A 57,671-nucleotide genomic window follows, 5' to 3' on the forward strand; every position below is an offset into this window, starting at 1 on the left:
CATTTCCGGGAACTGCTGCAGGTGGCCATAAAAGCCGGACAGGATTTCATCGATGTTTTTCGAGACCAGGGGCCAAAGCGACCGGAGACTGGCCACAACCTCATCATCAATCTGCGCAAAGTGCAGGCGGCGCTCAAAGACTTCGGATTTAACGGACATCTGCTGTTTCCCATCCAGGTGGCATGGCACTTTGAAAACCACCCATGTGCGAAGCATTGGGCGATGATTTGCAACGTGCGGCCATGCTGCCAAGTCAATCAGCACAATGAGTAAATAAAAGCGCATAAGAATGGACTTGTTAAAAATCGCGTGTGTGCATAAAAATTGTGCGCCGGCGAGCGTAATACTTATGTTCTACGTGCGATGCCGCTGTTCAATATGTGGTTATACGTATCTATACTGGATGCCGGTATCGTCTCGCGCTTTTGCCGGTCTGCGCGAACCGCGTCAGTCGTCCGCGATCAAAAGCAATTCGCACGTGATCAGCGTCGGAGCCGATCCGGGGCGCAGATGTCCGGCGTGCAAATTGCCGTTCAGGTCGACACATCGGACGGGCAGATTGGTGCCGCCGTCACTTCGTGCACGGCATTCGGGCGCTAGAAGAATTTCCGAGATAAGACCGCGCATGGGTTGAGCGTTGGTGAATTCCGTACCGGCAAGACTGCCAAGGCCCACGACCCTGACCGCCGCGACGCCGAGCGTTTCCCTCAGCCCCTGGACGCTTGTCGGCAGGTCTTCAAATGGCGCGAGTGTGGTGACCAATGCGTTGACGGGCAGATCAGATCCGTTTTGCGATGACCCGGTGACCCTGAAAAGCGTGAATTCCGTCTCCGGATCAGGCCGAGAGACAAATTGAGCGCCCCTGATGCCGTGGCCTGCAACCCGGCTTTGTGCGCCGACATGCAAGCTTTCCGGAAGCAGGTGCCCGAGATGCGTTTCGCCGTTTTCTGTCCAATAGGCGTGGATATGTGCAAACCAATGGCCGTCCCGTTTTCCAAAGATCGCAACCGCATCGGAGAGTGTAGCCCCGGCGGAGACCTTCGTGTCGCTGTACCAGGCCGCGTGCCTGTCATCGATAGCCCGGTCCGGCATGACATATTCAAACGGGCCGAGGGTCAGTCCGGCCAGGTCAAGCACGGCCGAATCGTATCCCGCCGCCGAGATCCAGTCGGCCAGCGATTTGAGCAGGGACGTTTCCGCCGGCAGAACGATTGAAACCTTCTCGGCGTTGCAGAGCCGGTAGGGACGCCTGTCATCGTTTCTGGGGCCGGGATGGACGATTTGCGACACATGGCCCGGAGCTGGACGCCTCATATCAATCCCTGTTCCGCGAGATGCTCCCGCACGAGTTTCTTGGTGATCTTACCGTAGGCGCTTGTCGGCATTTCATCGAGGAAGAGATAACGTGCGGGCATCTTGTACCGGGCGATCTTGCCCGTCAGAAAGTCCGAAAGCTCGGCGTTCGTGACGCTTTTCCCATCACTTAGAACACAAACTGCAAGCCCGACTTCGCCCCATTGAGGATCCGGAATTCCGAGGATCGCGACCTCGGAAACATCCGGATGCGCAAGCAGGACTTCCTCTATCTCCTTGGGATAGACGTTCGAGCCACCGGAAATGTACATGTCTGAGGCCCGTCCGGTCAGGTAGAGAAACCGGTCTTCATCCATGTGGCCGATATCGCCCGTCCGGAACCAGCCATTGCGGAACGACTTGGAGTTTGCAGCGGCGTCGTCGAGATATCCGGCGCAAACAGCGGCCCCGACAACGCAGACTTCACCCGTTTCTCCAGGTTTCAACAGGTTGCCGTCCTCGTCCTGGATGCTGACCTCGATGCCGGTCCGTTCCGTGCCGCACGTCCCGACACGTGCCTGCGGACCATCTTCGAGTGAATGGTCCTGCGGGCGCAGAACCGTGATGTTTCCGGTCACTTCACCGAGGCCGTAATACTGAACCAGCACGTTTCCCAGCTTCTCGAGCGCTGTTTTCTGATCTTCGCGATACATCGGCGCACCGGCATATATCACATGACGCAGGCTTGAATGATCGTACCGGTCGACCGCGGGATCTTCCACCAGCCGTTTCACGATCGTGGGTACGGTAAAGAGGTTGCTGACCCGGTGTTTCTCGATCAACTCGAAAGCCACCGCCGGATTGAAGCTGCCGCCGGGCATCAGCACATGGGCCGATCCTGACGGCAGCTGCGCGATCTGCTGAAGACCGGCTCCGTGAGAGAGAGGGGCTATGACAAGGGAGGCATCCTGTTCACTCGTCCCGGGCAGAAGGTCGGCAAGGTAATTGACGACGACAAAGCCGATCTGGCCATGGGTCAGGACAACTGCCTTGGGCCGGCCGGTTGAGCCAGACGTGAAGAAGAGCCAGCAGGGATCGTCGTAGGTGACGGGTTCATTGGCAAAACCGGAGCCTGCGTGGCCTGAAATCAGGCTTTCGTAGTCAAGACCGAAATCGCTTCTGCCGATGCTTATGATACCCTTGATATCCGGCCTCTCGGATTTGACGGCCTTTGCCTGATCCGCGAAATCTGCATCGCAGACAAAAACCTTCGCATTCGCCTTGATGCTGGCATATGCGGTCTCGCCCGGTGCCTGGCGAAAGTTGCAGGGGACCCAGACGGCGCCAAGCCTGAAGGCGGCGAGCATGGTCTCCACCATCTGGTTGGAGTTTTGTGCCTGGACCAGGATCGCGTCACCCTTTGAAACACCGAGGTCCAGGTGCAATGCCTGGCAAAGCGCCGACACCCGCTTGTCCAGATCCGCCCAGTTCCACGTCCTGTCTTCCCAGTGGATCGCGGGGCGCTGCGGCCACCGGGAGGCGTTCCTGGTCAGGTAGTGCGAGAGGTTCGGGACGCGGTTGGAGCAGCGTTGCATCATGGGTCGACTGTTTTCCGGTTCTTGATGTGTTGAGCGACTTGAGGGTACGGACCCATAAATGAAGCCCATTTGGCGGCAGAAATGGCAAAATCTTGCAAGGAAGCGTGCGCTGAGCGGGCTTTTGCCCGATCACGCGCGGTGACGCAGCGAGGTGAAGCCATTTTGCCGTTCCTTGGATTTGGCCGTTTTGGTCATCTGCATCGTCGCGAAAGACTTGAAAATGAAACACATTTCCTGCGCTTTCGCTTCTCGTAGTTGGTCAAAACGATCCAAACCAGATTGACTTCATTTATGCGTCCGTACCCTAGGCCGGTCGGACCTTTCTTGACAAGCCGGAGCGTCGGCACCCCGTTCCTGATGCGGTTCATTTTGTGCAACACTGTCCTCAGTTGATTCTTTCCATGCAGGGCATTTCATGACGGACGCGGATATCAAAGACTGGGACGACGCTTATGCCAACGGAGCCCACGTTGCCGGTTCGGCCGCCTATCCGGACATGTGGGCAAGCGCCGCCGAAGCATTCAGGGCAGGGTGGGCGAACAAGGCTCTGGACGTCGCCTACGGGGCCTCGGACCGTCAAAAACTTGACCTGTTCCATCCGGAAGGCACGTCCAGGGGGCTGGTGATCTTCGTGCATGGCGGCTATTGGCTGCGGTTCGACAAGAGTTTCTGGTCCCATTTTGCAGCCGGTGCCTTGCAGTGCGGCTGGACCGTTGCTCTGCCCAGTTACGATCTGGCGCCAACGGTCGGCATCGGTGACATCACGCGGCAGATAGGATCCGCGATCATGACCGCCGCGGAGCAGCTGGACGGCCCGGTGCGCCTGGCGGGCCATTCGGCAGGCGGACACCTGGTAACGCGAATGGTGTGCGATAACTCACCGCTTGACGCGAAAACCATGAGCAGGCTTGAAAACGTGGTCTCGATCAGCGGGCTCCATGACTTGAGACCCTTGCGCAAGACCCTGATGAATGAATCCTTCTCCTTGTCGGAGGCGGCGGCAGAAGAAGAGAGCCCGGCGCTACGCACCAGGAAAGCGAGTTGCACCGTCACCGCGTGGGTCGGTGCGGCGGAGCGTCCCGAGTTCGTGCGTCAATCGAGGCTCCTCTGCGAAGCCTGGCCGGGAACGCGTCTTCATGTGGACCCCGACAGGCACCATTTCGACGTGATCGATGCGCTCAAGGATCCGGAAAGCCAGTTGGTTCGCACCCTTTTGTCAGCCTGACCCGATCGCCGCCTGCCGAGATCAATCCGGGCGGCCGACGCCTCGTGCTCGCCGGCATCAGGTCAATGCAAGGCAAGAAGGTCCCGCATCCTTTGCCGCGCCTCATCCGGTTGCTGGGTCCGGATTGCCTGGGCCACGGCGACGTGGAGCTCGCGGGAAACGGTTTGCGCGCGCGTTCCGGCGTCCTCCAGGCCGTGGGAGGACACGAGAACGGCGTGGATCAAGTTCTGAAAGTGCGTCAGCATCAAGTTCCCGGTCGCTTCCAGGATCGTCGAATGAAAAGCGAACACCGCTCCGATCATGGCGTCCTCGCCATAGTCTGAATGTATGTTTCGGGCTGCCTGCAAGATCCTGGCGTGCTGGGTTCTCGATCCGTTTTCAGCGGCCAGTGCCGCAGCTTCCGGTTCTATGATCGATCGCAACTGAGCGGTCTCCGCGTAGATGCGGGCCGTCATCGGACACTCTGGCGTGTGCCAGCGAATAACGTCGGGGTCGAGCAGATTCCAGTCGGTGAAAGGACAGACCCTGGAGCCGTAGCGCCGTGCGGTGCGGATCAGGCCCTTGCCGCACAGGACCTTTATCGCCTCACGAATGACGGTCCGCGAGACACGAAGTGAGGCGACGAGTTCGTCTTCCTTGGGGAGCACGCCTCCCACGGGAAAGTCACCAATTGCGATTTTGTGCCCCAAACGCTCGACAGTATCTTTGACCGCCCCGGTAGGCAGGGCTGTCAGAGCTTTGTCCGGCAGTTCGAAACGTAGTCCGTCGTCTTCTTTCATTGCGCCTACTCGGCTGATCGAAGCAAACGCCCAGACCCATCGGTTCCTGGGCAAGACCTGACGTTAAGTATACATGATTGAAGGCCAAAATCACGCAGATAAATTTCCTTTGCGTATGTGTTTTATATTATTTTCATACATCGGTTTCTGTAGAAATTTGGTTGAATTGAAAAAACAGGAGAGGAAGTACTAATAATACAGCCCGTGAAGCCAAGTACGCACGTTTATTTCGTGGCGAATGAAGGCACCGGTATTAGAAAAGACGGCTTTGACTGGTTTAATTTACAATTGATTTTTATGGAAAATTTAGAAAACCTACGCAAAATCTGTAATCGGGGTTGGGGTGTGAACCGGCATGGCGTGAGGTGACTTGCCTGAAGTCGCAGGTGCACGATCGGGCCGGTGCGTATCCCGTTTCCCGCAGCGTCACGTCCAGTCTAGAGGTAGGCGTCTTGAGTGTTAGCGGCAGTGCGTCGTTGCCATATGCTCCGAAAAAGGTGGGCCGGGTCAGTTTGTCCCGGACATTCATCCTCTATACGCTCGGTTTGTTTGCGCTTCTCGGCATCGTTTTCATCGGCGTCCTGACAAAGATAACGTGGGACGCGTCCCACGCGCGGGCCATCCGCGTGACGGAAGCGTTTTTCGAAGCCACCAAGCGCCCCTTCGAACGTGCCATCTGGACCGTCAATGCTGAAGCGACACTCCAGCTGATCCGCGGACTGGAAAGTCTCGAAGTGGTCGAGCGGGTCTGGGTCGAGACGCCCGACACCGGGAATTTCGGCGAGCCCGTGACCGGGCCGCGCCGTTCCGAAGCGCTTACCTATACCCTGCAGTCGCCGAGCACCATCTTGCACAAGGAAGCGATCGGCCAGGTTTTCATTCTCATTGACCGGAATACGATCTCGCAGGAGATCTTCGCGACGGTCGGTTACATCGTGGCGGCCATCGTTGTTTATCTGCTTTTGCTCACGGTCGTGATCCGCGCGGTTTTCAAACGGCTGATCGGCCGGCCGCTGACGGACATTGTTGCCTATCTGTCGACGCCGCGCCTGATTGAAAGCCCGCCCGACACGACGCTCATGCCCGGGCGGGAGGACGAGATCGGTATTCTGGCATCAAGCCTGCAATCGATGGTTCAGCGCAGACATCATGACCTGCAGAAGATCCAGGAATATCAGACCAATCTGGAAGAACTCGTCGCGCGCCGGACAGAACAGCTCAAGCTGGTTCAGGAGGAGCTGATTCAAGCCGACAATCTTGCTGCTCTCGGCGCGCTCGTGGCAGGCGTTTCACACGAGTTGAACACGCCGCTCGGAAACGCGCTGATGGCCGCAACGACGATTAACGATTCCACGGCGTATCTGCGGACCGAACTCGACAATCAAAGCCTGAGCAAAGAGGCTCTCGAAAACGAAATTCAGCGGATCGGGGACACGGCGGATATCATCGAAAAGACCCTTGGCCGCGCGCGGGACCTCGTCGGAAACTTCAGGCAGGTTGCCGTTGACCGACAAAGCGAGAAAATGCGTTCGTTCAACTTCGACCATATTGTTCGCGAGACGCTTGCAACCCTTCAGCCGACCTTGAAGAAGACATCGTTCGACCTTGATCTGAAACTGGACGCGGATGTCGTCCTCGAAGGCTACCCCGGAGCGGTGAGCCAGGTGCTTTCCAACCTTGTGGAGAATGCGATCAAGCACGGGTATGAAGGCAGAAAAACCGGCGAAATCCTGATTCAAACGTGCGTTCAGGACGTTCGTGGTGGCGGCGGTGCGCGGCAGCACGAGCGAAAAATACAATTGCGGTGCAAGGACTTTGGCGTGGGGATCCCGGAGAAAAATCTCAAGAAGGTGTTCGAGCCGTTCTTCACAACGAAATTCGGCAAGGGAAGTTCGGGGCTTGGCATGGCCATCTGCTACCAGTTGGTCACCGAGGTCCTGAACGGATCGATGTCGGTCGTGTCGAAGGTTGGGTCGGGAACGGAGTTCTCGATCGAGATCCCGTTGAGGATACCGGAGCGGAGTGAACGGGAAGCCGGGGTGCAGGTGCCGTAGATGAGCATGGATTTTCTGGTCCCACCCAAATCACAAACAAACAGGGTTGCAAGGTCTCCCTGGAAAATACTCGTCGTCGATGATGATCCCGATGTTCACGATGTCACGCGGATCGCGGTGGACGGATGCGACTTCGAGGACCGCCCCTTTGAACTCCTGCACGCGTTGTCCGCCGAGGAAGCGCGCGCGTGCCTGGAAGAGCACGATGACATTGCCGTCGCGCTCATCGATGTGGTGATGGAGAACGATACGGCCGGGCTGGGCCTCGTGAGCTGGATCAGGTCGGAACTCGGAAACAGTTTCACGCGTCTGATCCTGCGGACCGGACAGCCGGGATACGCGCCGCAGACAGACGTGATCATGAAGTTCGACGTGGACGGTTACGCCGAAAAGGCGGAGCTGTCGCGCACAAAACTCATCACGGCGATCGTCACCGCGTTGCGCGGCTACAAACTCGTTCTGTCCCTGGAGACCAATCGGCAACGGCTGAAGCAACTGAACACGCAATTGTCCGCCATCGTCGAGAAAAACGCCTTGCGCGAATTCGCGGCGCTCGTGCTGGAAAACTTCTCGGACCTCGCCGGAGAGCCGGTCGATGGACTGTTATGCGGGCTGGAATCCCTTTCCCAACCTGGCTCCGCCGGCGTTTCGAACGTGCGGGTTCTGGCCGCTTCGGGTGCATTTGAAGACAAGCTGGATCTGCCTTTGGACGTCATCGGCGAAGACCTTGTCCGCAAGTGCGTTTCGGAGTGCATCGTCAACAAGACCGAGTATTCCACATCCCACGGTGTCGCGTTGCCGCTGATCACGAGAAACGGTCTCTCCGGAGCCCTGTTCATCGGATTGCCGCTTGCCACCCTGAATGAAAAAATCGGGTCGGAGATCATCCGCCTGTTTGTATCCAATGTTGCACTTGGCTACGAGAAGACGGGTCTGCTGGAGCATATTCGCAACCTTGCCTATGTCGACCGCACGACCGGGCAATCCACGTTTTCCGGATTTCTGGAGGCATTCCAGAGCCAGGCAGCAGCCGAGCATCCTCTGCTCGTGATCCATTGCGATATCCAGCGTTTCCGCTTCATTGTCGACGGCATCGGAGACGAAAAGGCCGCGGCTGTTCTGAAACAGACCGGGCACCGGTTGTCGCAAACCTTTCCCGATGCGCTGGCAATCGCGCGCAAGGAAAAAGACGAGTTCCTCATTCTTCTGAGAGGGGGGCTGGAGGTCAGGATCCAGGACATCGTTGCAAGGCTCGAGGATTCCTTCCAGGAACCGATCACCATCGACGAGAACCAGATTTCACTTAAACTGAGATGCGGGATCGCGACCGCCGATGAAGGTGAGCACAGTGCCGAGGAAATCGTGCGGCATGCGTCGATCGCGCTGAACGATGTCAGGCAGAAGGGGCTTACGAACCACGCAGTTTTCCACCCGCTCATGCAGGAGGCGGCACTGGAGAGACTGCGATTGGCATCGCTCCTGACGGGAAAGGGAGCCCAGGCGGAGTTTTCGCTCAACTACCAGCCGATCATGCAGGCGTCCGACGAAAGCATTGCCTCCTTCGAGGCCCTGATGCGCTTCCGGACTGCTTCGGGGGCAACCTTGAACACGATGCGGATGATCGAGGCAGCGGAAACAAGCGGGTTGATTGTCGAGATCGGGGCATGGATGTTCAGGTCCGCGTTCTCTGAATTCAGCGCTCTGAAAGGTGTTTCCGAGCGTGTCAGACTGAATGTCAACCTGTCGCCGCGGCAGGTTCAGGCCGGCCGGATCTACAAGGATATCGAGGACGCGGCGGCCTCCGCGGGCCTGGGTTTGGACCGGCTGGTGTTCGAAGTCACCGAAGGCCTCTTCGTCAACAACGATCAGGTGACCCTTTCCGTCCTGACCTGGCTGCGGAACAAGGGTGCCAAGGTGGTGATCGATGATTTCGGAACCGGTTACTCTTCCTTCAGCTACCTTCGAAAACTGCCGCTGGATGGCATCAAGATCGACCGCAGCTTCATCATGAACATGGAGCAGGATCCGGATGCGCTGGCTGTGGTGAGATCCATCATCGCCGTGGCCAAGGCACTCGATCTGAGTATCACGGCCGAAGGCGTGGAGACGGCCGAGCAGCGGAAAATCATGCAGGAACTGGAGTGCGATTTTCTGCAGGGATATCTCTTTTCGAAGCCCCTTCCCAGTTCGGGACTGGACGCCTTCGTGACTGCTTCCAACGGTCCGGATCTCCCGGCTGGCTAAAGAGGCGCAAACGAACCACCGGTGAATTCGGTCTGATTGCCGACGATTGTGCCAGGCGGCGGGCAATAGCGACCGCCTTTTCCCCGATTGCCGCGATAAGTGATTGAAATTCGAAGCAAAGCAGGCTCTCATAGGATTGCCCTTCTGTTCACGCGCCGTGCGCTGCGGCAGGGCGAGTTGGGCAACCGGCAAGGCTGCGCTAAGGTTGAGAGGGAGAAACAAGATGGATATGAGCGGCACCCGCCGGATCCCGGCAAAAAGAGAAGACGTCTGGAAGGCGCTCAACGATCCGGAGATCCTGAAGGCCTGCATACCCGGCTGCGAGAGCCTGGAAAAGACATCCGATACGGAAATGAACGCGGCGGTGACGACGAAGATCGGACCGGTCAAGGCGAAGTTCAAGGGTGCGGTGACGCTGGAGAACATCAATGCGCCGGAGAGCTACACGATCGTGGGCGAGGGCAAGGGCGGCGTCGCCGGGTTTGCCAAGGGATCGGCTGACGTCAAGTTGTCTGAAGACGGCGATGAAACCGTGCTCACCTATGAAGCCAAGGCGCAGGTCGGCGGCAAGCTGGCGCAGCTCGGCAGCCGTCTGGTGGATTCAACCGCCCGGAAGATGGCGGAAGATTTCTTCAGCAAGTTTACCGAACAGGTCGGATCCCCTGCGCAACCTGCACCGGAGGCGCCGGCCGTCGATGACGAACTGGATGCCGGGGTTGCCGAAGAAGCCAAGAGAATAGCGATCGAAGAGACGCCGGGCGAGGTGCTTCACGCGATCGAGGAGGCCGAGCATGCCGTTGAGGAGACGCTGCAAAAGGCTGAGGAAAATCTCGAGGTTGCCGCGGGTCGCAGCGCCTTTGGCGGGCCGATGGTGTGGGGGCTGGCGCTCTTGGGCGTGCTTATCCTGGTCCTGGCTCTTGCGAGTTGACCCCGTTGCGACAGATTGATTTGATGAAGGTCTTGCAACCCGGCATCGGCAAGGACCGCTTTGGGAAAAGAATGACGCCGTAATGACGCGTTTGCTGCTTTGACGAGGGAGAGGAATTTATGTCGAAGATATCGATGGTTTTGAACGGTAAGTCTGTTTCTGCTGATGTTGAGGACCGGACGTTGCTTGTTTCTTTTATTCGGGATGTTCGTGGTCTGACTGGGACGCATGTTGGGTGTGACACGTCGCAATGCGGTGCGTGTGTTGTTCATGTTGACGGGAAGGCTGTTAAGTCTTGCACGTTGTTGGCGGCGCAGGCTGACGGGTCTGAGGTTGTGACGCTTGAGGGGATCGGGTCTGCGGATTCGCTTCATCCTGTTCAGGCGGCGTTCCGGGAGCATCACGGTCTTCAGTGCGGTTTTTGCACGCCTGGCATGATCATGAGCGCGGTTGACATGATCAACCGTCACGGTGCTGGCAATCTGGACGAGGCGACGATCCGTGACGAGCTTGAGGGCAACATCTGCCGGTGCACGGGCTATCACAACATCGTCAAGGCGATCAAGGCGGCTTCGGACCAGATGGCCGGGATGGCGCAGGCGGCCGAGTAGGGGTTTCTGGTTTGTTTTGAGTGCGGTTTTCCGCGCTTTTGAGACGGCGGGACCGCCCGGTTTGCGAGGCCTTTGAGGAGAGGGTGCGTTTGTCTGGTGCGCGTTTCCGGATTTTGGTTTTGGGAGAGAGAAGATGGCGATTGAGGGGATTGGCGCACGTGCGCTTCGCAAGGAAGACAAGCGCTTCATAACGGGCAAGGGCCGGTATACGGACGACATGGTTCTTCCCGGGATGGGTCATGCGGCGTTTGTGCGTTCGCCGCATGCGCATGCGAAGGTGACGGGGATCGATGCGAGCGCGGCGCTTGCGATGCCGGGTGTGGATGCGGTCCTGACGGGGGACCAGCTTGTCGGTGACGGGATCGGCAACCTGATCTGCGGCTGGATGATCCATTCCAAGGACGGCACGCCGATGAAGATGGGCGGCTGGCGGGCGCTTGAGCCCGAGGTTGTTCGCCATGTTGGCCAGGCTGTTGCGGTTGTTGTCGCCGATACGGCTGCGCAGGCACGCGATGCGGCGGATGCGGTTGTTGTCGACTATGAGGAGCTTGCGGCTGTTGTCGATCCGGTTGCCGCGCTTGAGCCGGGCGCGCCGCAGGTGCATCCGGAGGCGGAGGGCAACCTGATCTACGACTGGGAGATCGGGGATGCTGCGGCGGTCGATGCGGCGTTTGCGGGCGCCGCGCATGTGACGAAGATGGAGATCCGCAACAACCGTCTTGTTCCGAACCCGATGGAGCCGCGGGCAGCGCTTGCCAGCTACGACGATGCGGAAGAGCATCACACGCTCTACACGACCTCGCAGAACCCGCATGTGGCGCGGCTTGTGCTGTCTGCGTTCTACAATGTCGCGCCGGAGCACAAGCTTCGTGTGATCGCGCCGGATGTGGGCGGCGGCTTCGGGTCGAAGATCTACATCTATCCGGAAGAGATGGTGTGCCTTTGGGCGTCCAAGCGTGTTGGCCGTCCCGTGAAGTGGGTGTCGGACCGGACGGAAGCGTTCCTGACGGATGCGCATGGCCGCGACCACGTGTCGGAGGCGGAGCTTGCGCTTGACGCGGACAACAGGATTGTCGGTCTTCGTGTGAAGACGATCGCCAATCTGGGCGCGTACATGTCGTTGTTCTCGTCGGCTGTTCCGACCTATCTTTATGCGACGCTGTTGTCGGGCCAGTACAACATTCCGGCGATCCACGCGAATGTGAAGACGGTCTATACCAACACGACGGCGGTGGATGCCTACCGGGGCGCGGGCCGTCCGGAGGCGACGTATCTTCTTGAGCGGATCATGGAGACGGCTGCGCGTGAGGTCGGTCTGTCGCCTGCGGACTTCCGGCGCAAGAACTTCGTGCGGGAGTTCCCGCACCAGACGCCCGTGATCATGTGCTACGACGCGGGCGATTATGACGCGACGCTGGATGCGGCGCTGTCGGCTGCCGACTATGCGGGCTTTGCGGCGCGCAAGGCGGAGGCGGCGTCCCGGGGCAAGCTGCGCGGGATCGGTCTTTCCTGCTACATCGAGGCGTGCGGCATTGCGCCGTCCGCGGCGGTGGGGTCGCTGGGGGCCGGTGTGGGTCTTTGGGAGTCTGCGGAAGTGCGGGTGAACCCGGTCGGGACGGTCGAGGTTCTGACGGGCTCTCACAGCCATGGGCAGGGTCACGAGACGACGTTCGCGCAGCTGATCTGCGAGCGGTTCGGTCTTGACAGCGACGCGGTGTCGATCGTTCACGGGGACACGGACAAGGTTCAGTTCGGGATGGGGACCTACGGGTCGCGGTCCGGAGCCGTGGGCATGTCTGCGATCGTGAAGGCGCTGGACAAGGTCGAGGACAAGGCGAAGAAGATCGCGGCGCACCTGATGGAGGCGTCGGAAGGCGACATCCAGATCGAGGGCGGTGAGCTGAAGGTCGCGGGCACGGACAAGAAGCTGTCGTTCACGGAAGTGGCGCTTGCGGCCTATACGGCGCACAATCTACCCGAGGGCATGGAGCCGGGTCTGAAGGAGGGGGCGTTCTACGACCCGTCCAACTTCACGTTCCCGGCGGGCACCTATGTGTGTGAGGTCGAGGTCGACCCGGAGACGGGCAAGACGGAGATCGTGAGCTTCGTTGCGGCGGATGACTTCGGCAAGGTGATCAACCCGATGATCGTGGAAGGCCAGGTTCACGGGGGTCTTGTCCAGGGGATCGGCCAGGCGCTTCTCGAGAACGCGGCCTATGACGAGAGCGGCCAGCTTCTGACGGCGTCCTACATGGACTACACGATGCCGCGTGCGGACGATGTTCCCTCGTTCAGCCTGTCGACGCACGAGACGCTGTGCCCGGGCAATCCGCTTGGCATGAAGGGGTGCGGTGAGGCCGGTGCGATCGGGTCGCCGCCGGCGGTGATCAACGCGATCACGGATGCGATCGGGTCGAACGATCTGACGATGCCTGCAACGCCTGAGAAGGTGTGGCAGCTGTGCCAGTCGCAGGAGAAGCAGGCGGCCGAATAAGGTCGAAGAGAAACGTTCTTCGGGCAGGCGTTGCCTGCCCGGTCATCTGACAGTGAGATTTTGGGGAGACCCGTCATGTATGAAACAACGTATCACCGCGCCGGTTCGGTTGCCGACGCATCGGATCTGATGTCGAAGGCTGAGGACGGCAAGGTTCTTGGCGGCGGCCAGACGCTTCTGCCGACGATGAAGCAGCGTCTTGCGTCGCCGAGCGATCTTGTCGATGTGACGAAGATCGCGGAGATGAACGGCATCTGCGAGGGCGATGGCAGCCTGTCGATCGGGGCTGCGACGACGCATGCGGAGGTTGCCGCGTCGGATCTCGTGCGGTCCAGACTTCCGAGCCTTGCCGGACTTGCGGGCGGCATCGGCGATCCGGCGGTGCGCCACATGGGCACGATCGGGGGGTCGATTGCCAACAACGACCCGGCCGCGGACTATCCGGCGGCGCTTGTGGCGCTGGGGGCGACGGTGGTGACGAGCAAGCGCTCGCTCAGCGCCGAAGACTTCTTCGTGGGCATGTTCGACACGGCGCTGGACGAGGACGAGATCGTGGTGTCGGTGACGTTCCCGCTGATCGAGAAGGGGGCCTACGCCAAATACCCGAACCCGGCTTCGCGCTACGCGATGGCAGGGGTCTATGTGGCCAGGCACCGGGACGGCTCGGTGCGGGTGGCGGTGACCGGGGCGGGCCATTACGGCGTCTTCCGGGTCGACGGCATGGAAGCGGCGCTGGCGGCGAACTGGTCGCCGGACGCGGTGGCAGGCATCCAGGTGGATTCAGGCTCCATGTTGAGCGACATCCACGGCTCGGCCCACTACCGCGCAAACCTCGTCACCGTCATGGCCAAACGCGCCGTCCAGAAAGCCGGCTGACAAAACAGACAAAACGTCATCCTTTGGTGAGCCCGGTTCGTATACGAGCCGGGCTCTCGGTTCTTACCGCGAATTCATGAAAGACCGAACCTAAGTGTGATATAGACGACGAAACAAGAAATCAGTTTGTGCTAAAACGATGAGTGAGTTTGGGAAAACCATATTTTTTGGCCCATAAAGGAACACAAATTCGTCTATTGGATGCATAAGGACACAGGGGTGACCAGAACATCGGGCGGCATGCGGCCGTAAGGCGGGACAGAGGTTTAAATGGCGGTATCAAATCAGCGGGCTCCAAAAGCCGGTGGACGACGGGAAAATCCTGTCGCGGTTGCTTTCCGGCCCATCCGATCAGCATTCTGGGGTGTGGCGGTCGTCAGCTTCGTCATCAACATCCTGATGCTCACCGGCCCGGTGTTCATGCTTCAGATTTATGACCGCGTTCTTGCAAGCGGTTCGGTTCCCACCCTTGTGGTGATCGGTTCGCTGGCGATCGTTCTTTACGTGTTCTACGGGATATTGGAAGGGGTGCGCGGACGCATCCTGTCCCGTCTCGGACAGCGCGTGGATGCCAGGCTTTCAGGCATTGTCTACAAGGTCTCCAACAGTCTTCCGGTGCGCTTGGGCCGCAAGTCCGCGCGCCTGCGGCCGGTGCAGGATCTCGACACGATCCGCCAGTTCCTGTCCGGACCCGGTCCGGCTGCCATTTTCGACATCCCCTGGCTGCCGCTGTACCTGGGCATCGTGTTCCTGTTTCACCCGCTTCTGGGAGCCGTCGGACTGGCCGGCGCTATTATCATCTCGATCCTGATCGTTGTGAACGAGTACATGTCCCGCGGACCGACCGAAGATGCGGCCGGCCAATCGGGCCGGCGGACGGCGGTCGTTGAGAGCGGACAGCGCAATGCCGAGGTCGTTGCCGCGATGGGCATGCAATCGACCCTGACCGCACGCTGGGATGCACAGAACACGGAGTATCTGGCGACGCAGCGCCGGGCTTCGGACACGACAGGCGTTTTCGGCACGGCGATCAAGACAATCCGCTTCATTCTGCAATCTGCCATTCTGGCTGTCGGCGCGTGGCTTGCGATTCAGCAGGAAATCACACCGGGCGTGATGATCGCCGCATCAATCATGACCTCGCGTGCCCTGGCACCGATCGAGCAGGCCGTTGCCCAGTGGCGAGGCTTTGTTGCCAGCCGTCAGGCCCTGCGCCGCCTGCGGGAGATCCTGCAGATCTCCGAGGCGGAAGATCCCAAGATGGATCTGCCGCAACCTTCAAAGGGCATCACGGTCGAACAGGTCTTTTGCGGTCCGTTCGGCGAGACGACGCCTTATGTCCAGAATGTCACCCTGGATCTCCAGGCGGGTGACGGTCTTGGTGTCATCGGCCCCTCGGGGTCCGGGAAGTCGACCTTTGCGCGGGCTCTTGTCGGGGTGACGACGCCGCTTCGCGGGGTCATCCGGTTCGATGGTGCCGAGCTTTCCCAGTGGGAAAGCAAGAAGCGGGGCGAATTCATCGGCTATCTGCCGCAGGATCTGCAGCTCTTCGACGGAACGATTGCGGAAAACGTTGCCCGCTTCCGCGAAGATGCGGCACCGGAGAAAATCATCGAGGCGGCCAAGCTGGCCGATGTGCACGACATGATCGTCGCGCTGCCGGAAGGATACAACACGGTCATCGGCCGGAGCGGGCGGTCCTTGTCCGCAGGCCAGCGGCAACGTCTCGCGCTTGCGCGTGCACTTTACGACAATCCGTTTCTGGTCGTGCTCGACGAACCCAATTCCAATCTGGATGCGATCGGCGAAAGCGCATTGACCAACGCCATCAAGGCCATGCGTGAAAAAGGTTCGATTGTCGTGGTGATCGCCCACAGGCCGAGCGCGATCGCGACCGTCGACAAGATCCTGTGCCTCAAGGATGGCAAGATGGCCGGATTCGGTCCGAAGGAAGACGTGCTGAAGCAGGTCGTTCAACCCGTACAGCCCATGCGTCAGGGAGCAGGAGCGGCTCGATGAAAAATTCAGATTCCATGAAGCACGCCGCCGCAACCAATCCGGCGGACGAAGAACTCAGCAAGACCGTTCGCAAACATCTTTTCTTTTCGCTGTTTGTCACGATCTTCGTTGTCGTCGGCATCGGAGGGTGGGCGACTTTCACCGAGATCTCGGGTGCGGTCGTGTCTTCCGGCACGGTCGTGGTGGAAAGCAATATCAAGCAGGTTCAGCACAGGGAAGGCGGCATTGTTCGCGACATCAAGGTGCGCGACGGCGATCTGGTTGCATCCGGCGACCTCCTGCTCAGTCTCGACGATACAGTGACGCGAGCAAACCTTGCCGTGATCACCAAGCAGCTGCAGGAATTGACCGCGCAGGAACTGCGACTGGAGGCAGAGCGGGACGAACTGAAGGCGATTTCCTGGCCCGAAGATCGCATCGAAAGCCTGGGCGACATCGAACGGGGTCAGCAACTGTTGCTGGAAGCCCGTCAAAATTCAAAGGAAGGGCGCAAGAACCAGCTTGAGGAGCAGATCCGGCAGTTCAACAAGCAGACCCAGGGTCTGGAGGCTCAGGTCGAAGCGAAGGATTCCGAGATCGAGCTGATCAAGGAAGAACTTGAGGATCTCGACGGCCTTTTGAACAAGCAGCTGGTTTCCAAGAGCCGCGTATCGGCCCTTCGCCGGGAACAGGCGCGGCTGTCCGGCGAATACGGCGACCTCATCGCGCAGATTGCGCGAACGAGAGAGGCCATCAGCGAACGTCAGATCCAGATCCTTCAAATCGAGGAATCCTACCGGGCCGAAGTTCTCGAACAACTGCAGGAAGCACGCTCGCGCATTGCCCAGTTGGAAGAACAGAAGATTGCCGCTGAAGACGAGCTGACAAGGGTCGATATCGTTGCGCCGCGCAGCGGTTTCGTGCACCAGCTGTCCGTTCATACCATCGGCGGTGTGATCGCACCGGGTGAAACGGTGATGCAGATCGTTCCGCGGGAGGACCAGCTGATCATCGAAGCGCAGGTGCAGCCTGTCGATATCGACCAGCTTCAGCCGGGGCAGGAAGCACGGATCCGTTTTCCGAGCTTCGACCAGAGAACAACGCCGGAGCTCAATGCGAAACTCCTGACGCTTGCCGCCGATCTCACGCAGGACGAGCGGACCGGCCTGAGTTTTTACACTGCCCGACTCATCATTGACGATGAGGAGTTGGAGAAGCTCGGCTCTCAAACGCTGGTCCCGGGAATGCCGGTGGAGACCTTCCTGCAAACCGGCGACAGAACGGTCCTGAGCTATCTGGTGAAACCGGTCACCGACCAGATCGCGCACGCGATGCGCGAGCGGTAGCGGCTTATCCTCAGGTTCAAGTGCAAGGGGAGGCGGACCGGCCTCCCTTTTTTGTCAGAGCACCAGCACGTCCACGGATGACCCCGCCTTCAGTGCCGGGGCATGCGGCGGCCTGACGATCAATGCGCCGGACCTTGCAAGAAGAGCCAGCATGGAGCTGTCCTGCTTGGAAAACGGCGTTGCCACAAGCCGTCCGTCAGCGTCCTCGTGCAATGTGGAGCGGACATAGTCCTGGCGCCGGTCGTTTTCGGGCAGGTCGCCGCCCAGGACCGCCGGTCTTGGAGCTGTTGCACCGGACGAGGACCCCAGCATCCTGTGGATCAGGGGCTTGAGAAACAGCAATCCGCAGACAAGGCTTGAAACGGGATTGCCTGGCAGACCGAGCACCCTGGTGCTTCCGAGCCTGCCCGCCATCAGCGGCTTGCCCGGGCGCATGGCGATGCGCCAGAAGGCAAGGTCCATGCCTTCCTGGCCGAGAACGTCCTGGACCAGATCGTGATCACCGACCGAAGCTCCACCGAGGGTCACCAGAATGTCTGCCTTTTCGGTGATTGCCCTGCGCACGTGATGCGCAAGTTCGACAGGGTCATCCGGCGAGATGCCGAGGTCGAGGGGCAGACCGCCGCAATCCTCGACAAGTCCGGCAATTCCTGCATGGTTGGACGCTATGATCTGGTCCGGACCGGGTTCCGTGCCCGGACGCACCAGCTCGTCGCCGGTGGCAAGGATTGCGACGCTCGGCCGCCTCGCGACCGGCACTTCGGGATAGTTCATCGCGGCTGCAAGTGCCAGGTGGCGGTAGGTCAGCTTGAGCGGAGGTTCAAGAAGGACCTGGTCCTTCTGAAAGTCGAGCCCTGCTGGGCGGACATATGCGCCTTGCGGAGGGATCTCTAGAACGGAAATGCGGTCGTCCAGACGCTGCGCATTTTCCTGGATAAGGATCGTGTCGGCGCCATCGGGCAGCGGTGCGCCTGTGAAGATGCGAACGGTCTGACCCTTTTCGACCTTGCCGGAATAGCCATGGCCTGCGGGTGCTTCACCGATGACGTCGAGCACTGCGCAGCCGTCGGCAACGTCCTCATGCCGAATTGCGTACCCATCCATAGCCGAGGCTGCGAAAGGCGGCTGCGTCCGTTTCGATACGAGGTTCTCGGCAAGGGTCCGGCCGTTTGCCCGTTCGAGTGCCGCGAACTCGGTTTCCAGCGTATCAACACCCGAGAGAAGCTTTTCCAGCGCCTCGGCAACCGGCATGAGACTCATCAGGTTCCGCCTTCGCTGCCGTCTCTTTCGAGCGTCCAGTGCCCGGATTTACCGCCGGCCTTCTCCACGAGGCGAATGTCGCCGATGACCATGCCGCGATCGACGGCCTTGGCCATGTCGTAGATCGTCAGGCAGGTGAGCGAACAGGCCGTCAGCGCCTCCATTTCAACACCGGTCTGTCCGCTGACCTTGGTGGTTGCCGTCACGACCAGGCCGGGCAGCGTGTCGTCGGGTTCGATGTCCACCTTGACCTTGGACAGCATCAGGGGATGACAGAGCGGTATCAGCTCGTGTGTCTTCTTCGCGGCCAGAATGCCCGCGATCCTGGCGGTTCCGATCACGTCGCCCTTCTTGGCATTGCCGGACCGGATGAGGTCAAGGGTCTCGGCGCGCATTATGACCGAACCGCGCGCAACAGCGATCCTGTGCGTGCTTTCCTTTTGCGACACGTCGACCATGTTGGCGGCGCCCGCGTCATCCAGATGCGTGAGTTTCTGATCTTGCTCGGACATGAGGCCTCAGACCGCCGCAGAAACGGGTGTGCGGGCGAGCAGGTTGCGGGTGGCACCGGCGACATCACTCTGGCGCATCAGGCTTTCGCCGATCAGGAACGTCGAAATTCCGACCTTGTTCATGCGTGCGAGATCGCCGGGTGTGAACAGGCCCGATTCTCCGACCACGATGCGGTCGCCGGGTACTTTCGGGGCGAGGTCCTCGCTCGTCTCGAGCCTGGTTTCGAAGGTCTTCAGGTTCCGGTTGTTGATGCCGACCAGCCGTGACGACAGCTTGAGCGCGCGTTCAAGCTCTTCCAGGTTGTGAACCTCGAGAAGAACGTCCATGTCCAGACTGAACGCTGTTTCCTCCAGCTGCCGCGCTGTGTCGTCGTCAACGGCGGCCAGAATGATCAGGATACAGTCTCCGCCCCATGCACGTGCTTCGTACACCTGGTACATGTCATAGAGAAAATCCTTGCGCAACGCGGGCAAGGTCACTGCCGCCCGTGCCGCAGTCAGGAATTCGGGTTTTCCCTGGAAGGACGGTGCATCCGTCAGGACGGACAGGCACGCGGCCCCGCCATCTTCATAGGCCTTTGCAAGGAGCGGCGGATCAAAGTCTTCCCGGATCAGGCCCTTGGAGGGGCTCGCCTTCTTGATTTCCGCAATCAGCGCGTAGTCACCGGCGGCATGCTTTGCCTCGATGGCGGCCTGAAAGCCACGCGGCGGCGCCTGATCGGCAATCCGGCCCTTGAGATCCTCAAGCGGCACGGCCGCCTTGGCAGCGGCGATTTCTTCCCGCTTGTAGGCTTCTATTTTCTGAAGGATGTCAGACATGATCCTATCCGTTCGATGCCGCGACAAGCTTTTCCAGCGTGTCGGCCGACGTTCCGTCGTCAATGCTTGCTGCCGCCATTTCAACACCTTCCTTCAGGTCCCGTGCCTTGTCGGCCACCATGAGCGATGCTGCCGAATTGAACAGGACGATGTCGCGATAGGCGTTCCTGGCGCCGGCAAGAACCTCACGCAGCGCTCTTGCGTTTTCGGCCGGCAGTCCGCCTTTCAGGTCTTCAGCCCTTGCCGTCGGAAGACCGGCGTCCTGAGGCGAGATGTCGAACGTGTTCACGGACCCGTCCTTGAGTTCGCAGACATGGGTCGGGCCGGTCGTGGTGATTTCGTCCATCCCGTCCGAGCCGTGTACGATCCATGCTTTTTCCGATCCCAGCTCCTTCAGGGAATGAGCCACGGGATCGAGCCACTTCTTCGCAAAAACGCCGACCATCTGACGCTTGACGCCTGCCGGGTTGGAAAGCGGACCCAGCAGGTTGAAGATGGTCCGCGTGCCGAGTTCCATGCGCGTCGGACCGACATGCTTCATGGCCGCATGATGGAGCGGTGCGAACATGAAGCCGATGCCCGCCTTGCGAATGCAGTCGGAGATCTTATGCGGTGCAATATCGATATTCACGCCGAGCTCGGAAAGGGCTTCCGCCGCTCCCGACTTGGAAGACAGGGACCGGTTGCCGTGTTTTGCGACCGGGACGCCGCAGCCGGCGACAACGATCGCCGTGCAGGTCGAGATATTATAGCTGCCGGAGCTGTCCCCCCCCGTGCCGACGATGTCGATCGCATCGGCCGGTGCATCGACCGTCAGCATCTTGGACCGCATTGTCGCGACCGCACCCGTCACCTCCGCAGTGCTCTCGCCGCGTACACGCAGGGCCATCAGAAACCCGCCCAGCTGCGACGGCGTGGCCGACCCCGACAGAATGACGTCGAAAGCCTGTCTGGCTTCGTCCGGGGTCAGCGTCTGACCATCAGCGACCTTGGCAATGAATTCCTTGAATGTCGTCATGATCATCGTCCGTTCCGGGTCACGTCACTGCGGGTTCAGACCGATCGCCTGCGAAATACCAGCCTGGTTGACCTCGACACCGGCCTCGTTCTGTCGGTCCGTGATGAACTGCCCAAGGAGCGAGTCGCTCATCTGCTGTGACAGCTGGTCATTGAGCGTGGCATTGGCAGAAGACGTCGCGTCAAAGTCGGGAACGGAGACTTCGGCCACCTTGAAGACGATCCTCTGGCCACCGGCGGACGCTGCGACCGCGCTGGTGCCGACCGGGCCGCCAAACACCGCCGTCACGGCGTCGGGACCAAAGTCGCCCGCCGGTGCGTTCCGGGCCAGGTTTTCGGCGCGCTTGACTTCAAGTTCCGCTTCGCCGGCCAGCGTTTCCAGGGGCGTGCCCCCTTCGAGCCTAGCCTGGATGTCCGCGGCCCTTTCACTCAGGCGGGTATTCATCTGGTCCGCCTTCCAGGCCGTGATGACCTGCTCCCGCACCTCGTCAAGGGTCTGGTCACGTTCCGGGATCACGTTGTCGACTTCGTACCAGAGAAATCCCTGGTCTCCGAAAGGCAGCACATCGTTTTCAATCCCTACGTCGCTTTCAAACACGGCGGCAAGGAGGCCTTCGGCTTCGGGTAGCTCGACATCGCTGCCGGATACCGACTTGCCCGTCTGGTCGAAGGCGGCAAGCGTTTCGACCGGGAGAGAGAAACGCTCCCCGACTTCGTCGAGCAGGGCACCGCCGGCGCGTGCGTCTTCCACCTCGTCAAGCATGTCGAGGATTTCGCGTTCGGCCTGTTCGGCCGCAAGATCCTGGATGATCTCGTCCTTGACTTCCTCATAGGGGCGCGTGCTCTCCGGCAGAACTTCCTCGACATTCAAAATGACCGTTGAAAACCGGCCTTCCACCGCGCCGCTGGTTTCGCCTTCGCCGAGCGAAAACGCCGTGTCGCCGAGTGTTTCGTCAAGAAAGTCGTCCTTGGACATCACGCCCAGGGTCACGTCGTTGTTGCTCAGCCCGCGTTCGGTCATCAGATCGTCGAAGGTCTTGCCGCCTTCGATCTCCACGGCGGCTTCCGCAGCAGCTTCGCTTGAGGGGAATGACATCTGGCGCACCTTGCGCCGCTCGGGCTGGGAATACTGTTCCGCACGCTGCTCGTATTCGTAGCGGGCATCCTCCTCTGCGATGTCATCGGGCCTTGCGACCGTTTCAGGCGTTAGGGAAAGGATCTTGATTTCCCGATATTCCGGGGCGCGGAAATCGGACTTGTTTTCTTCGAAGAAGGACGTCAGGGCCGGGTCCGTCGGGTCTTCGATCGCTCCGATGGATTCGTTCGTCAGAAGGACATAGTCGGCAGACCGCGTTTCGAACTGATAGGCGGACAGGGCCTCGAGGTAGCTGACCGGAGCTCTCAGGCTTCCGGCAATGCCCTCGGAGAGCTGGTTTCGTTCCGCCGTCTGCCGCCGCTGCACGACATATTCGTCTTCCTGGTAGCCGTAGGCGCGCAGGACCTGATCGAGCCTGGCGCGCTCGTAACGTCCGCTCGCGCCGCGGAAGGCGGGATCTGACTGGATCAGCGTTGCAAGACGCTGGTCGGAGACACCGAGCTTCAGGTCCTGAGCCGTGTTGCTCAGGGCCGCTTCCGCGATCAATCTTCCGAGAGCCTGCTGCGGAATGCCGAGAGCTGCGCCTTCTTCCGCCGTGAGTGGCCGGCCGAATTGCTGGGCGAGCCGGTTGAGGTCCTGACGGTACGTCCGGTCGAACTCGAATATGCTTACTTCCGTGTCACCGACCTTTGCTGCGGTGTTCTGGCCGAATCCCTGCAGGAAGTCGGTGACGCCCCAGATGGCGAAACTAAAAATCAGCAATGCGATAAACAGTTTGGCAACCCAGGTGCCGGCGCCTTTGCGCAGTGAGTCAAGCATGACGACTTCCGTTTTATTTTTTTGTCCAAGGCCGTTCCAACCGGCGCTTAACCAGGCCGCTGTGACCGGGGCGGGCGGATCATAATGAGGTGGCGGCTTCCTCGCAAGACGGTCGGGAACAAAGTTCGGAGAAGAAAGAGAGATCCTCAAACCAAGGTCATTGCAACGCGGTGGCGCATCTGCTCTATAAGCGCCAGTCCAACCATCGGGTATCTGGGAGACGAAAACAGATGAGCGCCAAGATCAAGCCGCTTGTGGCCGGCAACTGGAAAATGAACGGACTGCGCGCCAGCCTCGCCGAGTTCCACAAGATGAAAGCCGGTCTTGGCGACGAGATGGTGGATGCGGTCGACACGATGATCTGTGCGCCGGCAACACTTGTCGCCGCGCTGGCGGAGATCTCAGGAAAGGGCGCCCCCGGCATCGGCGGGCAGGATTGTCATCCGGCGGCATCGGGCGCCCACACGGGAGACGTTTCCGCCGAGATGCTCAAGGATGCGGGCGCGCAAGCGGTAATTGTCGGGCACTCCGAGCGCCGGACGGACCATGGTGAAACCGATGGCGACGTGAACGCTAAGGCGCAGGCTGCCTGGCGCGCCGGCCTGACGGCGATCATTTGTGTCGGTGAAACGGAGGCTGAACGCAAGGCGGGCAAGGCGCTGGAGGTTGTCAGGACGCAACTTGCAGGTTCCGTGCCCGACGGTGCGACGGCGGAAAACAGTGTCATCGCCTACGAACCCGTCTGGGCAATCGGCACAGGACTCACGCCGACCGCCGGCGATGTCGAGGAAATGCACACCGCCATGCGGGACATCCTGACGGAGCGCTTCGGCGGCGAGGGAAGTGCAATGAAACTGCTCTACGGCGGGTCCGTTAAACCGGCAAATGCGGCTGAACTCATGTCCGTCAGCAATGTAAACGGAGCGCTTGTCGGCGGGGCAAGTCTGAAAGCCGACGATTTTCTCGGCATCATTGCCGCATATTCCTGACCGCTTCACACTTGAAGCTTTGATCGCGAAGTCGCAATTGAAGGGTAGAAAGCGCGCGCCGACTGGTGTAGAAGGCCGCCAAACCCGAAATTCAGATAGAATGGCATTCGATGGAAACCGTAGTCATCGTTATCCACCTTATGGTCGTGCTGGCCCTGGTGCTTGTTGTCCTCCTGCAACGCTCTGAAGGCGGTGCGCTCGGTATTGGCGGCGGCGGCGGTGGCGGTGGCGGCCTCATGTCCAGCCGCGGAACGGCCAATGTGCTGACGCGCGCAACCGCTGTCCTGGCTGTCGCTTTTTTTGCGACATCGCTGACGCTGAGCCTCATCGCCCAGAATGAAGAGGCTCCGAGTTCAATCCTCGATGCCGCACCGGCGTCGACGGACGGCGCACCGGTGGACGGCGCTCCAAGCGGCTCAGGCGGTATCCTGGATCAGCTGAGACCCCAAGGCGAGCCTTCGGGCCCGCAGGTGCCGGCCGCACAATAGAGGCTTCGGCCGCTTCCAAAGACATCTGCCCTGCGGCTTCGTTCGCAGGGCATTTTTATGTGTTGAGAACGCAACTCCCGAGTGGCCAAACGGCTCTCGGCAAGGATATGGTATTGGTCCATGGCGCGATATATTTTCATTACCGGCGGCGTGGTCTCCTCGCTTGGAAAAGGTCTTGCTTCAGCGGCTCTGGGTGCTTTGCTCCAGGCGCGCGGATACAAGGTTCGACTCCGCAAGCTCGACCCCTACCTGAACGTGGACCCGGGCACCATGAGCCCCTACCAGCACGGCGAATGCTTCGTCACGGACGACGGGGCGGAGACCGATCTGGACCTGGGTCACTACGAACGGTTCACCGGGCGACCTGCCAATCAGCAGGACAACATCACGACTGGCCGGATCTACCAGAACATCATCGCCAAGGAACGGCGGGGCGACTATCTCGGCGGCACGGTGCAGGTCATTCCGCACGTGACCGACGCGATCAAGAACTTCGTTCTCGACGGAAACGACGGCTATGACTTCGTTCTTGTCGAGATCGGCGGTACCGTCGGCGACATTGAAGGTCTGCCGTTTTTCGAGGCGATCCGCCAGCTCGGCAACGATCTGCCGCGCGGGGATGTGGTCTATGTCCACCTGACGCTGATGCCGTACATTCCGAGCGCAGGGGAGATGAAGACCAAGCCGACCCAGCACTCGGTCAAGGAACTGCGGTCGATCGGGATTCAGCCGGACATTTTGATGATCCGTTGCGACCGCCCGATCCCCGAGACGGAAAAGCGCAAGCTCTCGCTCTTCTGTAACGTGCGGGAGAGTGCCGTCATTCCGGCCTATGACGTGAAATCGATCTATGACGTGCCGATCGCCTACCATCAGGAAGGGCTCGACGATGAAGTCCTTGCGGCATTCGGGTTGACTGGCGCCCCGGCGCCGGTTCTGCAGCGCTGGCAGGAGATCTCGCAGGCCGTCGCCAATCCCGAGGGAGAGGTGAAGATTGCGATCGTCGGCAAATACACCGTGCTGAAAGACGCCTACAAGTCGCTGATCGAAGCGCTCGTGCATGGCGGCATAGCGAATCGGGTGAAGGTCAATCTGGAGTGGATCGAATCGGAAACCTTCGAGAAGGAGGATCCCAGCCCCTATCTGGAAGGCGTTCACGGCATCCTCGTGCCCGGCGGTTTCGGGGAGCGCGGAGCGGAAGGCAAGATTGCTGCCGCGAGCTTTGCCCGCAACCGGAAGATACCTTACTTCGGAATCTGCTTCGGCATGCAAATGGCGGTGCTTGAAGCGGCGCGCAACATGGCCGGTATCACGGAAGCCAATTCGACCGAGTTCGGTCCGAGCAGCGAGCCGGTTGTCGGACTGATGACGGAATGGACCAAGGGTAACGAGAGAGAACTTCGCAACGAAGACGGCGATCTTGGCGGAACGATGCGGCTCGGCGCCTATCCGGCGACATTGAAGCCGGGCTCGAAGATCGCCGAGATCTATGGCGAGACAAGCGTATCCGAACGCCACCGGCACAGATACGAGGTCAATATCGGCTATCGCAGCCAGCTGGAAGACTGCGGTCTGATTTTCGCCGGAACCTCTCCCGATGGTGTTCTCCCCGAAACGGTGGAGATCGAGGACCATCCCTGGTTCATCGGCGTGCAGTATCATCCCGAACTGAAATCGAGGCCGTTCGAGCCGCATCCGCTGTTCGCGTCCTTCATCGGTGCGGCGCTGCAACAGAGCCGTCTGGTCTAGGCCGGTCTCCAGGGAGGGACAGAGTTGCTACGAGGTCTCGATCATATCGTTGTCGCCGTGAACGACCTCGATGCTGCGGGCAAGGCGTATGAAGCGCTCGGCTTCACAGTCACTCCGGAGAACAGGCATCCCTGGGGAACCGCCAACCGGCTGATACAGCTCGACGGATTTTTCATCGAATTGCTCAGCGTGGCGGAACCCGGTCTGATCACGGAAACGGCGGGCGCGACGTTTTCCTTCGGTGCGTTCAACCGGTCGTTTCTCGCCAAACGCGAAGGCGCAAGCATGCTGGTCATGGAAAGCCGGGACGCAGGCCTCGACAGACAGGATTTCGAAAAAGCCGGTCTGTCCCTTTTCGAACCGTTTTCGTTCGAACGCGTCGCGCACCTGCCAGACGGGAAGACGGCAAAGGTCGCTTTCGAACTGACCATCCTCAGGGATCCGCTAAGCCCGGAAACCGGTTACTTCACCTGCCATAACAAATACCCGGAAAATTTCTGGAAGCCGGCCTTCCAGACGCATGCCAACGGTGCAAGGGAGATCAGGACGATCTACATGGTCGCCGCGGATCCGTCAGACCATCACGAGTTCCTGGGGGGCTTCACCGGTCAGCGGGAAATGCGGGCGACGAGCCTCGGTCTCGAAGTCGAGACGGCGCGCGGCAAGATTTCCGTCCTCAATCCGGCGGCGTATCGATCCCTCGTTGGCGAAAGCGCTGCCGACGCGCTGCAAGGAGAGCTGCCACAGATAGCCGCGATTGAGATAGGTACGGGTTCGCCGGAAGAAACGGGTGTGTTTCCCGCGAGCCGGCTGCACGGCCTCACGCTTATCCTGTCTTCATAAGACCGCTCACACATAATCGCGTCCGAGCCGACCCTCGGGAAAACAACCAAGGGCAATTGCGGATTGAAAACGCGACGTAAGACTATCGTCCGGCCCGACCCGCACAACGAGAAAATTCGCTTGTTGAATCAATCAGTCCTTTTATAGTGAACTCCGATCAAGCGCGCGACCCAAAGGTCTGACAGCGGAGTTCTCGAATGCCATTTCAGCGTATTGCTTCCCGTTCCCGTCATCTTCTTCTTGCTGCTGCTGCCCTGAGCCTGCTGGCAGCCTGTTCTGACGATTCGAAGCAGGCAGAGGCCCCGGCGGCCCCGCCGCCCTCGGTCACGGTTGCCAAGGTGACCTCCCAGGACGTACGCCAGAGCGAGTCCTTTGTCGGCCAGATCGCGGCTGTGGACCAGGTTGATCTCGTTGCCCGCGTGAGCGGTTTCCTGGAGGACAAGGCCGTTCCCGACGGGTCGTTCGTGAAGCAGGACGACTTGCTGTTCACAATTGAAAAGGCCGAATACGAGGCCCAGCTGACAAAGGCGAAGGCCGATGTCGCCAGCGCAAAAGCCGATGCGGCCCTCAAGGCGGCCGACGAGAAACGCGACAAGGATCTCCTGGACAAGGGACATGTGTCGGAAGCCGCCTACGAAGCAACGCTTGCGCAGAAGCAGCAGGCCGAAGCGTCTGTCGAGGCGGCGCAGTCCGCTTTGCAGCAGGCGGAGCTCAATCTGAGCTACACCGACATTTCCGCACCGTTTCCGGGCCAGATCGGCAAGAGCACATTCAGCGTCGGGGAACTCGTCGGACCCAACACCAGCTCACTTGCCAAGCTGATCCGTCTCGCGCCGGTCTATGTCAACTTCTCCGTCAGCGAAGCGCAGTATCTGAATGCGGTGCAGACCCACAATATCAGTCCCGCCGATCTGTCTCCCGACGAGGCGCCGTCCATCAGCCTCGTGCTTCCCAACGGCGACAAATACGGAGAAAGCGGAAAAATCGTCTATATCGACAACGAGATTGACGCCACAACGGGCACGATTTCCTTCCGCGGGCAATTTGAGAACAAGGACGTCCGCCTGCTTGCCGGAACCTATGTCACGGTTCTTCTGGAAGCGCCGAACACGGAGACCGCGCTCGTCGTTCCCCAGGCCGCGATCCAGCGGGACCAGCAGGGGGCGTTTGCGCTCGCGATTACGTCGGACAAGAAGGTCGAACAGAAGTATGTCGAGCTTGGCCAGCAGATCGGGACGAATTTCGTCGTCACGAACGGGCTGGCCGAAGGGGATGAAGTCATAACGGAAGGTCTGCAAAAGGTCCGACCGGGTGTCGAGGTTGACCCCGTCCTCGCATCCCAGCCGGCGGAGCAGAGCTAAATGTTTTCTCGCTTTTTCATCTACCGGCCGAAATTCGCGCTGGTGATTTCGATTGTCATCACGATTGCCGGTATTCTCGGCTATGTGTCGCTGCCGGTCGAGCAGTTTCCCAATATCACACCGCCGGTGGTGAATGTCTCTGCGACCTACACGGGTGCGAACGCCGAGGTTCTGGAAGAGACCGTCGCCGCGCCCATCGAGGGCCAGGTCAACGGCGTCGACGACATGATCTACATGCAGTCGACCAGCAACGACAGCGGCAACTATTCGCTCAACGTGACCTTCGCGGTCGGAACGGATCCCGACATTGCAACGGTCAACACGCAGAACCGTGTGTCACAGGCGACCAGCCAGTTGCCGAGCGAGGTGACCGCGAACGGTGTGACCGTTCAAAAAGCCAGCACCAACATGCTGCTGGTGATCACGCTTTATTCGCCGAATGGCACCTATGACCCCGTCTTTCTGTCGAACTATGCCTCCATCAACCTGAAGGATTCGCTCGCCCGTGTGCAGGGTGTCGGCCGTGCCGACGTGATGACGGATTTCGCCTACGGCATGCGTATCTGGCTCGATCCGGACAGGCTTACCAGCCTGGGCATGACACCAACTGATTTCATCGCCGCCGTGCAGGATCAGAACATTCAGGTCGCCGCAGGCCAGATCGGCGCGCCACCCGTGCCGGACGGACAGCAGTTTCAGTATACGATCAAGGCGAAGGGCCGGCTCGCGACACCGGAGGAGTTCGAGGAGATCGTCCTCAGAACCGGTGACGACGGTGCCATCGTGAAGATCGGAGACGTCGCACGGGTCGAACTCGGTGCCCAGTTCTACAACGCGTCCGGTGAGTTCAACGGCCAGCCTTCCACGGTTCTTGCGATATACCAGGCTCCGGGTGCCAACGCACTCCAGGTGTCGGAGAACGTGCTCGCGCGCCTTGAAAACCTCGCGCAGGCGTTTCCGGATGACGTCGAGTACGCTGTGCCGTTCAACACGACGGATTTCGTGCAGGCGTCGCTGGACGACGTGATCGCGACACTGTTCCTGACATTCCTGCTCGTTGTTTCGGTGGTGTTCATCTTCCTGGGCAACTGGCGCGCGACGATCATTCCGACGGTTGCGATCCCTGTGTCGTTGATCGGTACGTTCGGGGTCCTGCTTGCGCTCGGCATGTCGCTCAACACGATTTCCCTGTTCGCGCTGGTTCTGGCGATCGGTATCGTGGTCGATGACGCGATCGTCGTCGTGGAGAACGTTGAACGCATCATCGCGGAGGAGGGGCTGGCGCCGAAGGAAGCCACCGCCAAGGCGATGGAGCAGATCACCAGTCCCGTCATTGCGACGACTCTCGTGCTGCTCGCCGTGTTCGTGCCGACGATCTTCATGCCCGGCATCACCGGCCGGCTCTATTCGCAGTTCGCCGTGACGATTTCCGTTTCGGTGGTGATCTCGTCGATCAACGCGCTGACGCTGTCTCCGGCGCTCTGCGGTCTCATCCTGAAGGCGCGCTCCGGCCCGCCGAAGGGGCTCATGGGGCTGTTCGACCGCGGCATCACCGGTGTGCGCGACGGCTATACCGCGATCATCCGGCGGCTTGTGCGCGTGGCCTTCATCGGCCTGATCATCGTCGGCGGTGCGATCGCCGTGATCATGTCGCTCGGCAGCACGCTGCCCCAGGGCTTTCTGCCGTCCGAGGACCAGGGTTACCTGATGGTGGATGTCCAGCTTCCCGATGGCGCCGCGCTTCAACGCACGGAGACTGTCACGGAGCGCGTGGTTGAGCTGACGCAGGCTGTTCCGGGCGTGGAGAACGTCGTCATCGTCAACGGCTATTCGATCCTGAACGGCGCGACATCCTCGAACGCCGCGCTCGTGATCGCGACAATGAGCAACTGGGAGGAGCGGCAGGAGCCGAACCTGCGCATCAATGCCATTCTGGCGAAGTTCTGGGCTGATTTCTCCACGATACCGGGCGCCAACATCATTGCCTTCAACCCGCCACCGATCCCGGGCCTCGGGACCACCGGCGGCGTGCAGATGATGATGCAGCAGACGGGTGGCGGCACGCCGCAGGACCTGGCGTCCGCCGTCGGCTCGATGGTCTATTCGGCCAACCAGAGCTCTGATATCGCGCGCGCCTATTCGACCTTCCGGGCGAATGTTCCGCAGGTGTTCGTCGATCTCGACAGGGAAAAGGCCAAGACGCTGGGGATCGGGGTCTCCGACGTCTTCACCACGCTTCAGGCCTATCTCGGGTCGTTCTACATCAACGACTTCAACATCTTTGGCCGCGTCTACAAGGTCATGATCCAGGCCGAGGGGCAGTATCGCGACAAGATCGAGGATATCGGCCGGCTCTATGTCCGTTCCCAGGACGGCACCATGGTGCCGCTGCGCAGTGTTCTGACGACCGAGAACGTGCTCGGACCGCAGATCCTGACGCGCTACAACATGTTCCGGGCGGCCGCCGTCATGGCGGATCCGGCCCCCGGCGCTTCGACCGGTGTCGTCATCAACGAGATGGAATCGGCAGCGGACGAAGCCATGCCGCCGGGATACACCTACGAATGGACGGGCACGGCGCAGCAGCAGCAGGGCGCCAGCAATATCGTGATGTTCATCCTGATGCTGTCGATCCTGTTCACCTATCTCTTCCTGGTTGCCCAGTATGAAAGCTGGTCGATGCCGGTCGCGATCCTGATGTCGGTGTCCTTTGCCATCATGGGGGCGCTCGTGGCGGTGTTCGTTACCGGCGGGGATGTCAATCTCTATACCCAGATCGGCATGATCATGCTTGTCGGCATGGGGGCGAAGAATGCGATCCTGATCGTGGAATTCGCGATGGAACAGCGCGACAGCGGCAAGAGCATCATGGATGCGGCCACCGAGGCGGCGCACCTGCGTTTCCGCGCCGTGATGATGACGGCGCTGTCGTTCCTGCTCGGTGTCGTGCCGCTGATGACGGCGTCGAGCGCCGGTGCCGCCAGCCAGAAGGCCATCGGCTTTGCCGTCTTCGGCGGGATGCTGTTTGCAACCGTGATCGGGGTCCTGATGATCCCCGTGCTTTACGTGTGCCTCCAGTACATCCGCGAGAAGGTCAAGACGATGCTCGGCGGGCAGGGGCATGTCAGCCGGAGTGCCGAGGCCGGGTGAGCAAAGACATATCGATGGAAAGAAAGGCCGGTCGAAACGCGATGTTGGACCGGCCTTTTTGCTGAACATCCCGAAATCGCAACAATCCGTGTGGTCTGCGAACACGCATCAGCAATCCATGTCCGCTTCGCCAACGTAGGTACCATCAATCAGGCAAACGGATGGTGAGAGCGTTGATCGAAGTTTACTACGACGGCAAGTGCGGGCTCTGTTCGCGGGAGATCGGCTATTACAAGCGGCTGACACCGAGAACCAGCATCGTCTGGAACGATATCGCCACGCATCCGGAGCTGCTACAGGGCACGGGCATGAGCCAGTCGGAGGCCCTGCTTTATTTACGCGTGCGTGACGAAGAGGGGACGATCCAAACCGGTCTGGACGCGTTTCTGGTAATCTGGCGGCAATTCAGGGGATGGCGGCTTCTGGGCGCGCTCGCCGCACTGCCGGGTGTCTATCGCGGCGTTTCATTTGCCTATCGGAAATTCGCCGACCGTCGTTTCAAACGTCACGCGCATTGCCAGGCGAGCCTTCAGCCGTCGGCACCACCTGTAGGCTCCCAGCCCTGAAACCCGTGGTCAGCTGCCGAGCTGTGCCTCGATGGCCCTGACGATCTTCGAAGATGTCGGTTTAGTCGGTGTCGAGAACCAGGCGACGATCGAACCGTCCGGCCCGATCAGGTACTTGTGAAAATTCCAGTAGGGACGGGCGGCTGATCCGAGCGTGTCCGCGGCCCATGCGTAGAAGGGATGCGCGAGCTTTCCCTTCACGGACGTTTTTGCGGTCATCAGGTATTTGGCACCGTATTTGGCTTCGCAGAACCCGGCTATCTCGCCGTCTTTCAAGGGTTCCTGATTGCCGAAATCGTTTGACGGCACCGCGAGCACAACCAGTCCGCTTTCAGAATAGCGTTCATGCAGCTCCTGCAGTCCGGCAAGCTGCTTGCTGAACCCGCATTTGGTTGCCGTGTTGACGACCAGCACCGTCTTGCCCGCAAACTGTTCCAGCGGCAGCTGACTGCCATCGGGCATATCGAAGGAAAACTGCAGGGCGCTGTCCCGGGCCTGCCCGGCGGGCACGTGTGACATGCTCGCGCTCATGGCTACGGTTGCGCCGGCAACGAGGCTGAGAATGTTTCCGATCCGGGGCATCAAGTCATCTCCAATTAGCTGCCCTCATTACGTTCTCTTTGGGCGGTCCGGTTCACCCGTTGCTGCCATTTCCGACCGACTATACATCTTTAGCGCCGGCGCTCGGGTCGATCGGGTCGAATATCGTCTCGATCGCCTGGAACATGGTCTTGTAGACGCCGATCTCGTCCTTGGCGAAATCGCCATGCGGAATGGCCTTCTTGGCTTCCTGGAGCAGATCCGAGCGGATGACGTCCAGATCAATGCCGGTTTCCGTGGCACGCCTTTCAATCTCGACATGAAGCCGCTTCGCGATGCCGGCATAGGCAACGATTGCTGTGACCATGTGGGTCGGTTCTTCCGGGATCGGAACTTTCATCCGTGCGTGTTTCCTTTTTTCGCTTTTGCCGCATCTTTTCTGCGTACGACCGGTGCGACGCATGCCGGCAATATAGGTCATCTCAGGCCGGTTGTAGAAGGACGTTTGGTGTTGATCTTGCCGGGAAGGTTTTGGGGTGGGGCGGCGAGCCCGCCATGCTTATTTTCCATGCTGCATGATCGCGCGGCAGAGCAGTTGCCGTCATCGACTTGGCTCAAGTCAATTCGTCGGCTGACAACTCCTGCGAAATTTATGGTTATCACAGTAATAAATCATTAAAATATTATTAATTATTGTATTATAAGAATTAAATACTTTATCTTTTCCCAATTTATATCTAGATTTTGGAGAAAATATCATCAGGATCTAGACGTGGCACTCCAAAAATATATGAAGTTCGGTTTCGCGTTGCCGGTTTGTCTGGCCGCTTGCGCTCAATCACCTGAATCCATTCAGCCGTCTTACGTTAGCCCATCCGAATATTCAGGATGGTCCTGTACTGCAATGCGCGCGGAAGCTGGGCGAGTGAACGACGCTTTGGCAACTGCGTCCAAACAGCAGAGCAATGCGCGTTCCGGCGATGTCGCGGGGGTTATCCTGCTTGGGTTGCCGGTTTCATCTCTCTCGGGAGCAAACGTCGCGCCGGAAGTTGCCCGTCTCAAGGGTCACAAGGAAGTGATCGAGCGCACAATGAACCAGCAAAACTGCTAGGTACAGGGCGCACTTCGCGAAGGGAGCATCAATCTCAAGGCCCTGTTCGAAGAGTTGCAGGCAAAGTCGGGTTGTGCCGGATACCGTTTGGCGGGCCGAACCCGAGAAGAAGTCTCGGGACTTGAGCAAATTTCCTGATTTTCAGATGTTGTTTTGGTGAGCCGACAGGGGTTCGAACCCTGGACCTACTGATTAAAAGTCAGTTGCTCTACCAGCTGAGCTATCGGCTCTCACCAAAGTACCGAAGCGTTGAAGCAGCGTGGTCCGCCGCCGCGTCGGTGGCGTGTGTTTAGGCTGTGAGTGGGGACATTGCAAGAGGCAAAATTCATTTTTTCAACAGCGCGCCGAAAAACGACATGCGTCCATGTGTCATTCATTTAAACAACGAGAAAATTCGCCATGAAATTATATCCATGAGTATTAATTGCCAAATAACAATACCAATTGGTAAAGTAATTGCTGGGCGCGCAAATATAGTGCTTTAACGTTTGTTGGTTATATTCGTATTTAAGAAGATAAAGGTTATTCTACTGCAAAAACTGTCAGGTGGCGCAATATAGGTTTGTGTTGTACCTTGGAGCGTCATTCAGGAGGTCGCATGCGTACGACGACAATGGATACTCATACAAACTCCGTCGAGTTTGATTTTGTGAAAGGGCACATCGCCGCAACGATGACCCTGATTCACGCGCTCATCGATCAAGGTGTCATCGATCGTGAGCAGCTTGATGCTTTTTTTGCTTCTTTTATTGGTGAATTGCCGCACAATCGTGAAACGCTCGGTCTGCGTCTGATCCTAGATCAGTGGCGTCAGGGGCTGAGAGAGGGCGATCCGGAAGAAGAGCTGAAGGGCATGATTTTCGAAGTGATCAGCGGGGGGCAATCCAACTAGGTTCAGGTGCAGGCGGCCGGGGCAGGGGCCGTTGCCGCATGTCAACTACAGCATACGAAACGGGCGCCGCGGCGCCTTTTTTGATTCTGTCCGAGCGCGAGCGCCGTGTACCGGCGCTGGACCCACGCTGGTCAAGTACGGGCAGCTTTGATATTTCTGGTGAGGAGTGTGTTCTTGGTTCTCCAGCTGTCAGGTGTCGGTTCCATGTGTTTGTCCGTTTATCGTGAACGCGGTGCCGGCTCCCCGAATGGGCTACTCCCGCGTCTTCGTCCGTTGTTGCTGATGGCTTTTTACGTCGCCGGCGGCGTCTTGCCGCCATTGCAAGGGCTGGCGTCGGAACAGAGCTTCATCACCATCGGGACAGCCGGGGTCACCGGTGTCTATTACCCGTCCGGCAGTGCGGCCTGCAGGCTCGTCAACCAGGAGAGAGCCGAGCACGGCGTTCGCTGTTCCGTGGAAGCAACGCTCGGGTCCATATCAAACATCGAACTCATCCGGTCCGGCGACCTCGATTTCGGCTTTGCACAATCCGATTGGCAACACCATGCCTATCTCGGCACGTCGGTGTTTGAAGACACGGGCCCTTTTGCAGATCTACGTTCCGTATTTGCACTGCATGCCGAGGTCGCGACGATCGTGGTCAGGGACACGTCCGGCTTCGAAACATTCGATGACCTCAAGGGCGCCAGGATAGACATTGGCAGCAAGGGGTCGGGATCGGAAGCTTCCTGGAACACGCTCGTTTCCAGCCTGGGCTGGTCGGAGGCGGACAGGCAAGGGTTTTCGAACAGAAGCAGTTCCGAACTCGCCGAGGCACTGTGCACTGACGAGATCGATGCCTATTTCCAGCTGATCGGTCATCCCGCCGCTCTGATCGAGGAAACCATGGAACAGTGCGGCATTCGCCTGATCGGCATGGACGGTGCGGCTGTTGCCGGTTTCGTCGAAGACGAACCCTACTACATGCCGGCTGCCATTCCGGCCGGCCTTTACGGTCAGGACGAACCGGAGGGATCGTTCGGCGTGGTCGCCACGATCGTGACCTCTGCCGCGATGCCCGACGACATCGTCGCGGCCCTCGTCGCGGCCGTCTACGAGAACTTCGATGATTTCACCACCCTGCACCCGGCGCTCAGTATTCTCACTCAGCCGGATATGATCGCCGAAGGTGTCACGGCGCCGCTTCATCCCGGGGCCATGAAATACTTCGAGAAAAACGGCCTGTTGTCTCCGGCGGGCGAGCGCCGGGCGAACTAGTCACCCGCTCTCCAAAAGGTGACACGCAATTGTCTTGGAGTTTGGTGATTCCGGGGCTAAATCAATGCTCCAATTCTCAGCCGGTCTATACCGGACCGAAATCGAGCGAGACCGGAAAAACAGATGATCCTCCAAGAAACGTCGATACTCATTGCCGTTCTGGCCGGAGTTGTGTCCTTTCTTTCCCCTTGCGTGCTGCCCCTCGTGCCGCCTTACCTCGGGTATATGGCGGGTGTTTCGCTCGAGGAGCTGGCCAATGAAGAGGAAGACAACCGCGCGGCGGCAAGACGCGTCTTCCTGACGTCGCTCGTTTTCGTGCTCGGTTTTTCGACCGTCTTCGTGATGCTTGGTGCAACCGCCAGCCTGTTGGGTCAGATCATCCGGCAGTATCTCGATTTTCTCGGCTATATCGCGGGCGCGGTCATCATTGTCATGGGGCTGCATTTCCTGGGCGTTTTCCGCATCGGCCTTCTTTACCGGGAAGCCCGGTTCCAGGTCACGCGCAAGCCTGCCGGGCCACTGGGAGCCTATGTGATGGGGCTTGCCTTCGGCTTCGGGTGGACGCCCTGCATCGGACCCGTTCTGGCCGGAATCCTGACCTTCGCGGCGGCGAAGGATACGGTCGGGCAGGGCGTGATGCTGCTGACGGCCTATGCGGTGGGTCTGGGTATTCCGTTCCTGATCGCGTCTCTGTTTGCCGGCCCGTTCCTGAAATTCATGAAACGCTTCCGCAAGCACATGGGAGCCGTGGAGAAGACGATGGGCGGAATGCTTGTCGTGACCGGCGTTCTGTTTCTGACCGGACAGATGGCCGTTTTCTCCTATTGGCTCCTGGAAACCTTCCCGGCCTTTCAGACGATCGGTTGACGTGTGTTTCCGGGCCGAATTGCTGCGCCCGGCAGATGGGATTTTCACCGATAAACGGCCTACTGCGGCGGTGAGAACGCGCTGTCCCTGAATTCGGCGGCCGTGACAAGCGGATCGCCGGCATAAAGCGCTGGCCGGCACAGTTCGGTGACGGCGAGCAGGTGCAGGCATGCAAGGGAGGCGTCCGCCGCGTTGGCGAAGGGGCCGATCATCAGCGCAATCCCGCCTTCTTCGGTCTGCTTTTCCATCAGTAGCGGTCGCAGGTCGCGCATGCGCTCCTCGTTCTGCTCCTTGAAATCGGCCCATGCCTTCGCAGCGCCTGCTCTTGACCGGTAGTGTCCGATAATGGCCCCGAAGTCGCTCCTTCTGATCTGACTGTCGCTTCCCGTTCCACGGATCTGACCGGACGGAGCAGACGGGCTGATGACCTGCGGGGCGAGGCCCGTTCGCGTTGGCGTGGTGTCGAACTCGGGCACGGTTTCTGCCGGCGTGTCCGGTATCGATGCCGTGGTGAGCGAAGACGTGTCGCCGGTCGTCGGCGACACGATCCGGACCGGTTCGGTTTCGGTGCTTTCGGGTGCCAGTAGCGTTTGCGGAGGCGGCAGCAGGCGGACACCGGCGGACCTTTCGGTCGATGCCTCGCGCGGCTTGTCGGCCGCTGTCCCCTTGTCGGCCAGGATCTGGTTTGTCTCTGTCCGGGGCTGCGATGGCGTAAGCGGACCGGTCATCGGGTGATGGGCCGCCGGCATTTCCGCGGCGTCCGCGACTGGGCTCTCTGTAACGATCTTTCCAGGCCTGGGGGCAACCGATTGTTCTGCCTGTGTCTTTGCGCGAGCGGAAGACACGAGTTTTGCAAGAGCGACTTCCTGTTCAAGTGCAGCGATGCGGCTCGAATAGACCCGGTTCTGTTCCGAGAGTGCCGACAGTCGGCGGCGCAGCCCGACGACTTCGCGCTGGAGCACCTCGATCTGGCTCTGTTGCAGGTCTTGCCCGTTCTCAATTTCCCCGGCGGAGGAGGGAACAGCGGCGATCGCGATTGCAGTCTCACGGTTGATCGAAGCGGTTGTTTCGATCGGGGAGCCGGCAGCCAGCGGGATGCCGGCCGGGAGCGCCCGGCTATCCGCGAATGGCGTAAACGGGCTGCTGGCAAACTGGTAGGACGCGAGCCCGATGGTTCCCATGAACACGGCCGCAAACGCCCAGGACAAGATGCCGACACGGGACGGCGTAAACGTGTCCCGAACGATTTCTCGGGTCGTTTTTGGGGCCTGGGGTTCAAGCAAGGCGTTCAGTCCGGATCCTGTTTGCGAATCTGCGCGGCGATACTGTATCAGGAGCCCATTATGGTTAATGAATGCAAAACAGGAATGGCCTGATCATCACATCTTTCAATGTTCTGTGGATCGGGGCATATAAGAGCCCGCGCATTCGCCCCTTGTCCTGAATTCTGAGTTGGAATTTGCATGTCCGATCGCACTTGTCTCTCAATCGTTCTCGCCGCAGGTCTCGGCACCCGCATGAAATCGGATCTGCCGAAGGTTCTTCACGAGATAGGCGGTCTGGCGATGGTCGGGCATGTGCTGAAAGCGCTTTCCGGCGCCGGTTCGGATCGCGTTTCGGTCGTGACGGGTCCGGAGATGCCGGCCCTTGCCAGTCTGGTGGCTGGAATGATGCCGTCCGCCCTGTGCCACGTGCAGGAGGAGAGGCTCGGAACGGCTCACGCCGCGCTTGCGGCCAGAGAGGCACTTGTGCAACCTGCGGACGATGTTCTTGTCCTTTTCGGCGACACGCCCCTGGTAACGGCAGAGACCGTCCTGAAAGTGCGGGACGCGCTGCGCGAGGGAAGCGATCTCGTCGTGCTCGGGTTCGAGACGCGGGATCCGTTCGGATATGGACGCCTGCTTACGGACAACGGCAAGCTCCTCGCAATCCGGGAAGAAAAGGATGCCTCCGACGAAGAACGCAAGGTGACGTTCTGTAATTCGGGCATCATGGGCTTTTCCGGCAAACATGCGCTGTCGCTGATGGAGGAAATCGGCAATGCAAATGTCAAAGGCGAGTACTATCTGACCGATGCCGTCGAGATCGCGAACCGTCGCGGCCTCAAGGTTTCCGCGGTTGCCGGCTCGGAAGTGGAGACGCAGGGCATCAACACTCGGGCCCAGCTCGCGGCCTGCGAACAGGACTTTCAGGACCGAATGCGCCGCGCAGCAATGGACGAGGGCTGCACGCTGCTTGCGCCGCACACCGTGTATTTCTCCCACGATACGGTCCTCGAGCCGGGCGTCACGGTCGAACAGAACGTCGTTTTCGCCGGTGGCGTACATGTGGCCTCGGGAGCGACGATCCGGGCGTTCAGCCATCTCGAAGGCGCGGTCGTGGCAAGCGGATGCGTCGTCGGTCCCTACGCGCGCTTGCGCCCGGGAACGGTTCTTGAACAAGGCGCGAAGATCGGCAACTTCGTGGAGACGAAAAACGTGACCTTCGGCGCGGGCGCAAAGGCAAATCATCTCAGTTATGTCGGTGATGCAAGCGTCGGCTCAAAGAGCAATATCGGCGCCGGCACGATCACCTGTAACTATGACGGTTTTCTCAAGCATAGGACGGATATCGGGTCCGACAGCTTCGTCGGGTCGAATTCGACGCTGGTTGCGCCCGTTCAGCTGGGTGACGGGGCATTTGTTTCCGCCGGGAGCGTGATCACGCAAGACGTCCCGGCCGACGCACTGGCCTTTGGAAGAGCGCGCCAGGACACCAAGGAAGGCCGGGCCAAGGCCCTGAAAGAAAAGCTGAAAGCCGCGAAGGACGCGAAGTCCGGATCTGCGACCTGACACCTGTACTGACATTTTCTGAAACACGTATTGATTTCAATTTTTGGCTTTCCGTCGTCTAAAGCATGGTGGCATTTCTAAAGTTATAGGGGTTTTTTATGTGCGGTATTGTCGGCGTTCTGGGTAAGATTGAGGCTGCTCCACGCATTGTCGATTCTCTGAAGCGTCTTGAATACCGGGGTTACGACTCCGCCGGAGTTGCAACGCTGGTCGACGGGGCACTGGTTCGCCGGAGAGCTGAGGGAAAACTTCGCAATCTCGAATCCGCCCTTGATGGAACGCCGCTGGCGGGGACGTCGGGGATCGGCCACACCAGATGGGCGACGCACGGCGCGCCGACCGTATCCAACGCGCATCCACATCAGGCAGGTTCGGTTGCGATCGTTCACAACGGCATTATCGAGAACTATCTTGAACTGCGTGATGAGGTGGTATCCGCCGGTGCCGTCCTGTCTACCGAAACCGATACCGAGGTGGTCGCGCACCTGATCAATGCGGCTATTGCAAACGGCAAGTCTCCGCGCGACGCGGTTGCCGAGACCCTGCCGCGTCTCAAAGGGGCCTTTGCGCTCGCCATGCTCTTTGCAGGCGAAGACGACCTCATGATCGGCGCACGCAAGGGGTCGCCCCTGGCGATTGGTCATGGCGAAGGGGAGATGTTTTTTGGCTCCGATGCCATCGCCCTGTCGCCCTTCACCGACAGAATTACTTATCTGGAGGAAGGGGACTGGGCGGTGCTCACGCGGTCCGGCGCGCGCGTTTTTGATCTGGACAACAATCCGGTCGAGAGACCGGAAGCGCGGTCGTCCGTGACGTCGAGCCTTATGGAAAAAGGCAACTACAAGCACTTCATGGCCAAGGAGATCCACGAGCAACCGGAAGTGCTTGGCCATACCCTGTCGCGCTATTTCGACTATACGAGCAACACGGCCAATGTTGCGGACGCAGACAAGCTCGGATTCGAAAACCTGTCCAGGCTGATCATTTCGGCCTGCGGCACGGCCTATCTTGCTGGTCTCGTTGCCAAATACTGGTTTGAAAAATATGCGCGGCTTCCGGTCGAAATCGACATAGCCAGCGAGTTCCGCTACCGGGAGACACCTGTTAGCGACAGAGATGCCGCCTTGTTCATTTCCCAATCGGGTGAAACGGCGGATACGCTCGCTTCGCTCCGTTACTGCAAGGAAAACGGTGCAGCCATCGGTGCGATCGTGAATGTCCCGGAAAGCACGATTGCGCGCGAAGCCGACATGGTGTTTCCGACGATCGCCGGGCCGGAAATCGGTGTGGCGTCGACAAAAGCCTTCACCTGCCAGTTGGCCGTTCTCGCGGCCCTGGCCATCCAGGCGGGACGGGAACGCGGATTTCTGTCGGCCGAGAGCGAAAAAGCGCTTGTTGGAGAGTTGACCGAAGTTCCGAGTCTGGCACTGAAGGCGCTTGCGGGCGAAGCCGAAATCGAAAAACTGTCGCAGCCGCTGTCGAAAGCCAACAATGCGCTTTATCTCGGCCGCTCGACGAATTTCCCGCTCGCGCTCGAAGGCGCGCTCAAGCTCAAGGAACTCTCCTATATCCATGCCGAAGGCTATGCCGCCGGCGAACTGAAGCATGGCCCGATCGCGCTGATCGACGAGAACATGCCGGTCTTCGTGATAGCGCCTTACGATGCGATCTACGAGAAAACGGTCTCCAACATGCAGGAGGTCGCCGCACGCGGCGGCAGGATCGTGCTGATTACGGATGCCAAGGGCGCCGAAGAAAGCGGCGGTGCCGCGGAAAACACTGTGATCATGCCCGACATGTCCGATATCGTTGCACCGATCATCTACGCGCTGCCGGTCCAGCTGATCGCTTACCACACGGCGGTTTTCATGGGTACGGATGTGGACCAGCCGCGCAACCTGGCCAAGTCCGTGACGGTGGAGTAAGCCCATGGGGGATCAAGCGGATGCGGTCATTGTCCCATTTGAAGAACGCTATCGGAGTGACGTCATCGACCTATGGCAATCCTGTGGTCTGACGCGTGCGTGGAACGACCCCGACAAGGATATTGACCGCAAGCTGAGCGACCCTCAGGGCGGCTTTTTTGTCCTGCTCAAAGGCGAGACGGTGATCGGGTCCGTAATGGCAGGCTATGACGGCCATCGCGGCGCGATCTACTATCTCAGCATCGACCCAGCGCATCAGTCTGCCGGCCTGGGACGGCGTCTCATGGAACACTGCGAGGCGTTCCTGATCGGGCTCGGCTGCCCAAAGATCAATCTCTTCGTGAGACAGGGCAACGAGGCCGTCATGAAGTTCTATGACGATCTCGGCTATGCCCCGGAAAAGGCGGTTGCGCTCGGAAAACGGCTCATTCCGGACGACTAAGCGGCACCATCACGGTTCCGTCTTCGGGCCGGACGGGCGGGAGACGACATAGGTGGCGCATCCGATGATGATCATGGCAACGCCGGCCGCGAGCCACGGGGCGGGGCCGGTGGACCAGTAGAAGAAACAATAGCCGACCGCCATGCCAGAAACGGCGATCGCTTTGGCCCTCACTGGAATGGCACCGTGCTCGCGCCAGGCGATGACGGGCGGTCCGATCACGGGATGGTTGAGGATTCTCGCCTCGAGCGCGGGGGAGGAGCGCGCAAAGCAGCCGGCCGCCAGGATGAAGAATATCGTGCTCGGCAGAATCGGCAGAAAAGCGCCAATGATCCCGAGGCCCACACATCCGGTTCCCAGAAGTTTGAACGTGAAACGCCGCAATCCTGCCTCCGCAATCGGCATTTTTAGGGTATATCGCTGAAAAATTAATCGAGCGAAGTATACCGCACTGCGATAAAGATAATTATGTAGTGTGGATCACACTGTAAGACGAGCACTCAACAGGAATCCGGTCGTTTTCACCTATGAGCCGCAACAAGCATAAACCAGAAGACACGCCGATCAAAGGTCACAGACCGGGTGCGGCAACGCGCCTTCGCAACTACTTTCTGACCGGCCTGGTCATTACAGGCCCGATTGGCATTACCCTCTGGCTGACCTGGACCTTCATCAAGTGGGTGGACGGCTGGGTTAAACCTTTTGTTCCCAAGATCTACAATCCCGAGACCTATCTGCCGTTTTCCGTTCCGGGTTTCGGCCTGATCGTCGCGATTTTCGTGCTAACGATCGTTGGATTTCTGGCAGCTAATTTCCTTGGGCGCAGCCTGATTTCAGCCGGCGAGGGAATTGTCGGTCGCATGCCGCTCGTACGCAATGTTTACAGTGGTTTGAAGCAGATTTTTGAGACAGTGCTTGATGAGCGCGGCAACAGTTTCACCAAGGCCGCGCTGATCGAGTATCCGCGCAAGGGTCTCTGGGCGATCGTGTTCATCTCGACTGAAACCAAGGGTGAGGTCGCGGAAAGGCTGAGGAAAAAGGCAAGCACGGTGTCGGTGTTTCTTCCGACGACGCCGAACCCGACATCGGGGTTCCTGCTGTTCGTTCCCAAGGAGGACATCGTCGAGTTGTCGATGGGTGTCGAGGACGCCGCCAAGCTGGTCATCTCGGCAGGGCTCGTCAGCCCTGACCTTCCCGATATTCTCGAGGATGTAATCGCCGAACCGGAGAAGCTTGAGCGTATCCGCAAACGCGAGGATGCCTGATCAGCCGGCCCTCAACAGCCTGATCGCCGCGTCGCGGCCGAAGAGGTACAGCAAACAGCGAAGCGCTTGGCCCCGGTCTGACTTGAGGTCCGGATCCGTTTCTAGAATGAGCTTTGCATCGTCCCGGGCAACTTCCATCAGGTCTGCATGTTCGTCTGCGCGCGCGATGCGAAAACCGGGTGTGCCGGATTGACGGGTTCCCAGAATTTCTCCGCCTCCGCGCAGTTTCAGATCTTCTTCCGCGATCAGGAAGCCGTCATTGGTTTCGCGCATGATGTTGAGGCGTGCGCCGGCCGTTTCGCCCAGCGGCCCCTTGTAGAGCAGGACACAGGACGAGGGCTTGTCGCCACGGCCGACACGTCCACGGAGCTGGTGCAACTGCGCAAGGCCGAACCGTTCCGCGTGCTCTATGACAATGATGGTCGCATCGGGAACGTCGACACCGACCTCGATCACGGTCGTGGCGACAAGCACCCTGGTTTCGCCGTTCTTGAAAGCGGACATGGCGGCGTCTTTTTGCTCCGCATTCATGCGGCCATGCACCAGTGACACCGCTTGGTGCAAAGCGTGCTGGAGCACGCGATGCCGGTCCTCTACGGCGGCGAGATCGATCTTTTCAGACTCCTCGACGAGCGGGCAGACCCAATAGACCTTCTGCCCCTCCGCAATGGCAGCGCCGACGCGGGCGATGATCTCGTCCAGACGGTCGAGTGACACGGACACGGTCTTGATCGGTTTGCGGCCTGCCGGTTTGTCGGTGAGGCGGGAAACATCCATGTCCCCGAAACACGTCAGCACGAGCGTGCGCGGGATGGGTGTCGCGGTCATGACGAGAACATCGACGCCCTGGCCCTTGCCGGAGAGGGCAAGCCTCTGGTGGACACCGAAGCGATGCTGTTCATCGACAACGACCATGCCGAGATTCTGGAACGTAACCGATCCCTGAAACAGTGCGTGCGTTCCCACAACGAGGTCGATTTCGCCGGCATCCAGTTTTTCCTGAAGCAGGCGCCGCTCTTTTTGGCTGTCCTTGCCGGTCATCAGCGCCAGCCGGATGCCTGTCTTTTCGCAAAGAGGCATCATGGAGGCGTAATGCTGGCGCGCGAGGATCTCGGTCGGCGCCATGAGCCCGCCCTGCGCACCTGTTTCGATCACCTGCGCCAGCGCCGCGAGCGCGACGACGGTCTTGCCCGAGCCGACATCGCCCTGGAGAAGGCGCAGCATCCGGGTCGGTTCGGCAAGGTCCTGGTTGATTTCCTTTATCGCATTTGACTGGCTTGCGGTCAGTTGGAAGGGCAGGGCGCCGATGACGGCCTTCTGCAGCTTTCCGTCCGGATTTCGGGACACGCCGCCGAGCGTGCGCATGTTGGCCCGGACCATCGCGAGCGCAAGCTGGCTCGCCAGGAGTTCGTCATAGGCCAGGCGCTGCATATAGGGTGACTGCGGCTCGATGTCTTGCCGCTCCTTCGGCAGGTGCAACGTTTGCAGGGCGTCGTGAAAGTCTGGCCAGCCGGTCTGCCGGAGATATGGCAGGTTCAGCCATTCCGGCAGGTGCGGGACCCGCTCAAGCGCCGCGCGCATCGCCTTTTGCAGCGTCTTGGAGGCGAGGCCCGCCGTCAAAGGATAGACCGGCTCGATTGCCGGCATCTGGGCCGCTTCTTCGGGTTTGAGAGAATAGTCCGGATGGACCATCTGCGGACGGTCGTTGAACCACTCGACCTTGCCAGAGACGATCCGCCGTTCGCCTTCCGGAAAGGTTTTTTCCAGCCAGTCCCGCCTTGGATGAAAGAAAACGAAGCTGATCTGTCCTGTGTCGTCATAGGCCGGGATCTTGTAGGGCGCTTTTGAATGTCTCGGCGGTGCCTGATGACGTCCGATCGTGACATCAAGCGTGACGATGTCGCCGTTCTCAGAATAGGCAATCCCGGGTCTGTGCCGCCGGTCGATGAGGTTGTGGGGAATGTGGAAGAGAAGATCGGAAACCGTCGCGTCCCGGTCCGGCTGACCGCCCACGAGCCCGGAAACGAGCTTGGCGATCTTGGGTCCGATGCCCGGCAACGTGGAGACGGGCGCAAACAGGGGATCGAGAACCGGAGGGCGCATCTTGCGTAAAGAACCTCTGCCTTGAGGCATTCGCTTGATTGAATTCTTCGCCAGTTCTGCCACGAAGCGGAGGATCGGTGCAACAGGCGGAACAATATGTGAACAAATAAGTGTGCGGGCAGGCGAGAAAGCGCTGACAATCCCGTTCTACAGCGTTATATAACCGTCACGAATTCACATGCGGCCTGCAACCCGTCGAGACGGCCCGTCTCCGGTCCCTGTTTGCCCGTTTCCAGATAGGCCACTCATGAGCGATCCCACCGGCAGGACAAGCGACACTTCCAGAAACGAGCGCGACCCGCGGCGCAAGCGGATCCTGTTCCGCTGCTGGCACCGCGGCATGAAGGAAATGGACCTTCTGCTGGGCGGCTTTGCAAATGCAGAAATTGACAGGCTTTCGGAGGAGGAACTTCTGGAACTGGAACATCTTCTGACCGCGCATGACCAGGATCTCTATGCATGGATGACCGGGCGAAAGCCGTTGCCCGCCGAGTGGGACGGGCCGCTCTACCGCCGGATCATCGCCTATCACGATGCAGCCGGTCCCGCCGGTTTCGTCAGTTAGGACAGGAAGAATGGCCGTGTTTGACAGCCTGCTGAACGACCGGGCAAACGTGACGCTTGCCGGTGTGCCCGACGGCGCGGAAAGCTATGCGCTTGCCAGGCTGCTTGCCGAGAGCAAGACCGATGGCCTTGCGCTTGTCTTCGTTGCGCGTGATGCAACCCGCATGGCGATGGTCAGCGAAGCACTGGCGTTTTTCGAACCTGATGTCGATGTCCTGCAGTTGCCCGCCTGGGATTGTCTGCCCTTTGACCGCGTGTCTCCCAATCCGGCAATCAGTGCCCGGCGGCTCCTGGCGCTCGGGCAGCTGGCGCGGGGCATACCAGAAGGCCGGAAAACCGTCCTGATGACGACGCTGAATGCTGCCGTTCAGCGCATGCCGGAACGCGGGTTCATGGCGGAGCAGACCATCTCGATGGCGCCGGGAAACCAGGTCGACATGTCCGCGATTTCCAGCTGGATGGAAATGAACGGCTTTTCCCGCACACCGACGGTACGCGAAACCGGTGAATACGCCGTGCGCGGGGGGATCATCGATCTCTTTGCACCCGGTTCGGAGGAACCCGTCAGGCTCGACTTTTTCGGCGACACGCTGGAATCCATCCGTTCCTTCAATGCCGAGACCCAGCGGACATCGAAACAGCTGAAGCGCCTGGACCTCGTGCCGATGAGCGAAGTCGTCTTGTCGGATGAGGCGATCTCGCGGTTCCGCCGCTCCTACCTGGCAATGTTCGGCGCGGCCAGCCGCGAAGACGTTCTTTATCAGTCGATCAGCGACGGCCGCCGGTATGCGGGCATGGAGCACTGGCTGCCGCTGTTTCACGAGCGTCTTGAAACGCTGTTCGACTATATCGGCGATACACCGCTTGTCCTGGATGCGAACGCGGCCGATGCGGTCCGCGAGCGACTCGCACAGATCGGCGAACACTACACGGCGCGCCAGGAAGCAAAAGAGATGGGGGCAAGCTCCGGCACGGTGCCCTACATGCCGGTGGAACCCGGCAAACTCTATTTTGCGGAAAGCGAGTGGACTGCCACGATCGCCGACCGGGCGAGCGCCACTCTCGATCCGTTCACGCCGCCGCCGGGGACCGGAAAAACGGTTATCGAACTTGGCGGCAGACAGGGCCGCAGCTTTGCCGCGGAGCGCGCCGCCGGGGACGTCAACATATTCGACGCCCTGACAAGCCACGTGCGCGAGCTTCAGTCCGAGGGCAAACGGACCGTCATCGCGTGCTGGTCCGACGGCTCGCGGGACCGGCTCGGACAGATCCTGGGCGATCACGGACTTGGGGCCGTGCAAGACGTCGGTACACTCAAGGACGCGGACCGGCTCCCAGCCAAAACCACCGCACTGTGTGTGCTCGGGATCGAACAAGGGTTTGAGCTGAAAGACATCGCCTTTGTCGGCGAACAGGACATTCTCGGCGACCGTCTGGTGCGCAAGTCGCGGCGCAAGTCCAAGGGCGCCAATGTCATCACAGAGGCGACGGGGCTTTCCGAGGGCGATCTCGTGGTTCACGTCGAACACGGTATCGGCCGGTTCATCGGGCTGAAAACGATCGAGGCGGTGGGCGCACCGCATGATTGCCTCGAGCTGCAATATGCCGGTGGCGACAAGCTTTATCTGCCGGTGGAGAATATCGAACTGCTGTCGCGCTACGGGTCCGAGGACCAGGAAGCGCAACTGGACAAGCTGGGTGGCGGTGCCTGGCAGGCGCGCAAGGCGAAGCTCAAGAAGCGTATCCTCGAGATCGCCGACGGCCTCATCAAGACGGCTGCCGAACGCGCCCTGAAAACCGCGCCCGTGGTGGAAACGCCGGAGGGGGTCTACGATGAGTTCGCGACCCGCTTCCCTTATGAAGAAACCGACGACCAGCTGACGGCGATCGACGCGGTTTTCGAGGATCTTTCCTCCGGGCGTCCGATGGACCGCCTGATCTGCGGCGATGTCGGCTTCGGGAAAACCGAAGTCGCGCTGCGCGCAGCCTTCATTGCCGCCATGTCGGGGCGCCAGGTGGCCGTTGTCGTGCCGACCACCTTGCTGGCCCGGCAGCACTACAAGACCTTTTCCGAGCGGTTCCACGGTCTGCCGATCAATGTCGGCCATGCCTCCAGGCTCGTCCCGGCAAAACAGTTGACCCTGACCAAGAAGGGTATTGCCGACGGGTCGGTCGACATCGTCGTCGGAACCCACGCGCTGTTGGGAAAATCAATCACGTTCCGCGACCTCGGGCTGCTGATCATCGATGAAGAACAGCACTTCGGTGTCAAGCACAAGGAGCGCCTGAAGGAACTGAAATCCGACGTTCACGTCATGACCCTGTCGGCGACGCCGATCCCGCGCACGCTGCAGCTGGCGCTGACCGGTGTACGCGAGCTTTCCCTCATTGCAACGCCGCCGGTCGACCGGCTGGCCGTGCGCACGTTCGTGTCGCCCTTCGATCCGCTGGTCGTGCGCGAAGCGCTGTTGCGGGAACACTACCGCGGCGGCCAGAGCTTTTACGTGTGTCCGCGCCTGTCGGACATCGCGGAGCGTCTGGCCTTTCTGGAAGAACAGGTGCCGGAACTGAAGGTCGCGGTCGCCCACGGACAGATGCCGCCGGGTGAACTGGAGGACGTGATGAACGCGTTCTACGAGGGCAAGTACAATGTTCTCCTGTCCACCACCATCGTGGAATCCGGGCTGGACATTCCCACGGCCAACACGCTGATCGTTCACCGCTCCGACATGTTCGGCCTCGCCCAGCTCTACCAGCTCCGCGGACGCGTCGGGCGGTCGAAAACACGCGCCTACGCGCTGTTCACCGTTCCGGCCAACAAGACGCTCACGGCAACGGCCGAGCGGCGTTTGAAGGTTCTGCAATCGCTGGAAACCCTCGGAGCGGGCTTTCAGCTTGCCAGCCACGACCTGGACATCCGCGGGGCAGGGAACCTGCTCGGTGAGGAGCAGTCCGGACACATCAAGGAAGTCGGATTCGAGCTCTACCAGCAGATGCTGGAAGAAGCGGTTGCGCAGCTCAAGGATGGCGGCGCGGATTTTGGCGAGGAACAGTGGTCTCCGCAGATCAATATCGGTACCCCGGTGCTCATCCCCGAGGACTACGTTGCGGACCTGCAACTGCGGCTCCAGCTTTACCGGCGGCTCGGTGATGTGGTCGAGGCCGAGGAGATCGACGCCTTCGGTGCCGAACTGATCGACCGTTTCGGACCGCTGCCGGAAGAGGTTCAGCACCTCCTGAAGATCGTCTACATCAAGGGCCTGTGCCGCAAGGCGAATGTCGAGAAGGTCGATGCCGGGCCGAAGGGCATGGTTGTCGGTTTCCGAAACAGTGAGTTTTCCAATCCCGCGGGGCTCGTGTCCTACATCGCGGAGCAGGGCGTTCTTGCCAAGATCCGCCCGGATCAGCGGGTCGTGCTGACCCGTGACTGGGAAAAGACCGACTCACGCCTCAAGGGCACCGCGACAATCCTGACGAAACTGGCGAAGCTGGCGGCTGCGTAGGGGGAAGGGTCGTCTTTCTTTCAGACGTCTCTCCAACCTTCTTCACCGATCAGGGGCACAAAAGCGACACCGCCGAGATCTTCCGTTGAGAACTCGGTGTCGGATTTCTTGCGAACCCGGTAGAGCGACTGGGCAGATCTGGATTGACCGGCCGGTATGACAATCCGGCCACCGATGCCCAGTTGCTGCCTGTAACTTTCAGGAACAGACGGCGCTGCCGCTGAAACGAGGATGGCGTCGAACGGCGCCTCTTGCGGAAATCCCAGTGATCCATCCCCGCAATGAACGGTGACGTTCGGACAGTCCGCCTGCGTCAGGGTCTCACGTGCCTTTTCTGCGAGTTCGGGAATACGCTCGACAGTTGTCACGCGCTCGCAGAGCTGCGACAGCACGGCCGCGGCATAACCGGAACCGGTACCGATTTCCAGAACATTGTCCGTTTCCTTCAGTTCAAGAAGATCGCACATGAGGGCGACCACATAGGGCTGGGAGATTGTCTGAAAGAAGCCGATAGTCAGCGGCCTGTCGGCGTAGGCATGTTCGCGGAGATTGCTCTTCACGAAAAGGTGCCTTGGGACCGCACGCATCGCGGCAAGAACGCGCGGATTTTCAAGGCCGCGGCGTTCCAGTTGATCGCGTATCATGGTGTCGCGCTCGGTTTCATACGGATCCATCGGCTCGCTCCGTCTTTCCCGAAATTTGGATGCATTTGAATAGCAATCTCAAGACTCTATTAAACCTAACCTCGCATAGTGGTGACACCAAGCGGCCATCAGTACAGCGTCAAGGTCCTTAAGAGTGCCCCGAGCAGCGACACGTCAGCGAAAGCAATCCTTCCTCCGCCGTCTCATCACGCCTGCAATTGCCATTGCAGCTCTTGGTTATTTCGGGTTCCATGCCATGAGCGGTGAACTTGGAATGGTCGGTCGGGCGATGATCGAAAGCCAGGTTTCGGAACTGGAAACAGATCTGGAAGACCTGATTGCCGAACGCCAGGAACTGGTTGCCCGTGTCAGCCTGCTCCGCCCGGAAAGTCTCGATCCTGATATGCTCGACGAGCGCGCGCGGCTGAACCTCAATCTCGTGCATGCGAACGAACTGGTCGTGCTGCGTCCCGGCCGCCGTTACGAAGTAAACTGATTTTCAGTTCATTTTTGCGAGTTAACAAAATTCCGGTTAAAATTAAAATTATTTCACTTTTTCAGTGAGTTAAATCGCTTCATATGTCCCGTTAAATATGATTGGATTGACATGTGCAACAGGATAAGTTGCAGCTACCTGTCTTAGGGGAAACGTCACGCCGAGAAGAGGGTTATGGCCACAGCATCAAAGACCACTTCCGCTCGCTCCAAGAGCGCCAGCCGGACCCGCAGCACCGCCAAGAAAGCGAAGCCTGCGATCGCCGAGTTCGACAAGGACGATGAACTCCACGCTTACCGTGAAATGCTTCTGATCCGCCGATTCGAGGAAAAAGCCGGACAATTGTACGGCATGGGCCTCATCGGCGGTTTTTGTCATTTGTATATCGGACAGGAAGCTGTCGTCGTCGGTATGCAGATGGCCAAGAAGGACGGCGATCAGATGATCACCGGTTATCGCGACCACGGCCACATGCTGGCCATGGATCTCGATCCGGGCGCGGTCATGGCCGAGCTCACCGGACGCCGCGGCGGCCTATCCAAGGGCAAGGGCGGCTCCATGCACATGTTCTCCAAGGAAAAGCATTTCTACGGCGGGCACGGCATCGTAGGCGCACAGGTGTCGCTTGGCACCGGTCTCGGATTCGCGAACAAGTATCGCGAGAACGGCAATGTCTCCATGGCATTCTTCGGCGATGGCGCTTCCAACCAGGGCCAGGTCTATGAAAGCTTCAACATGGCCGAACTTTGGAAGCTCCCGGTCGTCTACGTGATCGAGAACAACAAGTATGGCATGGGCACGAGCGTCTCGCGTGCGTCCGCGACCACGGACCTCTCGCAGCGCGGTGCGTCCTTCGGCATTCCTGGCGAGCAGGTCGACGGCATGGATGTGCGCGCGGTCAAGGCGGCCTCCGACAAGGCGCTTGCCTGGTGCCGCGACGGCAAGGGTCCCTACATCCTGGAAATGATCACCTACCGGTATCGTGGCCACTCGATGTCGGATCCGGCGAAATACCGCTCCAAGGACGAAGTCCAGAAGATGCGGACGGAGCACGACCCGATCGAACAGGTCCGGGCGCGTCTGATCGAGAAGGGCTGGGCGTCGGAAGACGATCTCAAGGCCATCGACAAGGACGTGCGCGCGCGCGTCGCCGAAGCCGCCGAATTCGCACAGAACGATCCGGAGCCGGATGCGTCTGAACTCTACACGGACATTCTGCTCTAAGGCCGGGGGAAAATATGCCGATTGATATTTTGATGCCGGCGCTCTCGCCGACAATGGAAGAGGGCAAGCTCGCCAAGTGGCTCAAGGCCGAGGGCGACGCCGTCACCGCAGGCGACGTGATCGCCGAGATCGAAACCGACAAGGCCACGATGGAAGTCGAGGCGGTCGACGAGGGAACGCTTGGCAAAATCCTGGTTCCGGAAGGGACGGACAACGTCAAGGTCAATGAGAAGATCGCTGTTCTGCTCGGTGAAGGGGAAGATGCAAGTGCGATCGATACGGCTGCCGCAGCGCCCGCTGCCGCCGCGCCGTCGCCTGCTGCGACTGAGGCACCGAGCGCACCTGCGGCGCCTGCCGCCCCGGTCGTGTCGGAACCTGCCGAAGACCCTGAAATTCCGGCAGGAACTGCCATGAAGAGCTCGACGGTGCGTGAAGCGCTGCGCGATGCGATGGCCGAGGAAATGCGCCGCGATGCCGATGTCTTCGTCATGGGCGAGGAAGTTGCCGAATACCAGGGTGCCTACAAGATCACCCAGGGCCTCCTGGATGAATTCAGCGCAAAGCGCGTGATCGATACACCGATCACCGAACACGGTTTCACCGGTCTCGGCGTCGGTGCCGCGATGGCGGGGCTGAAGCCGATCGTCGAGTTCATGACGTTCAACTTCGCCATGCAGGCGATCGATCAGATCATCAACTCGGCAGCCAAGACGCTCTACATGTCCGGCGGACAGATGGGGGCTCCGATCGTCTTCCGCGGTCCGAACGGCGCGGCGGCCAGGGTCGGCGCGCAGCACTCGCAGGACTATGCGTCCTGGTATGCGCATGTGCCGGGTCTCAAGGTGGTCCAGCCGTATTCTGCGGCTGACGCGAAAGGCCTGCTGAAAGCGGCCATCCGCGATCCGAACCCGGTCATTTTCCTGGAGAACGAGATCCTCTACGGACATTCGTTCGAGATCCCGGACATGGACGATTTCGTTCTGCCGATCGGCAAGGCGAAGGTCGAACGCGGTGGCACGGACGTCACGCTTGTCTCCTGGGGCATCGGCATGACCTACACGTTGCAGGCCGCCGACGAGCTTGCCGCAATGGGCATTTCCGCAGAAGTCATCAACCTGCGCACGATCCGTCCGCTGGATATCGAAACGGTGCTTGCTTCGGTCCGGAAAACGGGCCGGGTCGTCACGATCGAGGAAGCTTTCCCGATGTGTTCGGTCTCCTCCGAGATCGCCTTCCAGGTGCAGGAACAGGCCTTCGACTATCTGGATGCGCCGATCCTGCGCGTGACCGGCAAGGACGTTCCGATGCCTTATGCGGCAAATCTTGAAAAGCTTGCATTGCCGAGCGTTCCGGAAGTCATCGAAGCGGTCAAGGCCGTGACGTACACAGCCTGAGGCGAGGGAGACGGACATGCCAATCAATATCACCATGCCGGCCCTTTCTCCGACCATGGAAGAGGGCAACCTGGCCAAATGGCTGGTCAAGGAAGGCGATCAGGTTTCCGCCGGCGATGTCATCGCGGAAATCGAGACCGACAAGGCCACGATGGAAGTCGAGGCCGTGGACGAGGGAACGGTCGGCAAAATAGTGGTTCCCGAAGGCACCGCCGGGGTCAAGGTCAACGAACTGATCGCCGTGCTTCTTGAAGACGGTGAGGATGCCGGATCCATCGATACGGCCTCTGCCAGCCCGGCGCCTGCTGCTGCTGCCGCACCAGCCGAAGCGCCGGCCGCGGCCGCACCTGCATCGGCAGCGCCCGCACCTGCGGGTCCGGCGCCTGTCGCCAATGACGGATCGCGCATTTTTGCCTCACCGCTCGCACGCCGCCTTGCCAAGCTGAACAGCCTCGATCTTTCAGCGCTTACAGGCACTGGTCCGCACGGCCGGATCGTCAAGCGCGACATCGAGGCAGCCGTTGCCGCGGGAACCGGAAAGGCTGCCCCGGCAGCCGAAGCGCCGAAGGCGGCAGCATCTGCGCCGGCACCTGCAACTGGGCCGTCCGCGGATCAGGTTCTGAAGCTGTTCGATGAGGACTCCTACGAACTCGTGCCGCATGACGGCATGCGCAAGACGATCGCGAAACGCCTGACGGAGTCCAAGCAGACGATCCCGCATTTCTACGTGTCGGTCGATTGTGAACTCGACGCGCTTTTGGCGCTTCGGGCTCAGCTCAATGGCGCTGCTGCAACCGACAAGGACGGCAAGCCTGCCTACAAGCTGTCGGTGAATGACATGACCATCAAGGCCCTGGCACTGGCGTTGCGCGATGTTCCGGACGCGAATGTTTCTTGGACCGACGAGAACATGGTCATGCACAAGCATGCGGATGTCGGCGTTGCCGTTTCGATCCCGGGCGGGCTGATCACACCGATCATCCGGCGGGCAGAGGAAAAGCCGCTGTCCGTCATCTCCAACCAGATGAAGGACCTGGGCAAGCGGGCGAAAGAGCGCAAGCTGAAGCCAGAAGAGTACCAGGGCGGCACCACGGCCGTCTCCAACATGGGCATGATGGGCGTGAAGGACTTCTCGGCGGTCGTGAACCCGCCGCACGCGACCATCCTCGCCGTCGGAGCCGGCGAGAAGCGCGCCGTTGTCAAGAACGATGCGGTGGCGATCGCGACGGTCATGACGGTGACGCTCTCCACGGACCACCGTTGCGTCGACGGCGCACTCGGTGCGCAGTTGCTGGGCGCCTTCAAGGGCTACATCGAAAACCCGATGAGCATGCTGGTCTGATGCATGCTCTGCGGCGCGGTGATGATGCCGCGCCGTATCTGAACGATGATTTCTTTCGCCGGGGAAGAACACCATGGCTGATACCAACTACGATGTGATCATCATCGGCTCCGGGCCGGGTGGTTACGTGACCGCAATCCGTTCCGCGCAGCTCGGTTTCAAGACCGCGATCGTCGAACGCGAGCACATGGGAGGCATCTGCCTCAACTGGGGCTGTATCCCGACCAAGGCGCTTTTGCGGTCCGCCGAAATCTACCATTACATGCAACATGCCAAGAACTACGGCCTGTCCGCCGAGAAGATCTCGTTCGATCCGGCAGCCGTTGTCAGCCGGTCACGCGGCGTGTCCGGGCAGCTTGCCGGCGGCGTCGGATTCCTTATGAAGAAGAACAAGGTCGACATCATCTGGGGCGAGGGCAAAGTGACCAAGGCCGGCGAGGTCACCGTTTCGAAGACCTCCAAGAAGGCCATGGAACCCCAGCACCCCGCGCCGAAAGGCACGAAGGGCGAGGGCGTTTACAAGGCCAAGCACATCATCGTGGCGACCGGTGCGCGTCCGCGCGTCATTCCGGGTATCGAGCCGGACGGCAAGGACATCTGGACCTATTTCGAGGCCATGGTGCCCCCGACCATGCCGAAGTCCCTGATCGTGATGGGATCGGGGGCGATCGGCATCGAGTTTGCGTCGTTCTACAAGACCATGGGCGCAGATGTGACGGTCATCGAGATGATGCCGACCATCATGCCGGTCGAGGATCCCGAAATTTCCGCGCTCGCCAAGAAGCAGATGGAAAAACAGGGCATCAAGTTCCTGCTTGAAGCCAAGGTGTCCCAGGTCAAGAAAAGCGCCAAGGGTGTGACCGCGACGGTAGAGACCAAAGACGGCAAGAAGCAGGACCTGACAGCCGAAAAGCTGATCTCCGCAGTCGGTGTTGTTGGCAACATCGAAAATCTCGGTCTCGAGGAACTGGGTGTCAAAACCGACCGCGGCTGCGTGGTGATCGACGGCTACGGCCGCACCAGCGTCCCAGGCATCTATGCCATCGGCGATGTCGCCGGGCCGCCGATGCTCGCGCACAAGGCGGAACACGAAGGTGTCATCTGCGTCGAAAAGATTGCCGGCAAGGATGTTCACGCAATGGACAAGTCGATGATCCCGGGATGCACCTACTGTCATCCCCAGGTCGCGTCCGTCGGTCTGACCGAGCCGAAAGCCAAGGAAGCCGGATACGACATCAAGGTCGGGCGCTTCCCGTTCATCGGGAACGGCAAGGCGATTGCGCTCGGTGAACCGGAAGGGCTCATCAAGACGATCTTCGATGCCAAGACGGGTCAGCTGCTTGGAGCCCACATGGTCGGCGCCGAGGTGACCGAGCTTATCCAGGGCTATGTTGTCGCCATGAACCTGGAGACAACGGAAGAAGACCTCATGCACACGGTGTTCCCGCATCCGACTCTCTCGGAAATGATGAAGGAGTCGGTGCTCGATGCCTATGGACGCGTGCTGAACATGTAGTCCGGCCATCCGGCGGCCCCGTGTCCGTGCGGGGCCCCCACATCGAGAGGAGGCGCCACCCGTGTTTGCCTATCTCCTGGATGGATTGAGGTATGTCTGCCGGGAAGGGAGCTGGTCGCTCAGGCCGCACGAGGCAAAGATCCTCGATGCGGCCATCGGGTGGCTGCCGCCGGAACAATCCGAGCGCGCCCGCCGGCAGCTTTCGCGACGATTTTTCATCGAAAGGCAGGCAGAGGGACGCATTCCCTGTTTCCGGTACTATCGACTACATGCGGAGGACGTTCTGGACGCACCGTTCCGCACCGGGACACATTTCATCAATGTCACGCTTGAGGCTCCAAAGCGGAAATTGACGACCAAATGCGTTTTGCATGAGGGGATCGTGTTCGGTCTCGAGCTGCCCAAACCGGCCCGCTTTTTCGCCGGCAACGCCCTTGAGGTCGTTTCGGTGAGTTGTGATACGACCGGGTTCAGCTACACTGAGGTCCTAGACCGGGCGGAACACGGGTCCGGTGCGAATGACTGACGTGGGAGGGTTGTCATGGATGCAAAGTCAATTCTGATCTGGGTTGCGATCGGCATTATCGCAGGCTGGCTCGCCAGTATCCTGGTCGGTGGCGGTGGCTTGATACGGTATCTGCTGACCGGAATAATCGGCGCTTTCGTCGGTGGCTTCATCTTCAAGTTTTTTGGGATTAACATCGATCTCGGCAATCCCTATCTGAATGAAATACTCGTGGCTTCCATTGGGGCTGTTGTGGTCGTACTGATCGCACGGATCCTCGCTTGAGGCGAGATCGCCGGAGCCCCAGGTGCAGCGTCTGAAAAGGAACAGGTATGGGGCTGATAATCTCCGCCATAATAGGTCTGATCGCCGGTGCCGTCGCCCATAGGGTTCTCAACAGCCGGGGCGGCTTTCTCGGCAGTCTCGTCGTTGGCCTGATCGGTGCGCTTCTCGGCGGAGAGTTGGCATCGATACTCAATCTGAACCTGGCGGGCGGTGTCATCGACCGTCTGATCGTCGCCATCGTCGGCGCGATCCTGTTCCTGTTCATCTGGAAGAAGGTCTTCAAGTGAATTCCGCACATGACCGGTCGGCCGCGGCATCGCCGCAGCTTCCCTGATCCTTGCTCGGGGGCGGACCGATTGACGGGGAGCATGAGCAATTGATGGAAAGACAGCTGGAAACGCCGGACTTCAGACTTGCCACATACGGGACACTCGCGCCCGGACGTGCGAACCATGCGCAGCTCGCCGAAATACCCGGCCGCTGGCGCGAGGGAAGCGTGCGGGGCCGGCTTGTTCAGTCGGGCTGGGGAGCTGCGCTCGGTTTTCCCGGACTGGTGCTTGACCCCGAAGGTCAGACCATCGAAGTTCTCGTGTTCGAATCTTCCGAGCTGGTCGAGCACTGGGACCGGCTGGATGCCTTCGAAGGCGAAGGATATGAGCGCATAGAGACACTGGTGCGCACGGAAGCGGGCGACGTGCCCGCCTATATCTACGTCGTTTCGGACAAGCCGCCACAGTCGTCAAAAAAGCGCACCGAACCGGGCATAAGCGTCTTTCCGCTGATCACGACCGACAAGCTGCGATATGCGGACACGGACCGGCAGGGACATGTCAACAATGCGGTGTTCAAC

Annotated in this window: 50 protein-coding genes and 1 tRNA gene (2 of these 51 only partly in view); 35 read left to right on the forward strand and 16 right to left on the reverse strand. The window is 59.9% G+C overall.

Features of this window, described 5'->3' with window-relative positions:
- The 3 genes from ACO08A_RS24395 to ACO08A_RS24405 form a co-directional block, all read right to left on the reverse strand.
- Positions 1–159, reverse strand: the 5' end (the start) of a protein-coding gene (locus ACO08A_RS24395) for a protoglobin domain-containing protein (RefSeq protein ID WP_422038463.1). 1,182 nt of this gene lie to the left of the window's left edge; the window shows 159 of its 1,341 coding nt (coding positions 1–159); its start codon is at positions 157–159; its stop codon lies off the left edge, out of view.
- Positions 160–447: 288 nt separating this feature from the next.
- Positions 448–1,314 (reverse strand): hypothetical protein, encoded by an 867-nt coding sequence (locus ACO08A_RS24400; RefSeq protein WP_422038464.1) that lies wholly within the window; start codon positions 1,312–1,314, stop codon positions 448–450.
- Complete coding sequence (locus tag ACO08A_RS24405) at positions 1,311–2,891, reverse strand: acyl-CoA synthetase (protein WP_422038465.1); 1,581 nt, start codon at positions 2,889–2,891, stop codon at positions 1,311–1,313. Before ACO08A_RS24405 ends, ACO08A_RS24400 begins: the two co-directional genes overlap by 4 nt.
- A gap of 415 nt (positions 2,892–3,306) precedes the next feature.
- Here ACO08A_RS24405 and ACO08A_RS24410 point away from each other — a divergent pair, with 415 nt between their 5' ends.
- Positions 3,307–4,116 carry an alpha/beta hydrolase gene (locus ACO08A_RS24410; protein WP_422038466.1) on the forward strand — a complete coding sequence of 270 codons (810 nt, stop codon included), beginning with the start codon at positions 3,307–3,309 and terminating at the stop codon, positions 4,114–4,116.
- Between the two features lie 62 nt (positions 4,117–4,178).
- On the opposite strand, the gene ACO08A_RS24415 is transcribed toward ACO08A_RS24410, so the two are convergent.
- Positions 4,179–4,895 carry a FadR/GntR family transcriptional regulator gene (locus ACO08A_RS24415; protein WP_422038467.1) on the reverse strand — a complete coding sequence of 239 codons (717 nt, stop codon included), beginning with the start codon at positions 4,893–4,895 and terminating at the stop codon, positions 4,179–4,181.
- A gap of 512 nt (positions 4,896–5,407) precedes the next feature.
- Between ACO08A_RS24415 and ACO08A_RS24420 the strand changes: the two genes are divergently transcribed.
- The 8 genes from ACO08A_RS24420 (at position 5,408) to ACO08A_RS24455 (ending at position 17,446) form a co-directional block, all read left to right on the forward strand.
- Positions 5,408–6,949, forward strand: a complete 1,542-nt coding sequence (locus tag ACO08A_RS24420) for a sensor histidine kinase (RefSeq protein ID WP_422038468.1) — start codon at positions 5,408–5,410, stop codon at positions 6,947–6,949.
- On the forward strand, positions 6,950–9,193 hold the full coding sequence (locus ACO08A_RS24425; RefSeq protein ID WP_422038469.1) for a putative bifunctional diguanylate cyclase/phosphodiesterase: 2,244 nt from the start codon (positions 6,950–6,952) through the stop codon (positions 9,191–9,193).
- A gap of 223 nt (positions 9,194–9,416) precedes the next feature.
- Entirely contained in the window at positions 9,417–10,121 is a 705-nt protein-coding gene (locus ACO08A_RS24430) for an SRPBCC family protein (protein ID WP_422038470.1), read from the forward strand.
- A 119-nt stretch (positions 10,122–10,240) separates the two neighbouring features.
- A complete protein-coding gene (locus tag ACO08A_RS24435; protein ID WP_422038471.1) occupies positions 10,241–10,732 on the forward strand; it encodes a (2Fe-2S)-binding protein in 492 nt (163 codons plus the stop codon).
- A 133-nt stretch (positions 10,733–10,865) separates the two neighbouring features.
- Positions 10,866–13,226, forward strand: coding sequence for a xanthine dehydrogenase family protein molybdopterin-binding subunit (locus ACO08A_RS24440; RefSeq protein WP_422038472.1), 2,361 nt, complete (start codon positions 10,866–10,868; stop codon positions 13,224–13,226).
- Positions 13,227–13,301: 75 nt separating this feature from the next.
- Positions 13,302–14,102, forward strand: coding sequence for an FAD binding domain-containing protein (locus ACO08A_RS24445; RefSeq protein WP_422038473.1), 801 nt, complete (start codon positions 13,302–13,304; stop codon positions 14,100–14,102).
- Between the two features lie 366 nt (positions 14,103–14,468).
- Entirely contained in the window at positions 14,469–16,121 is a 1,653-nt protein-coding gene (locus ACO08A_RS24450) for a type I secretion system permease/ATPase (RefSeq protein WP_422038474.1), read from the forward strand.
- Complete coding sequence (locus ACO08A_RS24455) at positions 16,118–17,446, forward strand: HlyD family type I secretion periplasmic adaptor subunit (protein WP_422038475.1); 1,329 nt, start codon at positions 16,118–16,120, stop codon at positions 17,444–17,446. The genes ACO08A_RS24450 and ACO08A_RS24455 overlap by 4 nt, the downstream gene beginning before the upstream one ends.
- A 54-nt stretch (positions 17,447–17,500) precedes the next feature.
- Here the strand turns inward: ACO08A_RS24455 and glp are convergent, their stop codons facing one another.
- The 5 genes from glp to ACO08A_RS24480 are packed head-to-tail and all read right to left on the reverse strand — an operon-like array spanning position 17,501 to position 22,969.
- A complete protein-coding gene (gene glp / locus ACO08A_RS24460) occupies positions 17,501–18,706 on the reverse strand; it encodes a gephyrin-like molybdotransferase Glp (RefSeq protein WP_422038476.1) in 1,206 nt (401 codons plus the stop codon).
- Positions 18,706–19,218 carry a cyclic pyranopterin monophosphate synthase MoaC gene (gene moaC / locus ACO08A_RS24465; RefSeq protein ID WP_422038477.1) on the reverse strand — a complete coding sequence of 171 codons (513 nt, stop codon included), beginning with the start codon at positions 19,216–19,218 and terminating at the stop codon, positions 18,706–18,708. Before moaC ends, glp begins: the two co-directional genes overlap by 1 nt.
- 6 nt (positions 19,219–19,224) lie before the next feature.
- Complete coding sequence (gene trpC, locus ACO08A_RS24470; RefSeq protein ID WP_422038478.1) at positions 19,225–20,037, reverse strand: indole-3-glycerol phosphate synthase TrpC; 813 nt, start codon at positions 20,035–20,037, stop codon at positions 19,225–19,227.
- Positions 20,038–20,041: 4 nt separating this feature from the next.
- Entirely contained in the window at positions 20,042–21,055 is a 1,014-nt protein-coding gene (gene trpD, locus ACO08A_RS24475) for an anthranilate phosphoribosyltransferase (protein ID WP_422038479.1), read from the reverse strand.
- Positions 21,056–21,079: 24 nt separating this feature from the next.
- Positions 21,080–22,969, reverse strand: coding sequence for a SurA N-terminal domain-containing protein (locus tag ACO08A_RS24480; protein ID WP_422038481.1), 1,890 nt, complete (start codon positions 22,967–22,969; stop codon positions 21,080–21,082).
- Positions 22,970–23,199: 230 nt separating this feature from the next.
- Here ACO08A_RS24480 and tpiA point away from each other — a divergent pair, with 230 nt between their 5' ends.
- The 7 genes from tpiA (at position 23,200) to ACO08A_RS24515 (ending at position 32,115) form a co-directional block, all read left to right on the forward strand.
- Positions 23,200–23,958: a triose-phosphate isomerase gene (gene tpiA, locus ACO08A_RS24485; protein ID WP_422038482.1), complete on the forward strand. Its 759-nt coding sequence runs from the start codon at positions 23,200–23,202 to the stop codon at positions 23,956–23,958.
- Between the two features lie 110 nt (positions 23,959–24,068).
- The gene (gene secG, locus ACO08A_RS24490; RefSeq protein WP_319382280.1) at positions 24,069–24,446 is read left to right on the forward strand and encodes a preprotein translocase subunit SecG; all 378 of its coding nucleotides are present in this window, start codon (positions 24,069–24,071) and stop codon (positions 24,444–24,446) included.
- A gap of 120 nt (positions 24,447–24,566) precedes the next feature.
- Positions 24,567–26,195: a CTP synthase gene (locus ACO08A_RS24495; RefSeq protein ID WP_422038483.1), complete on the forward strand. Its 1,629-nt coding sequence runs from the start codon at positions 24,567–24,569 to the stop codon at positions 26,193–26,195.
- A gap of 24 nt (positions 26,196–26,219) precedes the next feature.
- Entirely contained in the window at positions 26,220–27,038 is an 819-nt protein-coding gene (locus tag ACO08A_RS24500; RefSeq protein WP_422038484.1) for a VOC family protein, read from the forward strand.
- A 197-nt stretch (positions 27,039–27,235) separates the two neighbouring features.
- Complete coding sequence (locus ACO08A_RS24505) at positions 27,236–28,399, forward strand: efflux RND transporter periplasmic adaptor subunit (RefSeq protein ID WP_422038485.1); 1,164 nt, start codon at positions 27,236–27,238, stop codon at positions 28,397–28,399.
- Entirely contained in the window at positions 28,400–31,549 is a 3,150-nt protein-coding gene (locus ACO08A_RS24510; protein ID WP_422038486.1) for an efflux RND transporter permease subunit, read from the forward strand.
- A 173-nt stretch (positions 31,550–31,722) separates the two neighbouring features.
- On the forward strand, positions 31,723–32,115 hold the full coding sequence (locus ACO08A_RS24515) for a thiol-disulfide oxidoreductase DCC family protein (RefSeq protein ID WP_422038487.1): 393 nt from the start codon (positions 31,723–31,725) through the stop codon (positions 32,113–32,115).
- A 9-nt stretch (positions 32,116–32,124) separates the two neighbouring features.
- Here ACO08A_RS24515 and ACO08A_RS24520 read toward each other — a convergent pair whose 3' ends face one another.
- Both ACO08A_RS24520 and ACO08A_RS24525 read right to left on the reverse strand, forming a co-directional pair.
- Positions 32,125–32,697 carry a glutathione peroxidase gene (locus ACO08A_RS24520; RefSeq protein WP_422038488.1) on the reverse strand — a complete coding sequence of 191 codons (573 nt, stop codon included), beginning with the start codon at positions 32,695–32,697 and terminating at the stop codon, positions 32,125–32,127.
- 79 nt (positions 32,698–32,776) lie between these two features.
- Positions 32,777–33,055 (reverse strand): hypothetical protein, encoded by a 279-nt coding sequence (locus ACO08A_RS24525; protein WP_422038489.1) that lies wholly within the window; start codon positions 33,053–33,055, stop codon positions 32,777–32,779.
- 372 nt (positions 33,056–33,427) lie between these two features.
- On the opposite strand from ACO08A_RS24525, the gene ACO08A_RS24530 reads away from it, so the two are divergent.
- Complete coding sequence (locus ACO08A_RS24530) at positions 33,428–33,766, forward strand: hypothetical protein (RefSeq protein ID WP_422038490.1); 339 nt, start codon at positions 33,428–33,430, stop codon at positions 33,764–33,766.
- 154 nt (positions 33,767–33,920) lie between these two features.
- On the opposite strand, the gene ACO08A_RS24535 is transcribed toward ACO08A_RS24530, so the two are convergent.
- A tRNA-Lys gene (locus tag ACO08A_RS24535) sits at positions 33,921–33,996 on the reverse strand.
- A 368-nt stretch (positions 33,997–34,364) separates the two neighbouring features.
- On the opposite strand from ACO08A_RS24535, the gene ACO08A_RS24540 reads away from it, so the two are divergent.
- From ACO08A_RS24540 to ACO08A_RS24550, 3 genes are all read left to right on the forward strand, one after another.
- Positions 34,365–34,658: a hypothetical protein gene (locus ACO08A_RS24540; RefSeq protein ID WP_306144095.1), complete on the forward strand. Its 294-nt coding sequence runs from the start codon at positions 34,365–34,367 to the stop codon at positions 34,656–34,658.
- Positions 34,659–34,940: 282 nt separating this feature from the next.
- On the forward strand, positions 34,941–35,915 hold the full coding sequence (locus ACO08A_RS24545; RefSeq protein ID WP_422038491.1) for a TAXI family TRAP transporter solute-binding subunit: 975 nt from the start codon (positions 34,941–34,943) through the stop codon (positions 35,913–35,915).
- A 123-nt stretch (positions 35,916–36,038) separates the two neighbouring features.
- Positions 36,039–36,782 (forward strand): cytochrome c biogenesis CcdA family protein, encoded by a 744-nt coding sequence (locus ACO08A_RS24550; RefSeq protein ID WP_422038492.1) that lies wholly within the window; start codon positions 36,039–36,041, stop codon positions 36,780–36,782.
- 59 nt (positions 36,783–36,841) lie between these two features.
- On the opposite strand, the gene ACO08A_RS24555 is transcribed toward ACO08A_RS24550, so the two are convergent.
- Entirely contained in the window at positions 36,842–38,065 is a 1,224-nt protein-coding gene (locus tag ACO08A_RS24555; protein ID WP_422038493.1) for a hypothetical protein, read from the reverse strand.
- Positions 38,066–38,245: 180 nt separating this feature from the next.
- On the opposite strand from ACO08A_RS24555, the gene glmU reads away from it, so the two are divergent.
- From glmU to ACO08A_RS24570, 3 genes are all read left to right on the forward strand, one after another.
- Entirely contained in the window at positions 38,246–39,613 is a 1,368-nt protein-coding gene (glmU, locus tag ACO08A_RS24560; protein ID WP_422038494.1) for a bifunctional UDP-N-acetylglucosamine diphosphorylase/glucosamine-1-phosphate N-acetyltransferase GlmU, read from the forward strand.
- 98 nt (positions 39,614–39,711) lie between these two features.
- Entirely contained in the window at positions 39,712–41,538 is a 1,827-nt protein-coding gene (gene glmS, locus ACO08A_RS24565) for a glutamine--fructose-6-phosphate transaminase (isomerizing) (protein ID WP_422038496.1), read from the forward strand.
- A 4-nt stretch (positions 41,539–41,542) separates the two neighbouring features.
- Positions 41,543–41,980: a GNAT family acetyltransferase gene (locus tag ACO08A_RS24570; protein WP_422038497.1), complete on the forward strand. Its 438-nt coding sequence runs from the start codon at positions 41,543–41,545 to the stop codon at positions 41,978–41,980.
- 9 nt (positions 41,981–41,989) lie between these two features.
- Here ACO08A_RS24570 and ACO08A_RS24575 read toward each other — a convergent pair whose 3' ends face one another.
- Positions 41,990–42,385, reverse strand: a complete 396-nt coding sequence (locus ACO08A_RS24575) for a YbaN family protein (protein WP_422038498.1) — start codon at positions 42,383–42,385, stop codon at positions 41,990–41,992.
- 122 nt (positions 42,386–42,507) lie between these two features.
- On the opposite strand from ACO08A_RS24575, the gene ACO08A_RS24580 reads away from it, so the two are divergent.
- On the forward strand, positions 42,508–43,245 hold the full coding sequence (locus tag ACO08A_RS24580) for a DUF502 domain-containing protein (RefSeq protein ID WP_306144088.1): 738 nt from the start codon (positions 42,508–42,510) through the stop codon (positions 43,243–43,245).
- Here the strand turns inward: ACO08A_RS24580 and recG are convergent, their stop codons facing one another.
- Entirely contained in the window at positions 43,246–45,348 is a 2,103-nt protein-coding gene (gene recG / locus ACO08A_RS24585; protein WP_422038499.1) for an ATP-dependent DNA helicase RecG, read from the reverse strand. It abuts the gene before it with no gap.
- Between the two features lie 247 nt (positions 45,349–45,595).
- On the opposite strand from recG, the gene ACO08A_RS24590 reads away from it, so the two are divergent.
- Entirely contained in the window at positions 45,596–45,913 is a 318-nt protein-coding gene (locus ACO08A_RS24590) for a succinate dehydrogenase assembly factor 2 (protein ID WP_422038500.1), read from the forward strand.
- 16 nt (positions 45,914–45,929) lie between these two features.
- Positions 45,930–49,415, forward strand: coding sequence for a transcription-repair coupling factor (mfd, locus tag ACO08A_RS24595; RefSeq protein ID WP_422041803.1), 3,486 nt, complete (start codon positions 45,930–45,932; stop codon positions 49,413–49,415).
- Positions 49,416–49,435: 20 nt separating this feature from the next.
- On the opposite strand, the gene ACO08A_RS24600 is transcribed toward mfd, so the two are convergent.
- Positions 49,436–50,089 (reverse strand): protein-L-isoaspartate(D-aspartate) O-methyltransferase, encoded by a 654-nt coding sequence (locus tag ACO08A_RS24600; RefSeq protein ID WP_422038501.1) that lies wholly within the window; start codon positions 50,087–50,089, stop codon positions 49,436–49,438.
- A gap of 226 nt (positions 50,090–50,315) precedes the next feature.
- On the opposite strand from ACO08A_RS24600, the gene ACO08A_RS24605 reads away from it, so the two are divergent.
- From ACO08A_RS24605 to ACO08A_RS24645, 9 genes are all read left to right on the forward strand, one after another.
- Positions 50,316–50,555, forward strand: coding sequence for an FtsB family cell division protein (locus tag ACO08A_RS24605; RefSeq protein ID WP_422038502.1), 240 nt, complete (start codon positions 50,316–50,318; stop codon positions 50,553–50,555).
- A 174-nt stretch (positions 50,556–50,729) separates the two neighbouring features.
- Positions 50,730–51,779, forward strand: a complete 1,050-nt coding sequence (pdhA, locus tag ACO08A_RS24610) for a pyruvate dehydrogenase (acetyl-transferring) E1 component subunit alpha (RefSeq protein WP_421983132.1) — start codon at positions 50,730–50,732, stop codon at positions 51,777–51,779.
- Between the two features lie 14 nt (positions 51,780–51,793).
- Positions 51,794–53,173 (forward strand): pyruvate dehydrogenase complex E1 component subunit beta, encoded by a 1,380-nt coding sequence (locus ACO08A_RS24615; protein ID WP_422038503.1) that lies wholly within the window; start codon positions 51,794–51,796, stop codon positions 53,171–53,173.
- A 16-nt stretch (positions 53,174–53,189) separates the two neighbouring features.
- Positions 53,190–54,515, forward strand: coding sequence for a pyruvate dehydrogenase complex dihydrolipoamide acetyltransferase (locus ACO08A_RS24620; protein WP_422038504.1), 1,326 nt, complete (start codon positions 53,190–53,192; stop codon positions 54,513–54,515).
- A 73-nt stretch (positions 54,516–54,588) separates the two neighbouring features.
- Complete coding sequence (gene lpdA / locus ACO08A_RS24625; RefSeq protein ID WP_422038505.1) at positions 54,589–56,031, forward strand: dihydrolipoyl dehydrogenase; 1,443 nt, start codon at positions 54,589–54,591, stop codon at positions 56,029–56,031.
- A 61-nt stretch (positions 56,032–56,092) separates the two neighbouring features.
- Positions 56,093–56,557: a hypothetical protein gene (locus tag ACO08A_RS24630; protein WP_422038506.1), complete on the forward strand. Its 465-nt coding sequence runs from the start codon at positions 56,093–56,095 to the stop codon at positions 56,555–56,557.
- 15 nt (positions 56,558–56,572) lie between these two features.
- A complete protein-coding gene (locus tag ACO08A_RS24635) occupies positions 56,573–56,821 on the forward strand; it encodes a GlsB/YeaQ/YmgE family stress response membrane protein (RefSeq protein ID WP_420332448.1) in 249 nt (82 codons plus the stop codon).
- A gap of 47 nt (positions 56,822–56,868) precedes the next feature.
- Positions 56,869–57,108, forward strand: coding sequence for a GlsB/YeaQ/YmgE family stress response membrane protein (locus tag ACO08A_RS24640; protein ID WP_306144076.1), 240 nt, complete (start codon positions 56,869–56,871; stop codon positions 57,106–57,108).
- 92 nt (positions 57,109–57,200) lie between these two features.
- Positions 57,201–57,671 carry the 5' portion of a thioesterase family protein gene (locus ACO08A_RS24645; RefSeq protein WP_422038507.1) on the forward strand. 324 nt of this gene lie beyond the right edge of the window, so only the first 471 of its 795 coding nucleotides appear in the window; its start codon is at positions 57,201–57,203; its stop codon lies beyond the right edge, outside the window.

The sequence above is a fragment of the Roseibium sp. genome (assembly GCF_965232425.1).
Lineage (GTDB): Bacteria > Pseudomonadota > Alphaproteobacteria > Rhizobiales > Stappiaceae > Roseibium.

Coding starts and splice junctions, on each gene's coding strand:
- ACO08A_RS24640 (WP_306144076.1), top strand. CDS start 56,869: ATGGGGCTGATAATCTCCGCCATAATAGGTCTGATCGCCGGTGCCGTC.
- moaC (WP_422038477.1), bottom strand. CDS start 19,218: ATGTCCGAGCAAGATCAGAAACTCACGCATCTGGATGACGCGGGCGCC.
- ACO08A_RS24415 (WP_422038467.1), bottom strand. CDS start 4,895: ATGAAAGAAGACGACGGACTACGTTTCGAACTGCCGGACAAAGCTCTG.
- ACO08A_RS24550 (WP_422038492.1), top strand. CDS start 36,039: ATGATCCTCCAAGAAACGTCGATACTCATTGCCGTTCTGGCCGGAGTT.
- ACO08A_RS24445 (WP_422038473.1), top strand. CDS start 13,302: ATGTATGAAACAACGTATCACCGCGCCGGTTCGGTTGCCGACGCATCG.
- ACO08A_RS24400 (WP_422038464.1), bottom strand. CDS start 1,314: ATGAGGCGTCCAGCTCCGGGCCATGTGTCGCAAATCGTCCATCCCGGC.
- ACO08A_RS24430 (WP_422038470.1), top strand. CDS start 9,417: ATGGATATGAGCGGCACCCGCCGGATCCCGGCAAAAAGAGAAGACGTC.
- glmS (WP_422038496.1), top strand. CDS start 39,712: ATGTGCGGTATTGTCGGCGTTCTGGGTAAGATTGAGGCTGCTCCACGC.
- glp (WP_422038476.1), bottom strand. CDS start 18,706: ATGAGTCTCATGCCGGTTGCCGAGGCGCTGGAAAAGCTTCTCTCGGGT.
- ACO08A_RS24495 (WP_422038483.1), top strand. CDS start 24,567: ATGGCGCGATATATTTTCATTACCGGCGGCGTGGTCTCCTCGCTTGGA.
- ACO08A_RS24435 (WP_422038471.1), top strand. CDS start 10,241: ATGTCGAAGATATCGATGGTTTTGAACGGTAAGTCTGTTTCTGCTGAT.
- glmU (WP_422038494.1), top strand. CDS start 38,246: ATGTCCGATCGCACTTGTCTCTCAATCGTTCTCGCCGCAGGTCTCGGC.
- ACO08A_RS24545 (WP_422038491.1), top strand. CDS start 34,941: ATGGCTTTTTACGTCGCCGGCGGCGTCTTGCCGCCATTGCAAGGGCTG.
- trpD (WP_422038479.1), bottom strand. CDS start 21,055: ATGACGACATTCAAGGAATTCATTGCCAAGGTCGCTGATGGTCAGACG.
- lpdA (WP_422038505.1), top strand. CDS start 54,589: ATGGCTGATACCAACTACGATGTGATCATCATCGGCTCCGGGCCGGGT.
- trpC (WP_422038478.1), bottom strand. CDS start 20,037: ATGTCTGACATCCTTCAGAAAATAGAAGCCTACAAGCGGGAAGAAATC.
- tpiA (WP_422038482.1), top strand. CDS start 23,200: ATGAGCGCCAAGATCAAGCCGCTTGTGGCCGGCAACTGGAAAATGAAC.
- ACO08A_RS24605 (WP_422038502.1), top strand. CDS start 50,316: ATGAGCGGTGAACTTGGAATGGTCGGTCGGGCGATGATCGAAAGCCAG.
- secG (WP_319382280.1), top strand. CDS start 24,069: ATGGAAACCGTAGTCATCGTTATCCACCTTATGGTCGTGCTGGCCCTG.
- ACO08A_RS24410 (WP_422038466.1), top strand. CDS start 3,307: ATGACGGACGCGGATATCAAAGACTGGGACGACGCTTATGCCAACGGA.
- ACO08A_RS24540 (WP_306144095.1), top strand. CDS start 34,365: ATGCGTACGACGACAATGGATACTCATACAAACTCCGTCGAGTTTGAT.
- ACO08A_RS24570 (WP_422038497.1), top strand. CDS start 41,543: ATGGGGGATCAAGCGGATGCGGTCATTGTCCCATTTGAAGAACGCTAT.
- ACO08A_RS24635 (WP_420332448.1), top strand. CDS start 56,573: ATGGATGCAAAGTCAATTCTGATCTGGGTTGCGATCGGCATTATCGCA.
- ACO08A_RS24590 (WP_422038500.1), top strand. CDS start 45,596: ATGAGCGATCCCACCGGCAGGACAAGCGACACTTCCAGAAACGAGCGC.
- ACO08A_RS24440 (WP_422038472.1), top strand. CDS start 10,866: ATGGCGATTGAGGGGATTGGCGCACGTGCGCTTCGCAAGGAAGACAAG.
- ACO08A_RS24480 (WP_422038481.1), bottom strand. CDS start 22,969: ATGCTTGACTCACTGCGCAAAGGCGCCGGCACCTGGGTTGCCAAACTG.
- ACO08A_RS24580 (WP_306144088.1), top strand. CDS start 42,508: ATGAGCCGCAACAAGCATAAACCAGAAGACACGCCGATCAAAGGTCAC.
- ACO08A_RS24615 (WP_422038503.1), top strand. CDS start 51,794: ATGCCGATTGATATTTTGATGCCGGCGCTCTCGCCGACAATGGAAGAG.
- pdhA (WP_421983132.1), top strand. CDS start 50,730: ATGGCCACAGCATCAAAGACCACTTCCGCTCGCTCCAAGAGCGCCAGC.
- ACO08A_RS24405 (WP_422038465.1), bottom strand. CDS start 2,891: ATGATGCAACGCTGCTCCAACCGCGTCCCGAACCTCTCGCACTACCTG.
- ACO08A_RS24575 (WP_422038498.1), bottom strand. CDS start 42,385: ATGCCGATTGCGGAGGCAGGATTGCGGCGTTTCACGTTCAAACTTCTG.
- ACO08A_RS24600 (WP_422038501.1), bottom strand. CDS start 50,089: ATGGATCCGTATGAAACCGAGCGCGACACCATGATACGCGATCAACTG.
- ACO08A_RS24620 (WP_422038504.1), top strand. CDS start 53,190: ATGCCAATCAATATCACCATGCCGGCCCTTTCTCCGACCATGGAAGAG.
- ACO08A_RS24455 (WP_422038475.1), top strand. CDS start 16,118: ATGAAAAATTCAGATTCCATGAAGCACGCCGCCGCAACCAATCCGGCG.
- ACO08A_RS24520 (WP_422038488.1), bottom strand. CDS start 32,697: ATGCCCCGGATCGGAAACATTCTCAGCCTCGTTGCCGGCGCAACCGTA.
- recG (WP_422038499.1), bottom strand. CDS start 45,348: ATGCGCCCTCCGGTTCTCGATCCCCTGTTTGCGCCCGTCTCCACGTTG.
- ACO08A_RS24510 (WP_422038486.1), top strand. CDS start 28,400: ATGTTTTCTCGCTTTTTCATCTACCGGCCGAAATTCGCGCTGGTGATT.
- ACO08A_RS24525 (WP_422038489.1), bottom strand. CDS start 33,055: ATGAAAGTTCCGATCCCGGAAGAACCGACCCACATGGTCACAGCAATC.
- ACO08A_RS24505 (WP_422038485.1), top strand. CDS start 27,236: ATGCCATTTCAGCGTATTGCTTCCCGTTCCCGTCATCTTCTTCTTGCT.
- ACO08A_RS24425 (WP_422038469.1), top strand. CDS start 6,950: ATGAGCATGGATTTTCTGGTCCCACCCAAATCACAAACAAACAGGGTT.